Source organism: Nonomuraea sp. NPDC049400 (assembly GCF_044466425.1).
GTDB lineage: Bacteria > Actinomycetota > Actinomycetes > Streptosporangiales > Streptosporangiaceae > Nonomuraea.
This window is the reverse complement of the sequence record NZ_JBITMP010000023.1, coordinates 111663-164673: the sequence shown is the minus strand read 5'-3', so window position 1 is coordinate 164673 and position 53011 is coordinate 111663. Positions and strand designations below refer to the sequence as shown.

The window sequence follows — 53011 nt, the reverse complement described above, 5'->3', positions numbered from 1 at the left end:
ACCCATGTCCTGCGCTGGTCAGACTGGCGCCGCCGACACCAAGCCACCGCCCGACGCTGCCACTACCAGCGCAGATCCGAGCCATGATCGCGAAATGTCACTGGAGTACTAGCCCCTTAATTCAGGAAGCTTTGGCGCAGGTCTGCCGGCGGTACTTGCCGGGCGACACCCCGAACTGCCGCTTGAACGCGTTCCCGAACGCGAACTCCGACCCGTACCCGACCCGCTGGGCCACCTCCGCCACCGAGGCGTCGGACTCGCGCAGCAGGCGGCCGGCCGTGGCCAGGCGCCACCACGTGAGGTATGCCAGCGGCGGCTGCCCGACGAGGCCGGTGAAGCGGCGGGCGAAGCCGGCCCGGGAGAGGCCGGCGTGGGCGCCGAGCGACTCGACCGTCCAGCGGCGGTCGGGGGCGCGGTGGATGGCGTCGAGCGCGCGGCTTATGGCCGGGTCGGCCAGCGCGGCGGCCCACCCGGACTCGTCGCACGCCATCGACTGCTGGTCGAACCAGGCGCGCAGGATGTAGAGCTGGAGCACGTCGAGCAGGGACGTCACGACGGTGTCGGCCCCCAGCCGGGGATTGTCGATCTCCCCGGCCAGCAGGTCGACGGCGGCCTTGAGCTCCGGGCGGTGGCCGAGCGTCGTCGGCAGGTGGATCACGCCGGGCAGCGAGGCCAGGATCGGGTGGGTCCTGCCGGGGTCGAGCTGGTAGCCGCAGCACAGGGTGACCGTCTCGGCCCCGTCGCCGCCGTACGTCGCCGAGGTGAACAGCTCGAAGTCGAGGTACGGATTGCAGGCCGGTAGGGCGAGCGGCGTGCCGGGGCTGTCGGCCAGGCCGTACCCGTCGCCGTGGGGGAGGAAGACCACGTCGCCTACGCTGAGCGGCACGGGCTCGCCGTCGGGCGGGATGAGCCAGCAGGACCCGCGCAGCACCATCTGGAACCCCGCGGATCCGGGCACCGCCGGAAACTCCTGCCCCCACGGGGCATGCCAGGTGATGCGGGCGGAGTTGGGCCGGCCGGTGCTCATGTGGGCGACGACGTCGCTCAGCACGTCCATGGAGTGAAGTCTAGCCGCTGAGACTCTCGCGTAAAAAGTGTAGACATTGACGCATTGGTTATCTCAGCTGCGGCCCATACGGTGGTTGGAGTCCCTTTCCGACCGACCGTGAGGACCGTAGACATGATCAAGGTAGGCATCATTCTGGGCAGCACCCGTCCCGGCCGCAACGGTGAGGCCGTCGCGCAGTGGGTCCACGACCTGGCGGCCAAGCGCGGCGACGCCGAGTACGAACTGGTGGACCTCAAGGACTACGACCTCCGCCACCTGGACGAGCCGAACTTCCCTGCCATGGGCAACTACGCGCACGAGCACACCAAGCGGTGGGCCGAGAAGATCGCCTCTTTTGACGCGTTCGTCTTCGTGACGCCTGAGTACAACCACTCCATCCCGGGCGCGCTCAAGGACGGCGTCGACTTCCTGTACGCCGAGTGGAACAACAAGGTGGCCGGTTTCGTCGGGTACGGGGTGGACGGCGGGGCCCGGGCCGTCGAGCACCTGCGCCAGATCCTCGCCCAGGTGAGCGTGGCCACCGTGGCGCAGCAGGTGGCGCTCTCGCTCTTCACGGACTTCGAGAACATGGCCGACTTCAAGCCCGCCGCCGTCCACGAGGACAAGCTGGGCGCCGTGCTCGACCAGGTCCTCGCCTGGGGCGGCGCCCTGCGCCCGCTGCGAGCGGCCTGACGTCCGGGGCCGGCCGCCCCCGGCCCCGCACGCAGAGCGCTCCACGACTTGACTCGATCTTGAAACTAAATAATCCTTAACCCTACTTGTATAGTAGGAAAGATAGGAAAGGGGCGGTTGTGCGAGCGCTCATCCTGCTCGGGCTGGTCGGTCTCGCGGCCCAGCTCGTCGACGGAAGCCTGGGCATGGCCTACGGCGTCACGTCGACCACGCTTCTGCTGGCCATCGGCACCAACGCGGCGGCCGCCTCGGCGACTGTCCACCTCGCGGAAATCGGCACCACGCTGGCCTCGGGCATCTCCCACTGGCGCTTCGGCAACGTCGACTGGAAGGTCGTCGCCAAGATCGGCATCCCGGGAGCGATCGGCGCCTTCGCCGGCGCGACGTTCCTGTCCAGCCTCTCGACCGAGGTCGCCGCCCCGGTCATGTCGCTCATCCTGCTCTCCCTCGGCGTCTACATCCTCATCCGCTTCACCGCCTTCGGGCTGCCGCGCGGCAACCTGGGCAAGCCGCTGCGCAGGCGCTTCCTCGCCCCCCTCGGCCTGCTGGCCGGCTTCGTCGACGCCACCGGCGGTGGCGGCTGGGGCCCCGTCGGCACCCCCGCCATCCTGGCCAGCGGCCGCCTGGCGCCGCGCAAGGTGGTCGGCTCGGTCGACGCGAGCGAGTTCCTCGTCGCCATCGCCGCCAGCGTCGGCTTCTTCGTCGGCATCGGCTCCGAGAACATCAACTTCGCCTGGGTGGCCGTGCTGCTGCTCGGCGGCGTCATCGCCGCGCCGATCGCCGCCTGGCTCGTCCGGCACATCCCGCCGCGCATCCTCGGCTCGGCAGTGGGCGGCGTCATCGTGCTGACCAACGTGCGCAGCCTGCTGCGCAGCGACTGGATCAAGGCCTCAGGCGGCGTCCAGGCGGTCGCGTACATCGTCATCGCCGTCATCTGGGTGGCCGCCATCGCCTGGTCCCTCCGCGAGTACCGCCGTGACAAGGCCAACGAGTCGGTCGAGGCGGTCGAGTCCGAGCTGCAGGCCCGTGCGACGGCAGAGGAGGAGACGGCCTCCGCCTGAGGCCACGCGCGCAGGCTCGGCTTCCCCTGGGGAAGCCGAGCCCGACGCATTGATGCCTATGAGAATCTCTGCCCGCACCCAGTACGCTCTCGGCGCCATGCTCGCCCTGGCCGTGGCGGACGGCCCGGTGCACGCGGAATGGATCGCCGCCACCCAGGAGATCCCGCGCCGCTTCTGCGACAACATCCTGCTCCAGCTCCGCAGGGCCGGCCTCATCCAGAGCCAGCGCGGCCCCGACGGTGGCTACTGGCTCGCCCGCCCGGCCAAGGAGATCGCCCTCGCCGACGTCATCCGCGTCACCGAAGGGGTGGAGCAGGCGACCCGGCCCTTCCCGAAGGCCGCCGCGCCGCTGGCCGCGATCTGGGCCCAGCTACGCAGCCACGAGGACGCGTTGCTGGGCGAGATCACCCTTGCCGACGTCGTGGCCGCTTCCGAGCCCGCCTAGCACGCCTCCGCACTTCTGGGGGCGTGCCGCTCTTGGGTATATTTCATGCTTTCTAGGTAGGTTATAGTGGTTTGCGCCGATGGCTCCCGTACAACGAAGGGCAGATCTCCCATGTCATCCTCCAGACTGCGCACCACAGCCGCCATGCTCGCCGTCGTGGGGCTGCTCGGCGCCTGTGGCGATGGCGGAGCAGCCGGAGCGGCGAAGAGCGGCGGGCAGCCGGTGTACGGCGGCACGCTGACCTACCTGGAGCACCAGCCGCCCACCTGCCTGTACCTGCCGGCGGCCGGCTTCTATCCGAACGGCGGCATCCTCAACCAGATCACCGACAAGCTCACCTGGCAGAACCCGAAGACGCTCGAGATCGAGCCGTGGATCGCCACCAAGTGGGAGATCGACAAGGACGCCACCGAATACACGTTCCACCTGCGCGACGGCGTGACCTTCAGTGACGGCAGCCCGCTCGACGCGTCCGCCGTGGCGGCCAACTTCGACGTGTACGGCCTGGGCGACGAGAAGCTCAAGCTCCCGGTCGCCGAGTTCGTCAACAACTACGAGCGCAGCGAGGTCATCGACCCGCTGACCGTGCGCTTCCACTTCGACAAGCCGTCCCCCGGCTTCCTCCAGGGCACCTCGGTCATCGGGGCCGGTCTGGTCTCGAAGAAGACGATCTCGCTGCCGTACGAGCAGCAGTGCCAGCTCAAGAACGTCGTCGGCTCCGGCCCCTTCACCCTGAAGAACCAGGTCGTCGACAAGGAGGTGGACCTGGTCGCGCGCAAGGACTACAACTGGGCGCCGCCGTCCTCGGCGCACCAGGGCCGGGCGTACCTGGACGAAATCAAGATCATCGTGACGCCCGAGGACAACGTGCGCGTCGGCGCGCTCACCTCCGGCCAGGCCGACTTCGTCAGGTACGTCCAGGCGTACGACGAGAAGACCGTCAAGGACGCGGGCTTCCAGATCTACGCGGAGCCGACGAGAGGCGTCAACAACGGCCTCTACCTGCGGCCGCGCAACAGCATCCTGAAGGACGTCAAGGTCCGCAAGGCGCTGCAGGCCGGCACGGACGCCAAGGAGGTCGTCGACACCCTCTTCACCGCGAGCTACCCGCCGGCCACCTCGGTCCTCAGCCACCTCGCGCAGGGCTACGTGGACCTGTCCAAGGACCTCGGGTACGACCCAGGCAAGGCCAACCGGCTCCTGGACGAGGCCGGCTGGACCAAGGGCGCCGACGGCGTCCGCGTCAAGGACGGCAAGCCGCTGCGGCTCGGCGTGTTCGTCTCCGGCCCGCAGCCGCTGTCGAAGCAGACGCTCGAGCTGGTCGGCCAGCAGTGGGCCAAGCTCGGCGTGAAGCTGGAGATCCGCCCCGCCGACGCGGGCACGCAGGCCGTGGACATCAAGAACGCCGAGAAGACCGCCATCCAGCACGGCATGGTCGGCCGCGCCGACCAGGACGTGATCAAGAGCCACTTCCACAGCAAGAACCGCGACGTCCTCCTCTCCGACGACACCAAGCTGGACCGGCTGCTCGAGGAGGAGTCGGCCGAGCCGGACGTCGCCAAGCGCAACGCCAAGGTCGCCGAGATCCAGCGGTACGTGCTCGACCAGGGGTACGCGATCCCGCTCTTCGAGGAGCCGCAGGTGTACGGCGGGGCCCCGCATGTCCAGGGGGTGGCCTTCGAAGCGGTCGCCAGGCCCTGGTTCTACTCGGTCTGGAAGTCGGAGCAGTGACCAGGTACCTGCTCGCCCGGGTCGGGCAGGCGGCGCTGGTGCTCTGGATCGCCTTCACGGCCAGCTACGTGCTGCTTCAGCTGCTCCCCGGCGACTCGGTCCTGATCAAGTTCCAGAACCCCGAGCTGGGCCTGTCCCCGCAGCAGATCGCCGAGATCCGGGCATATTACGGCGCCGGCGACCCGCCGGTCCTCGACTACCTCAACACCCTGCTCGGTTTCCTGCGCGGCTCCTTCGGCTACTCGATCGACACCGGCACGCCGGTCGTCGAGCGGCTGGGGGAGGCGCTGCCGGAGACGGCGAAGCTGGCCTCGGCCGCGTTCGTGCTGGCGGTGCTGATCGCCGTGCTGATCGCGTTCGCCGCCGGCTACAGCAGGACCTCCTGGATCAGGAACGCGCTGCTGTCGGTGCCGTCGATATTCGTGTCGGTCCCGGCGTTCTGGCTGGGCATCCTGCTCATCCAGGTGTTCTCCTTCCGGCTCAAGCTGGTGCCCGTCATCGGGGGAGGCCCGCTCCAGCAGCTCCTCCTGCCGGTGCTCACGCTCGCGGTGCCCATCTCCGCGCCGATCGCCCAGGTGCTGGCGCGCAGCATGGACCAGGTCTCCACGCAGGCGTTCGTGCCCGTGGTGGCGGCCAAGGGCGCCTCGCGCCGGTGGATCCTGTGGCGGCACGTGGCCCGCAACGCGGTGCTGCCGACGCTGACCGTGGCGGGGCTGACGTTCGGCGAGCTGATCGCCGGGTCGGTCGTGACCGAGACGGTCTTCGGGCGCAACGGCATCGGGCGGCTGACCGAGCAGGCGGTCAACGCGCAGGACACGCCGGTGATGCTGGCGATCGTGGTGCTCGCGACGGCCGTGTTCGTGCTGGCCAACGTGGTGGTGGACGTGCTGTTCCCGGTGCTCGACCCGCGACTGAAGGCGGCCGCGTGACTCGGCGGGGCGGGCTGGTGCTCGCGTGGTTGTTGATCGCGCTGGTCGTGCTCTGGGCGGTCGCGCCGGGCGTCTTCACCGGTTACGACCCGATCGCGGGCGTGCCGGCCGAAAAGCTGCAGGCGCCGAGCGCGCACCACCTGTTCGGCACCGACGCGGTGGGGCGCGACCTGTTCGCGCGGGTGGTGCACGGCTCCGTGCACTCGCTGACGGGCGCGTTCGTGGCCGTCGCCGTGGGCCTGGTGGCCGGCACGTTGCTCGGACTGCTGGCCGGGTCCGCAGGCGGCGTGCTGGACGACGCCGTCATGCGGATCGTGGACGTGCTGCTGTCGGTGCCCGGGCTGCTCCTGGCCCTGACCGTGATCATCCTGCTCGGTCCCGGCACGGTGAACGTGGCCATCGCGGTGGGCGTCGGCTCGGTCGCGGCCTTCGCCCGGCTGTCGCGCTCCGAGGTGGTCAGGGTGCGGCGCACCGACTACGTGGAGGCGGCGTTCGGCAGCGGCGGCCGGTTCCTGACCGTGCTGTGGCGGCACGTGCTGCCCAACTCGCTCGGCCCCGTCATCGCGCTCGCGGCGCTGCAGTTCGGCATGGCGATCCTGGCCATCTCGACGCTCGGCTTCCTCGGGTACGGCGCCGAGCCGCCCACGCCCGAGTGGGGTCTGCTCATCTCGGAAGGGCGCAACTACCTGGCGACGTCGTGGTGGCTGACCACGCTGCCGGGCGCCGTCGTGGTCGCGGTCGTGCTCGCCGCCGGCCGCATCAGCCGCTCGCTGGGGAGGCACGAGTGAGCCTGCTGGAAGTCCGTGACCTGGCCGTCTCCTACGACGGCAGACGCGCGGTCGAGGGCGTCTCGTTCGCGGTCGAGCCCGGCGAGGTCGTCGCCGTCGTCGGCGAGTCGGGATCGGGCAAGTCGACCACGGCGCACGCCGTCATCGGGCTGCTGCCCGCCAACGGCGCCGTGGACGCGGGCCGGATCCTGCTCGGCGGCGCCGACCTGGCGACCTGGTCGGCCAAGCGCATGGAGTCGGTACGCGGCGCGCAGATCGGCCTCATCCCCCAGGACCCGTCCAGCTCGCTGGACCCGGTCAAGACCGTCGGCGCGCAGATCGCCGAGGTGCTGCGCATCCACAAGCGCGGCGACCGCCGGGCGATCCGGAGCCGGGTCGTCGACCTGCTCGCCCGCGTCGGCCTGCCGGAGCCGGAGCGGCGGGCCCGCCAGTACCCGCACGAGTTGTCCGGCGGCATGCGCCAGCGCGTGCTCATCGCCATCGCGATCGCGCTCGAACCCCGCCTGATCATCGCCGACGAGCCCACCAGCGCCCTGGACGTGACCGTGCAGCGGCGCATCCTGGACCTCATCGACCACCTGCGCGCGGAGTCCGGCACCGCGCTGCTGCTGGTGACCCACGACCTGGCCGTGGCCGCCGGACGTTCCGACCGGCTGGTCGTGATGAAGGGCGGGCGCATCGAGGAGCAGGGCCCGACGGCGGAGGTGGTGGCCTCCCCGGCAGCCGGCTACACCAAGCGCCTGCTGAACGACGCCCCCGCGCTGTCGGCGTCCCCGTTCCGCGATCCTCCCGCCGGCGCCGAGCCCGCGATCGTGGTGCGCGACCTGGTCAAGGAGTTCAAGGGGTTCCGCGCGGTGGACGGGGTCTCGTTCGAGGTGGCGCGCGGCACGACGCACGCGCTGGTGGGCGAGTCCGGCTCGGGCAAGACGACCACGGCCCGGATGGTGGTGCGCTTCGCCGAGCCCACGTCGGGAACGGTGAGCGTCGCCGGGGCGGGGGAGGGCCGCGCGTTCCGCCGGCACGTCCAGCTCGTCCACCAGAACCCGTACGGGTCGCTCGACCCTCGGCAGTCCATCGGCGACATCGTGGCGGAGCCGTTGCGCAACTTCCGGCTTGGCGACTGGGCCGAACGGCGGGCCCGCGTGCTCGACCTGCTGGAACGCGTGGCGCTGCCGCAGGATGTGCTCACGCGCAGAGCGCGGGAGCTGTCCGGCGGGCAGCGGCAGCGGGTGGCCATCGCCCGCGCGCTGGCGGCCGGGCCAGAGGTGGTCGTGCTGGACGAGGCCGTCTCCGCCCTCGACGTCACCGTGCAGGCGCAGATCCTCGACCTGCTCGAACAGCTCCAGCGCGACCTCGGGCTGACGTACCTCTTCATCTCGCACGACCTGGCGGTGGTGCGGCAGATCTCGCACACCGTCTCCGTCATGAACAAGGGAAGCATCGTGGAATCAGGAACGACCCGGCAGGTCTTCACCGACCCCCGGCACGAATACACTCGCGAACTCCTGGCGGCCATCCCGGAGCCGGCGCTGTGAGGCTCGGTTTCTTCACCCGGTTGCTGGACGACGCGCCGGCGGGCGAGCGCTACCGGCTGGCCGCTGAGCAGATCGCCCATGCCGAGGCGTACGGGTTCGACACGGCCTGGGTCGCCCAGCACCACTTCGACGGCGCGGAGGGCGGCCTGCCCGCGCCGCTGGTGTTCCTCGCCCAGGTGGCGGCCAGGACCAGCCGGATCCGGCTCGGCACCGGGATCATCACCCTCCCGCTGGAGCAGCCTGTGCGGGTGGCGGAGGACACCGCCGTGCTCGACCTGCTCACCGGCGGGCGGCTGGAGGTCGGCGTGGGCAGCGGCGGGACGCCCTCGTCGTTCACGCCGTTCGGGCACGACAGCGCGGACCGCTCGGCCATCTACGCCGAGCACCTCGCGGTGCTGCTGAACGCCTGGTCCGGGGGCGATCTCGGCGGCGGTAACCGGCTCTACCCGGCCGCGCCCAGGCTGCTGGACGCGGTGTGGCAGGCGACGTTCTCGGTCGGGGGCGGCGTACGCGCAGGGAAGGCCGGCCACGGGCTCATGTTGTCGCGCACGCAGCCCAGGCCCGCCGACGACCCGCAGGCCACGCTGTCCCAGATCCAGCGGCCCGTCGTCGACGCGTACCTCGAGAACCTGCCGCCCGGCGCGGCGCCGCGGATCATGGCCTCGCGGACCGCGTTCGTGGCCGACAGCAGGGCCGAGGCGCTGCGGTACGCCGAGCTCGGCCTCGGGCGGGGCCGGCTGCCGTTCGAGCTGCCGGACAGCGACCTCGACCGGCGCATCGCCGCGTTCGACGTGCACGTGGGGACGCCGCAGGACGTCATCGAGAGCCTGAAGGCCGACCCGACCCTCGAACGGGTCACCGACCTGGTCCTCCAGGTGCACTCGGTGGACCCGCCGCACCCGCTGATCCTCCGCTCGATCGAGCTGCTGGCGACCGAGGTGGCGCCCGCGCTCGGCTGGGTCCCCTCCACAGAATTGAGCTCCACATGATCACTGACGTCATCGACCATCTGGCGGGCATACAGCCCGGCTCGCCCCTCGACCGGCTGCGCGGCCGGCGGCCCGCCGCCCGCGAGCACGCGCAGCGCAGCTACGACGCGCTGTTCAGCCCCGAGACGGAAGAGGAGATCACGCTCGTCGAACGGGACGCGGTGGCCGCCTTCGTGGCCGGGCTGCACCACGACGCCGCCGTCGCGGGCTTCTACGCCGACCGGCTGGCCGAGCTCTCGCCCGCGCTGCTGGAGGCCGTGGAGTCGGAGATCTCGGCCGGGGCCACGACCGGGCCGTACGGGGTCTATCCGGGCGAGGGCCCGCTGTCGGTGGAGAGCGACGAGGGGCTGCGCTACCGGGCGGGACGCCCGGGTGAGCTGGGCGCACGGCTCGCAGCCGCGTTCGAGCACGCCCACCTGCTCGTCTTCCGGCCCCGTGAGGCCGGTCCCGAGTCCCTCGCCGCGCTGGCCCGGGCGGGGTGGAGCACCACGGGCATCGTGACGCTGTCCCAGCTCGTCGCCTTCCTCACCTTCCAGATCCGGGTGGTGGCCGGGCTGCGTCACCTGCAGAAGGGACCGACCTCATGACCCGACTGGCGTTCACGCGAGAGCAGCTCGGCTGGGAGCCGTGGCTGGCGCCGCTGGCCACCGGCGAGCTGACCGACGAGCACTACGAGGCGCTGGGCGACAAGGCCCGCGCCAAGTCGCCGTACTTCCTGCTCCTGGCCCGTGACCCGGCGATCCTGCAGGCCAGGACGAAGACCGACAACGACATCTTCTACAACGCCGACGGCGGACTGCCGCGGGCCGAGCGCGAGCTGGCGGCGACGGCGACCTCGCGCCGCAACGGCTGCGTGTTCTGCGCCTCGGTGCACGCCCGCTTCGCCGCCCACTACTCCAAGCGCGCGGAGGACGTGCAGCGGCTGCTCGACGAGGGCGTCAACGCACCCCAGGACGGGAAGTGGCAGGCGATCATCGACGCCTCGGTGGCCCTGGCCGCCACCCCGGCCGAGTTCAACGCCGGCCACATCGAGGCGCTGCGCGCGGCCGGCCTCGACGACCTGGCGATCAGCGACGTCATCCACGCGGCGGCGTTCTTCAACTGGGCCAACCGCCTCATGCTGTCACTCGGCGAGCCGGTCGAGCCGGTCAAGGAGCCGACGGCATGACAGCGGAGCTCGACCACCTCGTCCACGCGGTGCCGGACCTCCTCGCGGGTGTCGCCGCGTTCGCGGAGCGCACCGGGGTGACCCCGGTGGCGGGCGGGCGCCACCCCGGCGGCACCGCCAACTACCTGGTCGGCCTGGGCCCGACCGCGTACCTGGAGATCATCGGCCCGGACCCGGAGGCAGCGGGTCCGCGACCCCGCGCGTTCGGCCTGGAAACGCTCGCCGAGCCCCGCCTGGCCGCGTGGGCGGTGCGGGCAGGCGACATCGACGCGACGGTACGGCAGGCGCGCGAACACGGTTACGACCCCGGCGACGTGCAGCCGCTCTCTCGCCGCACGCCCGCGGGGACGCTGCTGGAGTGGCGCCTGACCAGGCGGGAGGACCCCGCGGCGATCAGCCCGGTGCCGTTCCTCATCGACTGGGGCGAGACCGCCCACCCGGCCGCCTCCGGCCTCCCGCAGCTCCGCCTCGTCTCCTTCACCGCCATCCACCCGGATCCGGAGGCGCTCCACCACGATCTTGCCGCGCTGGACGCTGTGCTGGAGGTGGCAAAAGGCCCGGAACCTGCGCTGGAGGCGGTGCTCGACACCCCTGCGGGCACGGTGACCCTGCGCTGACCCGGCACACCTGCACCCTTCTGTCATGACCCCACGAGGGTGACCAGGACGGCCGAGGGGTCGTTGCCGGTGAGGGGGACGGCGAAGACGGCCGTCCGTTCGCGGGCCCCGTAGACGACGAACCGCAGGCCGTCCTCGTCCCAGGTGTCCTGGACGTCCGAGGTGAGCTGTGCCGACGCCGAGCAGTACGCGGGGCTGCGGTAGAGCAGGTGCAGCGAGGTGCCAAGCGGGACGTGCTCGGACGGCGGCACGGCGAGCGGGCGGCGCAGCCGTACGAGGAGCTGTCGCAAGGGGGTGAGCCAGTGGCGGTCCAGCTCGGCCGAGAGAGCCAGGAGGGCCAGGGCCTCCGCCAGGCCGAGCGCCACGAGGGGAGCGTGCGGATCCGCCGGGATCGCCAGGAGGCTCGCGGCCAGCAGGAGACCCGCACGGGCGAAAGCACGCAGGTCGACCGGGCGGGAGTGGGCGCCCAGGCAGCCGCACGACGCCGTGGGCGCGGCCACGTAGGAATAGGTGAGATACGCCAGGAATCCGGCGGAGAGCAGCGCGGCGGCCGCACCCGCCCACGGGGAGAGGGGCGGCGCCAGCAGCGCGGCGGCCACCGCGAGCTCGACCAGTCCGACGAGCCGGAGCGCCGGGACCGCGCGCGCCGCGCCGACCAGCCGGGCCAGGGCGGTCTGCCCGGCCCGCGCCCGCATCCTGCGGCTGAACAGCTTCATCAGGCCCGCCCAGACGAGGAACAGGGCGATCACGTACGGCTGCGTCGCGGCGATCCCGTGCATCTGGCTTGCTCCTAGTGGGGGGAGAAGACGGTTGCGATGTCGACCTCGTTCGTGTCCGGCCGCCAGGCGCCGAGGATCTGCACGTGCTGGGCCACCCTCAGCATGGACAGGTCCGCGGTGGGCGGCGACTCGGAGTGGACGGCGACCGACTTGCCGGCCACGACATGGCACAGCACCTCTTGCCCGTTGTGATCGAGGTGAAGGGTCTTGTCGGTGATGTTCTTGATGTGGCCCTTGATGTTGACGATGTTGAGCCACACCGACTCGGCGGCCAGCACGCCATCCGGCATCCGCACGCCGCGGGCGTACAGGCCGTCTCCCGGCTTGGCCTCGTCGAACGGCACGGGGCCGAGCTTCCACAGGCTCGTGCCGTCCACGATCTTGATGCTGTGGAACACCATGTTGGAGCCCAGGACGAGGAGCGTGTTGTCCTTGATCGAACGGATCCTGCCCTCGGCGAAGTTGGGGTCAGGGGCGCCCGGCTCGACGTCGGGCGCCGAGCGGGCGAAGGCCGCCTCCGGGCCGAGCGAGCCCAGCGCGGTCGCGGCGACGACTGTGGCACCACCGCCGAGCAGGGCGGACTTGAGCATGTCTCTTCTGCTGGTCATCGTCCCCCCTCACGCCGCGTCGATCGAGCAGGGACGCAGACCGGTGGAGAGGCTGGCGATCTTGCTGTACGCCGCGGGCGTGAGGTCGATGATCCGGTCGGTGGCACAGGTCGAGCCGCAGCAGCTGCGCTCGCCGCAGAACAGGTCGGTCTGCGGGCCGCAGTCGGCGATGGAGGTGACGACGCTGACGCCGCTGCACAGGTTCGTGGTGCGGTGCTGGAAACCGCAGGTCCGGCGGGAGAGGTTGAAGCCGCAGGTGTCGGGGCGGGTGATGGCCCAGCAGGCGTCGGAGGTGTTGGGCCAGGCGTGCTGGAGGCTGCCGGAGTTGCAGGTGCCGCAGGCGCCCTTGCCTGTGGTGCTGCACGGTCCCCAGGCGGTGCCGCAGCAGAACCAGGAGACCTCTCCTCGGACTGCGGCGTATAAGTCGATGGGGGTGTCGGGGGGCTGGGTGCGCGCCATGCGCGTCCTCCTAGGGTGAGCTCTGGACATCTGGAGGGTCCTGAAGCTTTCCGACTTGATCTATGAGTACCATGTAAGGATTTTTCGTCAATGCCCCTTTTGGGCGGCGATGTGGAAGAGCAGATGCTCGTGCCCGGGGCGGCAGATGAGCTGGAGTCCGACCGGCAGGCCGTCCACCGTTCCCGCGGGGACGCTCAGCGCGGGCAGGCCCAGCAGGCTCCATGGGCTGGTCAGCGAGAGCAGGGCGTCCCGTACGGAGACGAGCGTGCCGTCCACCTCGACCTCCCTGCGGCCGAGGGGCGGGGCGGTGATGGGGACGGTCGGCATCGCGAGCACGTCATAGCGCTCGAACAGCGCGGCGACCGTTCCAGCCAGCCGGGGCCTGGCCCGCATGGCGCGTACGTACCGCCAGCCGGGGACCGTGGCGGCGGCACGCAGGCGTTCGAGCACCTCGCTGTCGAACAGGGCGGGCTTGTCCGCCATGCGCTCCGCGTGCACGGCCGCCACCTCGCTGCTCTGGATCGCGGTGAACGTCTCGTGCAGCTCGCCGGCGTCTTCCGGCGACAGCCGGCGCTCCTCCAGCGGGCCGGTCCCGGCCTCCAGTGCCTCGCGTGCCGTACGGACCACCTGCGGTTCGCAGGGGAAGAAGGCCGTGGGATCGAGCCAGCCCGCACGTGGGGCGCCCGCGCCTGCGCCATCGGGCACCAGGGACCGGTAGGCGATGAGGCAGTCCTGCGCGTCTCCCGCGAGCAGGCCGACATGGTCCAGGGAGCTCGCCAAGGGGAAGACGCCGTCCGCCGGGATCGCCCCGTACGCGGGCTTGAAGCCGGCGATCCCGCACAGCGCCGCGGGGATGCGGGTCGAGCCGCCGGTGTCGGTGCCGAGGGCGAGCGGGACCATGCCCGCCGCCACTGCCACCGCGCTGCCGCTGCTGGACCCGCCCGGCATGCGGGAGGTGTCCCGCGGGTTGAGGCACGGGCCGGCGGCCGAGCGGTCGCCGGTCGGGCCGTAGGCGAATTCGTGGGTGTTGGTCTTGCCGACGATCACGGCCCCGGCCTGGCGCAGGAGGGTCACGCAGGCGGCGTCGGCGTCCGGGACGTAATCGGCGAAGTGCCGCGAGCCCATGGTCGCGGGCAGGCCCGCCACCATGATGACGTCCTTCACTGCGGCGGGCAGGCCGTGCAGCGGGCCCCGGTCGACGCCGCGCGCCAGCTCGCCGTCGGCGTGGCCCGCCGCGGCCATCGCGCCCTCCACGTCCACGGAGATGAACGCGTTGAGCGCCGGGCCGAGCGCCGCGACGGCCTCGAGCGCGTGCCTGGTGAGCTCCACCGACGTGGTGCGCCCCGCGCGCAGCTCCTGCGCGAGCTCGGAGATCGCGCGACCGGCGAAGTAGCCGCGCTGTCCGAAGTAGGGCGGCCGCCGGCCGGTGCCGGGGCCGGTGGGTGTCGGCATGAAGTCCTTCCTGGTCCGGCAGCCGCCGCGAACGGAGGCGCGACCACGGCGCCCAGCACGGCCGCACCGTCCGCCTCATAGGAGTACCCCGCAGGCGGCCGTCAGCACCTGCGTCGCGACGAGCCGGGGGCGCGGCCCGCTGCCGTAGGGGGGTGCGGCTGTCTGCACCTCCTGCCTTTCGCCGGCAGGCAGGATGAGTTAGGTTAGCCTCACCTAATAGACTTGGAGGCGGGCGTTGGTGGAGCCCTTTCGCATGTTCGACGTCCGCGTGGCCAGACTGGAACGGTTGAGCCCGACGTTCCTCCGGGTGACCTTCACCGGAGCGGACCTGCACCTGTTCGCCGACAACGGCTATGACCAGCGCATCAAGCTCATCCTCCCCCTCCCCGGCCATGGCCTGGCCCACCTCCCCACCGGCCCCGACTGGTTCCTGAGGTGGCGCCAGTTGGAGGACGACAAGCGCAACCCCTTGCGGACGTACACGGCGAGGCTGGTCCGGCAGGCCGACCGCGAGGTGGACGTCGACGTGGTCATGCACCCCGGCGGCGACGGGCCGGTCGCGCGGTGGGCACAGGTCGTGCGGCCGGATGACGTCGCGGTGCTGTTCGGGCCCGATGCCCGCCATCCGGGGAGCCACGGGAACATGGTGTTCCAGCCTCCGGAGGGCACCAAGACCGTGCTGCTCGTGGGGGACGAGACCGCCGTGCCGGCCATCTGCGCGACGCTCGAACGGCTCCCGGCGCACTTTGAGGGCACGGCGCTGATGGAGGTCCCCTGCGAGGAGGACTTCCTCCGCGTCGAGACGGCCAGCCAGGTGAAGGTGCAGTGGCTGGCCAGGCGCGACAGAGAGCGCGGAGAGCTGCTGGAGCCGGCCGTACGGGCGGCCGCCGACCGCCTGCTGCCGTCCCTGGCCGCGCCGGACACCTTCGACGACGTGGACGTCGATGCGGAGGAGCTCTGGGAGGTGCCCCAGGAAGGAAGCGACGAGCCCCTGTACGCCTGGCTGGCCGGCGAGGCGGCGGTGATCAGGGCCCTGCGGCGGCACCTGGTCGCCGACCGCGGCATGGACCGGCGCGCGGTGGCTTTCATGGGCTACTGGAGGCAGGGCCGGGCAGAGCACAACGAGTGAGGAAGGCCCTTGGGGCGCGCCCCTACTCGCTAGATCACTCTCGCACCGAGGTAAGCGCTAGGTGACCGTCAGGCAACTCTACGTAATGAGCTCGGCTGATTACGTTCGGTTGTGCACCAGCTGTCACACGCGAGTGATTGCGAGGGAACATGTCTACGGAGCCGCGCTTGAGCCTGGACACTCGGGCCGCGCGCAACCTGGCCACCACCACCAAGACGCGCCCGCAGATGCAGGCCATCACCTCCCGCTGGCTGCTGCGCAGGCTGCCGTGGGTCGATGTGCGCGGCGGAACGTACCGGGTCAACCGCAGGCTGACGCACCGTGTCGGGCACGGCCGGGTGAGCGTGGTGCTGAACGGGGCGGACGACGTGCGCATCATCCCCGAGACGCTCCCTGAGCTTCCCCCGCTGCGCGGCTTCGACGACCTCGACGTGCTGACGGCGATCGCCTCGACGTTCGCGCCGCGGGAGGTCCAGGCGGGCGACGTCGTAGCCGAGGCCGGCACCCCGATCACCGAGATGTACGTCATCGCGCACGGCCGGCTCAACCGGATGGCCGTCGGCGACTACGGGGAGACGCAGCTTCTCGGCGTCACCACCGACGGCGAGCACCTGGGCGACGAGGTGCTCGAGCACGAGAGCCCGCGCTGGCCGTACACGGTCAGGGCCGCCACCGCCGGCACGATCCTGGTGTCGCCGCGGCAGGAGCTCCAGCGGCTGCTCGACGGGTCGCCCGCCCTGCGGGCGCACGTCGAGCGCTACCTGGAGGAGATGCGCAAGCCGGTCAACCGCCGCGGCGAGGCGGCCGTCGCGATCGCCTCCGGGCACGTCGGCGAGCCGGTCATCGACGGCACGTTCGTGGACTACGACCTCCATCCCCGCGAGTACGAGCTCAACGTCACGCAGACCGTCCTGCGCGTCCACACGCGCGTGGCCGACCTCTACAACGACCCGATGAGCCAGCTCGAGCAGCAGTTGCGCCTGACGGTCCACGAGATCCGCGAGCGCGAGGAGTGGGAGCTGCTCAACAACCGCGAGTTCGGCCTGCTGCACAACACGGCGTACGACCAGCGGATCAGCACCTGGTCGGGCCCTCCGACCCCCGACGACCTGGACGACCTGATCAGCATGCGGCGCAAGACCCGGCTGCTGCTCGCCCACCCCAAGGCGATCGCCGCGTTCTTCAGGGAGTGCAACAAGCGCGGGCTGGTGCCCGGCAGCGCGGACGTGGACGGCCACGAGATCCCGGCCTGGCGCGGGGTCCCGATCTTCCCCTGCGGCAAGATCCCGATCTCGGAACACCACACCACCTCCATCGTGGCGCTGCGCACGGGGGAGGAGGACCAGGGGGTCGTCGGCCTCTACCAGACCGGCATCCCGGAGGAGCACGAGCCGGGGCTGAACGTGCGCTTCATGGGCATCAACGCCCAAGCCGTGATGTCGTACCTGGTCAGCGCCTACTACTCGGTGGCGATCCTGGTGCCCGACGCGATCGGCATCCTCGAGAACGTCGACATCGCCGCCCCGCGCGTCTAGGAAGGGGGCGGCGTCATGCCCGACATCGCAGCAGGCCCCACCGGCCTCGGGACCTCCGCGCTGCGCCTGCCGCCGGTGGAGCGCCATACCGCGCCATGGCCCGCGGAAAGTGACGGGCACGAGCCCCCCAGGCCCGCCCCGGTGGACCCCGCGCACGCGCTTCGCGGCGCCATGTACCGGCACAGCCTCGCCCCGCTGCCGTACCGGGAACGGCCGTGGGGCGACGGGTCGTACCCGCCGCTGTACTGCCCCGAGACCGTCAGGGACGACCAGGAGCTCGCCGACGAGGTGGACCGGCGGCTGCTGGCCTGGGCGGAGCGGGTCGGCATCCACGAGGGGCGGTTGGCGGAGTTCCACGCGACCGGGTACGGGCGGCTGGCCATGCTCGCCCACCCCGACACCGACGATTCCGACCTGCTGCTGGTCGCGGCCCAGATGAACGCCGCCTGGTGGGCCGCCGACGACTACTACGCCGACGAGACCGAGCTGGGCGCGACGCCGACCGAGCTCCCGCCCCGGCTCGCCCTCGTGACGTCGGCCATGGACCCGCCCCCGCCCGCGGGCGACTACACCCGGCAGCTCGAAGAGGCGATCCAGGCGGACCCGGTCCTGGTCTCGCTGAGATCGGCCGCGGGCCACGTGCGCCGCCACGCCACGCCTTCGCAGGTGGGGCGGGTCTGCAACATCACATCCCAGATGTACGTGAGCTGGACCGCGTACGCGGCCTGGCGCTACCTGGAGACGCCGCCGCCCGTGTGGCGCTATCTCGCGGCCCGGCAGCACGACAGCTTCTACACGTCCATGACCCTCATCGACATCGTCGGCGGGTACGAGCTGCCCGCCAACCTCTTCTTCGACAGCAGGTTCCACACCGCGCTCATGCAGGCGGGCACCGCCAGCGTGCTCGTCAACGACCTCCACTCGGTCGCCAGGGAAGCGGCCGACGAGCTCCCCGACTCCAACGTGATCCTGCTCATCGCCGCGGAGCAGGGCTGCTCCACCCGCGAGGCGACCGAGCTCGCCGTCGCCATGCACAACGACTTCGTCCGAGGCTTCGAAGCCAGCCAGCAACAACTCGCCACCGTCCCGTCACTCGAGCTGAAGCGCTTCCTGCGCGGGGCGCAGGCGTGGATGGCCGGCTGCCTCGAATGGCACAGCACCAGCAGCAGATACCAGTCATAGAGAAAGGAGTCCCGCCGATGACGGCCACACCCGTCCTCAGCACCTACTACCAGCACTCGGTCGCCGACTATTGGAACTCGGAGCAGAACCCCGTCAACCTGCGCCTGGGCGAGGTCGACGGCATTTACCACCACCACTACGGCATCGGAGAAGCCGACTGGTCGGTCCTGGAGGGCCCGGAGGAGAACCGCGAGAAACGCGTCATCGAGGAGCTGCACCGGCTCGAGCACGCGCAGGCCGACACCCTCATCAGCAAGCTCGGCCCGCTGCGGCCGGACCACCGGGTGCTGGACGCGGGCTCGGGCCGCGGCGGCTCCAGCCTCCTGGTCAACCTCAGGTACGGCTGCCACGTCGACGGCGTGTCCATTTCCGAGTCCCAGGTCGCTTTCGCCAACGAGCAGGCCGAGAGGCGCGGTGTCGCCGACAAGGTGCGCTTCCATTTCCGCAACATGCTCGACACCGGATTCGAGACTGGATCGTTCCAAGCCATCTGGAACAACGAGAGCACGATGTACGTCGAGCTCTCCCTGCTGTTCGCCGAGCACTCCCGCCTCCTGAGCCGCGGCGGCCGGTACGTGTGCATCACCGGGTGTTACAACGACGCCTACGGCCTGCCGTCCCGAGCCGTCAGCCAGATCAACGCCCACTACATCTGCGACATCCACCCCCGCAGCACCTATTTCAAGGAACTGGCGGCCAACCGCCTCGTCCCCATCAACGTCATCGACCTCACCGCCGCGACCATCCCGTACTGGGAGCTCCGCGCCAAGACCAAGCTGGCGACCGGGATCGAGGAAGCCTTTCTCGAGGCGTACCGGGACGGCAGTTTCCAGTACCTCCTCATCGCCGCCGACCGAATCTGACGACCCTCGGCGGCGCCTCTCCGGGGCCAGGCGCCGCCGACAGCTGCGCCTGGCCCTTGACGGCGGCCGGCTTCGCCCTCGCGGCTGTCCTGTCTTGTTGGACTTGAGGTACAGAAAAGGCCCTGACCTGCGGTGCCTTAGATCGGGTGAGACTCACGAAGCCGAAGTCGTCTCACCGATCATGAGGCAGATCTGCGTTTCACGGGTGCTGAGCGCGGGTCAAGCCCGGGAGTCCGCGCGCGAGCCGTAGGCAGGGCCGAACACGACCAGCAGCGCCAGATTTTCCGCGATGTCCACGAAGCGGTGTTCCTCGCCTGCGGGGACGAATATCACCGCGCCGGGGCGGACCTCCGCCTCGCCGCTCGGCGTCACGATCCGGGCCCGACCTGCGGTCACCACATAGATCTCGTCCTCGGTGTGCGGGCTTTGGGTGTCGACCCCGCCCGCTGGGATGCAGTACGTCCCAATGGACAGGTCTGGCACTTTGAGCTGCTCAACCCAGTCGTTGGCAGTCCCGGCAGCCGGCTGCGCCCACTCACCCGCACCCTTGATGATCTGCATATCGGCGACCTTACAGGGAGGTCGATCCGAGGTTCACCGCCCCCCGTGCTTGCGAGTCGGCTTACACATATGAGGCATTCGAGCGAATGCCTCATGATCGGTGAGATTGCCCCGGGTCGGGTGAGACCGAACAGCGGCTACTTCCCGCCCGCGGTTCCAGGCAGGATCAGGCGGTTCATGAGCTTGGGGGAGTAGTTAGCCAGGTGCCGGGCCCTTCCGGTGTTGACGTTGACCAGATAGGTGCTGTTGGACTTCCCGGCCAGAGAGAGGACCACGACTTCGGACGGGCTCTGCCAGACGGAGGTGCGGAAGATGCCGCTGTGCTTCGGCAGGCCGCGGACAGGCACCTTCCGCAGGGTCCGCCCGGTCTTGGTGTCGAGCAGGCTGAGCAGCGGCGTGCCGGCCTCGAGATCCTTGAAATACCTGGCGGCCACCGTGCGGCCGTCCGGAGCGAGCTCGCTGAAGTTGATGTACGCGCCTTCGAAGCGCACCGGCTTGCCTCCGCCGGCGACGGGCATCAGCCACAGGTCGGTCTTGACGTATCGGACCAGCTCGACGACGCCGTCCTTGATGCTGATCGGCTCGTACTCGCGCGGGATCGACACCGTCTTGCCGGTGCGCATGTCGATCAGGAGGCCCGGCTCCTTGTGATTCACGTGCGGGTCGAAGGCCACGTACCGGCCGTCGTCGGAGACCACGAGCTGGTTGCCCATCTTGATCTGGTCCTCCTTCACCGCGACGGGGGAGGTCGTCTCCTGGCCGCTCACCAGGTCGCGGACCACGTGGGCCTGGGCTGCACGGCTGTAATAGGCGAGCATGCGCCCGTCCCGGCTGACCGCGACCGGTATGTCGTTGCCCTTGGAGGTCGTGACCAGCGCCTGCGGCACCCGGTAGGTCGTGCCGGTGCGGGTGACCACCTGCCACTCCACCTTGCGGCAGTCGATGACCCGCCGATCCTCGGATACGTAGCACGGCGGCTGGTACGCGTGGCTGATCGCCCCCACCTTGCCGTCGGGCAGCTCGGGCACCGTGCCCACGCGCTGCGGCGTGGCAACCTGGCCGCCACGGGGCCAGAACGCCGTCGCGCCCGCCGTCGTCGCCACCAGCGCCGCGGCCGTCGCGACGGCGGTCACCGCCAGCCGGGTCCGCTGCCTGCGCCGGTGCCCCGCGATGGCCACGTCGGCCAGGTTCACCGGCGGGGCATCTTCCGCGAGGTTCTTCAGTGCCTCGCGCAGCCTGGTCATCGGGCTACCTCCTGGATGCGTAGGTCCGTCAGCTCGGGCGCGAGCTCGCGTAACCGGGCCAGCGCGTGATGGGTCTGGCTTTTGACGTTGCCGATCGAGCAGCCGAGCGCGTCGGCCGTCTGCGCCTCGGTGAGGTCCTCCCAGAAGCGCAGCACGATCACGGCCCGCTGCTTGCGGGTCAGCTTGGCCAGCGCCTGGCGCAGCACGATCCGGTCGAGCGTGGCCTCGTCATGGGAGGCGCCGTACTCGGGCGGGTCGGCGCTCGGCAACTCGGGACTGGGCCGGCGCCTCCAGGAGATGTACTGGTTGACCAGCGCTTTGCGCGTGTACGCCTCGGGGTTGCCGTCCCTGGACAGCTTGGACCAGTGTCCGACGACCTTGGTCAGCACGCTCTGGAGCAGGTCCTCGGCCAGGTGGGCGTCTCCTGCGAGCAGGTACGCGGTCCGCATCAGCGCTTGCTGGCGGGCGAGCACGAACTCGCGGAAGCCGTCGTGACGATCCAATGTGCTCTCCTTTCGCCTGTTTCCAACGCGACCCAAGGGGCGAAAGGTTGCACTCTTTTCATGGCGAATGGGGCCCCAGTTGGAGCCCCATTCGCGTGATCGGTCCGGACGGGGGTCGTCTACGAGGGCGCGTAGACCCTGTGGACGAACTCCGCGAGCTTGTTGTCCGGCAGTTCCTTTGCCAGGTCGGCCTCGCTGACCATGCCCACGATCCGGTGGTTGTCGATCACCGGCAGGCGCTTGATCTGGTGCTGCTCCATCTTCTGCAGCGCCTCTTCGACGCTGCTGTGGGCATCCACCCAAACCAGCCCCTTGGCGAGCTCGCTCGCCGTGGTCTGGTCGAGGTCCTTGCCCTCGGCGCAGCACTTGATCACGATGTCCCGGTCGGTGATGATCCCTTTGAGCCGGTCGTCGTCCCCGCAGATCGGCAGCGCGCCGACCGACAGGTCACGCATCATCTGCGAAGCCCTGCGCAGGCTGTCGTGTTCGCCGATGCATTCCGCTCCGCGGTGCATCACGTCCTGAACGGTCTTGCCGACTTCCGGTGTGCTCATTCCAAACCTCCTTCGAGACGGTCGAAGGAATCTTCCAACGGAGGCCCTACCCCATCTGGATGAGATTGCACGGACGGTTTATCGGTGTCCGTGCCGGAGCCGGGCGGGCGTGGCCAGAGCGGCGACCGCCGTGACGGCCATGAGCACGATGCAGGCCGCCACCGAGATCGCCGTCCCCTGAACCCAGCCGAAGGCGCCGATGACGGCCGCCACCGCGGCCGCTCCCAGCGAGGAACCGACGTAGCGGGCGGTGTTGTTGGCCCCGGAGCCCATGCTCACCCGGTGGGCGGGCACGCTGTCGATCGCCAGCTGCGTGATCGAGGAGTTGATCAGCCCGGATCCGGCCCCGCTCACCGCCAGCCCGGCGACGACCAGCGGAAGGGGTAGCGAGCCGCCCACGCCCAGCAGGCCAACGAATCCGGCCGCGCTCAGCCCCAGGCCGAGTGCCAGCCGCGCAGCCGTGCCCAGCCGTACGTGCCTGGCCAGGAGCGAGGCCACGAACGACAGGCCCGACCAGACGCAGAACAGCAGCGCCGCGTCCAGCGGCGTCAGTCCGTGCACGGCCTGCAGCACGCTCGGCAGGTAGCTGAGCAGCCCGACCACCGCCGCCCCCACGACCAGCGCTCCGCCCGTCGCCACCAGGAACGCCGGCCGCCGGAACAGCTCCAGGTCGATCAGCGGCTCCTCCCGCCGCCGCTCCACCGCCACGAACGCCCCCACCAGCACCACCGCCACCGCGAAAGCGCCCAGCACGACCGGCCGCGACCACCCGACCCGCCCTTCCGTCACCCCACGACCAGCGCGGCCACGCCGAGGCTGAGCAGCGCCACCCCCGGCACGTCGAACCTGCGCGGCAGCGCCGACCGCGACTCCTCCAGCACCCGGGCGGACACCACGGCCAACGCCAGCGCACAGGCCGCCATCAGCCAGTACACCGCCCGCCAGCTCGCCACCGTCGCCAGCGCCCCGGACACCAGCGGCCCGAGCGCCGTGCCCAGCCCCATCATCGCCCCGTACCGCCCGCTGGCCCGCACCCGTTCCATCCCTCCCGGGTAGGCATGACCCACGATGCCCAGGCTCGCGGCCAGCATCGCCGCGCTCGCCGCGCCCTGCACCAGCCTGGCCACCACGAACACCGGCACCGACGTGCTCACCGCCGCCACCACGCTCGCACCGGCCAGCACCGCCGTGCCCGCCACCAGCACCCGCCTGCGCCCGTAGTCGTCGGCCAGCCCGCCGGAGACCAGCAACAGCGACGACAAGCCCAGCGCGATCGCCCCCAGGATCCACACCGGCCCGGTCGGCCCCGCGCCCAGCGAGGCGGCCGTCTGCGGCAGCGTCACCATCGGCACGGTGTAGTTCATCAGCACGAGCAGCGGCGCCGACGACGCCACGGCGAGCGTCGCCCCCCGCTCCACAGTCGGTTCGGTCATTGAACTCATGCCGCGCACGCTAGCACGGTTCAATGAATGAACTAAAGTGGACTCCATGGCGCTCGGCAAGAACTACGACGGCCAGGACTGCTCGCTGGCCAAGGCTCTGGAGGTGATCGGCGAGCGGTGGACGCTCCTCGTGGTCCGCGACGCCATGTACGGCGTGCGCCGCTACGGCGACTTCCTCGCCCACCTCGACATCCCCCGAGCGGTGCTCTCCCAGCGGCTCACCGCCCTCGTCGAGGCCGGCGTCCTCGCCAAGCGCCGCTACCAGGACACCCCGCCGCGCGACGAGTACGTCCTGACCCCCATGGGCCGCGAGCTCTGGATCCCCATGCTGACCTTGGCGCAGTGGGGCGAGCGGCATCTCAGCGACCGCGGTCCGCGCCGCCTGTTCCACCACGTGACCTGCGACACCAGGCTCGAGTTGGCGCACTGCCCGGCCTGCGGCCGCCACGTCCCGCTGGACGAGGTGGAGGTACGGCCGGGCCCCGGCCTCGAGGGCAACAGGAACGACGCGGTCAGCCGCGCCCTCGAGTCGCCCCACCGGATGCTGGCCCCCATCCCCTGACCACGCGGCGAGGATGGCAAAGCTACTCCCTTGATCATCCAATGGTCGGTCAAAGGATGACCGGGGCGGTCGACGCCTGGCGGTCTTCTCGCTGTCGCGCCTTCTCCCGATAAGCCAGCCTGGTCCCGGGGAGCCGGGCGGGCCTCCGCCCGGGATGACGTCCGCCGAGGTTTGACGAGCAGCCTCGGCGGTATGGTCCCCATCAGGGGAACTATGAAAAAGATCGCAGCTGTCGCAGGACTCGTGGTCTTGGCCACGTCCAGCGTGACCGCCGCCTTCGCGGACGGTACAGGCCAGCAAGAAGTGAGTCAGCAGCAGTACGACACCCTCATCTCCCAGTGCCGTTACGCCAACACCGGTAAGGCAAGATGCCGGTCGGCGGTCAGGGAGATATACCGCGTGGGCAGGATCAACAACAAGCTCGACTGCCGCACCTACTCCGGCGTGACCGTCTGCGGCACGCTCAAACTCAGCCGGGCAGAGCAGCAGTGCCTCCGCGACTCCACGGCCAGGGGACTGTTGTTCCGCCGCGCGGAGGTGGAGTGCTACGCGTTCGCCTAAGGAGCTAGTTCCATGATCATCGTGGGCGTCGACGGCTCGCGCACGGGGCTGGACGCCGCCGGCTGGGCCGCCACGGAAGCGGCGCTGCGTCGCGCGCCGCTGACCGTGGCGCACGCCGTTCCGAAGTGGGTGTGCGAGGAGACCCACGGCCGCTACGCCGAGGTGGGCCGGTGGATGCGCGAGGGCGCGAAGACGGTGCTCATCTCGGCGCGGGACAGGGCGCTCCGCGAGCGGCCCGAGATCACCGTCGAGACCCTCCTGCTGCCGGGCGACCCCCGATCCGCCCTGGTCAAAGCCGCGGAAGAAGCCGAGCTGCTGGTTGTCGGCAGCCGGGGGATCGGCGGCATGCGCGGGCTGCTGGTGGGCTCCGTCGCGTACGGGGTGGCCGCGCACGCGGTCACGGACGTGGTCCTGGTACGCGAGCGCCCTTCGAGGCCGCAGGGCGAGGTCGTGGTCGGGGTCGACGGCTCACCAGGAGTCCGGCCGGCGATCGACTTCGCCTTCGCCGAGTCCGCATTGCGCGGTGCGCGGCTCCGCGCCGTACACGCGTGGGCCTGGCCGCATCCGAGCGGTTTCGAGCCCGCCGACCCCGACAGCGAGCGGGACGCGCTGCGGGAAATGAACGAGTTGCTGGCCGCGTACCGGGATCGGCATCCCGGGGTTGACGTGGTGACGGAGGTCGTACACGGCCATCCCGTCGAGGTGCTGAGGGAGGCGGCGAAGGGGTCGGACCTGCTGGTGGTCGGCTCGCACGGGCACAGCCAGCTTGCCGGGATGCTCATGGGCTCGATCAGCCAGGCCATGCTCCACCACGCGCCCTGCCCGCTGGTGGTGGTCCGCCGGGGGCAGGCCTGAAAGTTACACGGCGTCTTCACAGGTCATCGGCCTGTGCGTACCGAGTCGCCTTTCCCGTCGTAGGAGCGCTTCTTACGATCTGCGCAGGCTACGACGGGAGAGCAGACGATGCGCAGGACCAGCACTTTGCTGGCGGCGATGCTGGCATTGGCCGCGGCGGTGTTATTCGCGATGACCACGCAGGCCAGCGGCGCCGCCGCCACCAGGATCATGCCCCTGGGTGACTCGATCACCGGATCCCCCGGCTGCTGGCGGGCCCTGCTCTGGAACCGGCTCCAGAGCACCGGCCACACCAACATCGACTTCGTCGGCACGCTCCCCACGCAGGGCTGCGGCGTCTCGCACGACGGCGACAACGAGGGCCACGGCGGCTATCTTGCCACCAACATCGCCAACCAGAACCAGCTGCCCGGCTGGCTCTCCGCGACCAAACCCGACATCGTCCTGATGCACCTCGGCACGAACGACGTGTGGAGCAACATCGCGCCGGCGACGATCCTCAGCGCGTTCACGACGCTCGTCAACCAGATGCGGGCCAGCAACCCCAACATGAAGATCATCGTCGCCAAGATCATTCCCATGACCCCGTCCAACTGCGCCGACTGCGGCCAGCGCGCCGTGAACTTCAACAACGCCATCCCAGCCTGGGCCGCCGCGACCACCACCCAGCAGTCGCCGATCACGGTGGTCGACCAGTGGACGGGATTCAGCACGAGCGCGGACACCTACGACGGCGTGCACCCGAACGCCGCGGGTGACCAGAAGATGTCCGACAAGTGGTACCCGGCCCTGGTGAGCGCCCTGCCGGGCACCTCCACGCCGACGGTCACGCCTACCGTCACGCCAACCGTTCCAGGGGGCGGTTGCACGGCCACGTACAAGATCGCCAACCAGTGGCAGAACGGCTTCCAGGGCGAGGTCACCGTCAAGAACGCCGGCGCCGCGGCCCTGAGCGGGTGGACGGTGCAGTGGACGTTCGCGAACGGGCAGCAGATCAGTCAGCTCTGGAACGGCACGCTGAGCACGAGCGGCTCTTCGGTGACCGTGCGCAATGTGGGCTGGAACGGCTCGCTGACGCCCGGGGCGTCGACGACGTTCGGCTTCATCGCCTCCTGGAGCGGCACGAACGCTGCTCCCACGCCGACCTGCTCCTGACCTCCGCCGGGCCGCGCGGGGCGCTCATTGGCCGGTGACGATGGGCGCCCCTTCGCTGGCCTGCACCAGCACGAATCCCTGCCCGTTGAACGTCAGCTGCATGGCCTCCCCGCTGCCGCGCCCGATCAGCGCCCCCGCCTTCATCGTCCGGTTTACGCCGACGTGCAGCCCGGTGCTCCAGCACACCGCGGACTGGCCGTCGGCGTACGTGGGCATGCGGGCGGCGTCGAGCAGCACCGGCGTGCCGTGCGTGGTCACCGCCACCCACCCGGTCCCGGTGACCGTCGTGTTGAACAGCCCGCCCGCCGCGATCCCGGCGCCCTGCACGCGCTGGATGTCCCAGGTGAGCTGCGGCTGGAACGCCAGCAGGTTGCGCCCGTTGACGGTGATCCCCTCGTTCTCCAGATAGAACAGGTGAATGTCGTCGGCATTGTCGGCGAGGTAGAGCAGCCCTTCGCCGCGCACGCGCATGAGCGCCGCGCCCTCGCCCGTCATGGCCTTCTTGAGCAGCTTGCCGACGCCTCCGCCTTCGTAGTCGAAGTCCATCCGCCCCTGGAAGGCGACCATGGAGCCCTGCTTGGCCAGGACTTCGTGCGGCAGCTGAACTCTTAGCATCTTGCCGTTCTGGAGGGCGAACCCCGGGGGCAGCGACTGGGAGTCGAGATTGCCGAAAACAGAGCTGCGCACGTTAGACCTTTCTGCGTTCAGACCAGCGGTACGGCCAGCGTACGCAAAGAATTCGGCAGCAGCGCGTCAAAAAATCCGCTACAGCTGTGCCCGCGCCTCTTCGATCGTCCGCATCACGCCTGCGGCGCCACTGGCCCCGGCAAGCTCACCGGCCTCCTCCAGCACCGCCACGGCGTCATCACGCCGACCTTCCGCAACGGCGATGTAGGCCAGCCCCACCAGATTAGCCGCCACACCGGCCGGGAACCCGATCTCTCTGCGCAGCCGTACGGACTCCTCCAGCCGCTCCCGCGCCGCCTGCAACCGCCCGGCGACGTGCTCGGCGATGCCGGGGTGGCGCAGGACGTACGAGAGCGTCAGCTTGTCGCCGGCCCGGGTCGCGAGCTCGTGGGAGCGCTCGAGAACCGCCCGCGCGGCCTCATGGTCGCGCCGGACGACCTGATGGAAGACCCCCACCCAGAACAGCGCCTCGCCCTCACCCCGTACGTCGCCGACCAGCCGATAGAGCTCCGCTGCCCGCTCGAACAGGGCCATCTCTTCCGCGTCCTCGCCTTGTCCGTCGAGAAACCGCGCGTGGGCGACGCGACCGCGAGCCAGCGCCAGATCGGCCTCCAGACCGTTCAACTCCCGGTCGGCGACCTCCAGCCCGCCCACGTCACCGCCGAAAACGGCGCGCTCGTACAACACCTTGGCCCGCTCAAGCCGCGCATCCACACCCACCACCCACCTCAGCCCTGCCCGCCGGCCGCCAGATCCCGCACGACCTGAATCAGCTCAGCCGGATCAAACGGCTTGGTCAGATAGGCGTCCACCCCGATCCCCAGCCCCCGCCTCCTGTCGTCGTCCTGCGCCCGGGCTGTGATCAACACGACCTTGATATGGCTGGTGGCCTCCTCGGTGCGCAACTTCTCCGCCGTCGCCCATCCATCCAGGCACGGCATCATCACGTCCAGCGTGATCACATCCGGCATGACGTCGAGCACGCGATCAAGGCAGTCCTGCCCATCGGTGGCGGTCGCGACCTCGAACCCCTCCAGGTTCAGATTGACCGCGATGAGCTGACGGATGACCTCGTCGTCGTCGACGACCAGTACTTTCCCAAGAACCTCGCCCACGGCCGCAAAGTTAACCTGTGGCAGGGCCGCCACGTGCGGTTTTCGCGGGATGCGTACAAGGAGCTTTATCCTGTGCCGAGTGGTGTCGCGATGCTGATAGCCTTATCACTCGTTGAGCCCCCTTAGCTCAGGGGATAGAGCACCGGCCTCCGGAGCCGGGTGCGCAGGTTCGAATCCTGCAGGGGGCACTCGATCTTGACCAGCGGTTTGGGCCGCTGAGCAGGGCGAACATCGTACGAACGGGCGGGCCTCCAGTCTCACGGAGTCCCGCCCGTTCTCGTTGAAGCTCGTAGGTTGTGGGCCAGGAAAGAGCTTCTGACCAAGCCTCGAACGGCGAGGCGGCGCTGCCCTCCGTGCCAGGGTTCGCGGCCGACCTCGGCATTTCGCGCTCCACCGTCTCCGAGGCGCTGAAAGTGCTTGTGTCCGAAGGTCTCGCCGTCGCACGATCTGGGGCCGGCACGTTCGTTCGGCTGCCTCGGGAGCCGCAACGCCTCATCCGTGCGTGGTATCGAGCGGCGCCGTACGGTTCGCCGTTCATGCAGGACATGGAACGGCAGGGCCGCGAGGCCGGTTGGACCTACGAGTCACAGACGGTTCAGGCTCCGTCAGAGATCCGCGAGCGCCTGGGCCTCGGTGAGCCCACGGCCGATGTGGAAGACGTCGTTCGAACTGACTATGTCTTCTCGGCCGATGGGGAGCCGGTCATGCTCTCGACCAGTTGGGAACGCTTGCGGTCACGCGTGGGACGCCAGTCGTGCTGCCGGAGGATGGCATGCTGGCCGGACGCGGAGTAGCCGAGCGCATGCTGAGTATCGGCATGCCTGTTGACGACTGGGTGGAAGAAGTCGGGGCGCGACTTGGGACGGCTGAGGAATGCGAGCGGCTACGGCATGTGCCAGGCTCGATCATGGTTACGATCCAGCGCACCTACTACGCGGGAGAGACGCAGGTGGAGACGGCTGACATCGTGGTACCGGCCGCCCGGTTCACGCTTGTCTACAGCGGCAAGATGGGGCGGGTCTGACCAGCGGATCCCAAAGCGCGCTATCGTTCAACCTTCCCTGGAGAAATTGAGAAATTCCGGCACGGGCATCGGCGGTTCCGGCAGGCGGCCGCTCAGAAAGAAGTTGCGGCCTGGGATGGCAGACCTCACGATATTTTCATGGAGTTCGGCCTGCACGAATCTCTCCAAGGCTGAAAGGCACGCATACCGCCAGTGGGCCACGGTGGTGGAACCGCCGGCGCCGTATCCGATTGTCTGGCCCGCCGGGCTCCACACGGGGATCGTCTCGTAGTCAAAGCGAGCTCCGGCGAGGTAGGGGTCGAGAGCCGAGGTGTCGTAGCCGAGCCGCTGCTGCTGGTGGTTCGAAGGGTCGAGCGCGGACAGCAGGCGGCCGTCTGCGGCGAGCGCGAGAAGGTTATGCCATCCAGGAAACGCCGGACTAATGCCTCGGTCATGCCAGCAGGTGGTCATGACTGAGTGTCCGGCGGTCGCCAGGGCAGCCAACGTCTGGGGCTTAGCGCATCGGGTTCCGTAGCCGAGCTGGCAGACGAGGATACCGTCCCCCCATTCAGAAATCATTGCGTCTTCAGGAGGGTTATTGCTGTTGAGGCGCGGGTCGTCGCTAGAGCTGGGCTCACTTTCCGCACCGATGACCCGACGGACCGACTCCATGTCGTGGCCTTTTACCGCGGTGAGGCAGATTAAGTCGATCCAGGTAATGTCGAACATCGACTGTAGATCCTTGTCGTTGTACTTTGCGTGGAAGCCGACGGGAAGGGAGGATAATCCCTTCCCGTCGCGCGTCACTTATCTACGGGGTTATTGTTTGTGGTGATCATAACCCAGAATGGAGATCCATCCATAATCCGGTAGCGCCAATAGAACCAGTTCAGGCTGGTTCCGGCGGACTCGTTCGCCGAATGGAATACATATCTGACCGAGTAGTTGTCCGACAGCGGCTGCCGCGTTTTCCATTTACGACCACCGCCTTCCCAGGTGGAGTTGAACGGATACTCGTCGCATTCGTGTGCTACATAGAAGGTGAGCGTGTTGCAGCCCTTTTGTATCTGAGTCGTGGTATCGGCTCGTAAGGCTGCGTCGGTGGTTCGGTGCAACGGTTGGCCTTGGCCACTATCACGAGGCGCCGTAAAATTGCCCGGCACGACCTTGTTGCTGATTGCGGGTGCAGTGCCCGGGGCCGCTGGGTTGTAGTAGGCGTCCTTGATGTGCCGTGCGACCGCCCCATGCGCAACGCTGGTCGTCTCGTATTGCAGGATCCTGCTGGCCTTCTGGAAGACGCAACCACCTACGTAGTTGAAGTTTGCCTGTTCCGTGTCACAAGCGATTTGCATCGGATCGTTGAACTGGTCGAAGTCTTCGTCGCCGAGTGGAGATGCGACCTCGATGAACGGGCTGATAGTGCATGTCCCCAAATAATTCGGGCCTATGCTTCCTTTATTGGATTGAATTATGAAGTGTGCATACTTGTCGCTTTCCCAGCCAGGCAGTGACGACTGCCTTTCGGCCGTGGACATGGGCTGGCACTGTGAGCTAGAAGGGGATCCGGCGAGCTTGACGTAGGTGCGAATCGTTGCGTTCTGTGTGTTCCCCACGGTACGCATGCGGTTGATCTTCATCCACACGTCGATGTCGCGGCTCTTGCGGTTGGGGTCGTCCCATGCCTCGTCGTTGTTCTTCCGCCCGATACGCGTGTTGATGACCGTTGACCCGCGGAATTGCGTCCAGCCGACTGGGGATTTTACATACTTACTCGCAGTGGGATCCCAGACTTTGGCATAGAAGGTGACGCCGTACCAATGGGTGTAACACCACGTGAAGGTCAGCGCGACGTCCTTCCATACGTAGCGGCCATCCGGCAGCCTGTCGCTCTCGCACTCCTCCGCGGTGAGGTGATCCACCGTGAACTCCGGCGGCTCTGTGGTCGCTGCGGAGGCGTCGGCTCCACGCGTCGCCTGTTCTTGCGGGGACTCGCTCAAAGCGAGATTGTGCCAGGTCGACCAGGTGCCGTTTATGCTCCCAGCCATAACTCGGGCTCGCCATCTCACCGTCTCGCCGTTCCGCAACTTGCCCTTGGGTACCTGTAGCGTTACCTGGGAATCGCCGGGCTTGGCAGTGGCCTGGCTGGACCAGATCAGCCGCTTGTCCGTGGTTGCTTTGTCCGTCTTAACGGATTTGGTGGGCTTGCGGGCGATTTCCATTTCCACCTTCGCTTCGCCGTCGCGCCCGGCAGACAGCCAGGTAGTCAGGCGGGGGGTGAGGGTGGAGGTGACGGTAGCGCCATCCACGGTGTGACTGTCGTTGACCGCGAGCTTCTGAATCTCGAGAGCGGAGCTCTTCTGCAGCCGCGGCGCTGCCGCACCCGATGCCGCCGCGCCGACAGGGGTGTTCATGTCGGTCTGGATCTCGGTCGCGGTCTGGACGCGGTTGTAGATGCGGACCTCGTCGATCAGCCCGCTGAAGAACTCGCCCCAGGCGGTGTTCCCGCCGATCCGGAGCGCGCCGCCGTCGTCGACGAGCTCGCCAGAGACGGACTCCTGCGCAACCTGGATACCGTTAACGTACAGGCGAGTCAAGCTGCCGTCGTAGGTGACCGCCAGATGGCTCCACTGATCCAGCGGCAGTGGGCTGGGACCTTCAGCTCCGCCGTCCTCGTAGTCGGCAGTTTGGAACCAACCCGCCGGGGTGTCTGTTCCTTTGGAGGCGTAGAGGCCGTAGGAGCCGCCCTCGCTGTAGTCCTTCATGAGCACGGTGCTCCAGCCCCGCGCCGTGGGCTGCACCCAGGCCGAGAGCGTCACTGCGTTCGTCAAGCGCAGCGACGGGGCGTGCGGGACGCTGACCCAGCTGGAGGAGCCGTTGAACGACAGCGCCTTGCCGTGCTTACCGGTTGTCCAGCTGGTGTCGGTGGCTGCTCCGGTGTTGTTCTGCCCGGAGGAGTCGCCGACGGTGGTGCCTGTGCCTTCTTCCATGCCGTAGGCCGCCACCAGCCCGGGCACCGGGTTGGGCGTGGGATCTGGGGTGGGGGTTGGTGTTGGGGTGGGCGTGGGATCGGGTCCCGGTGTGGTGGAGCCGACGGGGGTGTTCATGTCGGCTTGGATCTGGTCTGTGGTCTGGGCGCGGTTGTAGACGCGCACCTCGTCGATCAGGCCGCTGAAGTACTCGCCCCAGATCTTGTTGCCGCCGATCCGCAGCGGGCTGCCGTCGTTGTAGAGGTTGCCGCTCAGGGCGGTCTGGGCGATCTGCTGGCCGTTGACGAACAACCGCAGGGCAGCACTGTCGTAGGTCAGTGCCAGGTGGCTCCAGGTGTTCACCGGCAATGGTGAGATTCCAGTGACAGTCGAATGGCTCGCAGGATCGGTTTGCACCCAGCCGGATGGAGCCGAGCTGCCGTTGGCCGCGTACATGGTGTAGGAGACGCCTCCGGCGCTCAGTTCCTTGGCCACCACGCTGCTCCAGTTGGCTACTGTGGCCGGATTTACCCAGGCGGAGAGCGTCATCCCGGTGGTCAAACGTAGCGACGCGGCGTCCTGGACGGTGATCCAGCTGGAGGAGCCGTTGAACGACAGCGCCTTGCCGTACTTGCCGTTGGCCCAAGTGGTGCTGCTCCCCGTCCCGGCGTTGTTCTGCCCGGATGAGTCGGCCACGCTCGTTCCCGAGCCTTCGTTCATGCCGTACGCCGCTACCAGCCCGGGCGTTGGAGGCGGCGCCCCCGCGCCTGTGGTGAACGACCAGGTGAAGGGCGCCATCACGTTGCCTGTGGCGTCCTTGGCGTTGGCGACCTCGACCTGGTAGGTGGTCTGGGCGGTGAGCTTGGAGGGTGTGAAGACCCACTCGGCGTAGCCGCCGAGAGGGTCCAGCGTGCCCTGCATGGGTGCGTTCGCAGGGTCCTTGACGGTGACTTGCACACCGGTCACTGCTTCGCTGAACGTCACCTTCACCGTAGTATCCGCAGGCACGTCCGCGGCGTCTTGTGCTGGGACGATCCCGGTCACGGCCGGAGGGTTGGTGTCGGTCCCGCCACCGGTGGTGAACGACCAGGAGTAGGGCGTCATTACGTTGCCTGCCCCGTCCTTGGCCCCGGAGACTTCGGCGGTATAGACGCTTCCGGTGGCCAGTGGGGCGCTCGGAGCGAAGGTCAGTATGACGTTCTCCGTATCGATGCTCGCGTTTCCGGCCACTTTGGCGCCCTGGGCGTCTTTCACCACTATGGCTGCATCGCTCACCGTCTCGCTGAAGTACGCCGCTATCTGGACGTTCGTCGGGACGTCCGTGGCATTTGCTGGCGGAGTCGTTATCCCCACCCTGGGAGCCGTGGTGTCCGGATCAGGCTGGGGGTTGTCGTCGGGAAGGTCGTCCGCTTTCACGTACGTGGGTACGGAACTGCGGGTCTCGGCGAGGGTTTGGAGTTGCTCGTAGGTCACCGGTGAGGGATCTGGACCGTCAGGGTGTGTCTGCGCCCGCATTGCCACGGCCTGCTCGTACGTGGGCGGTTCGGTGAGTTCTGGTCCTTCGTAGGAGTAGTAGACGGCTTCCGTCTCCGTCGGTGCTGGCGTGTACTTAATGATGAGGACGGGGCCGCGGGGGGTGAAGGGGTAGGTGTCGTAGCCGCCGTATTCGTCGGAGCGGTAGTAGCGCCAGTTCTGCGCGACGGTTTCGGTGGGTGAGATGAGCCGGACGCCTTCGTCTGGTTCGCCGTTCATCCAGGCTTGGACCATCTGCTCGATGGAGTAGTACAGCTCGCCTTCGCCTTCGGGGCAGGGGATTTGTGAGCTGTAGGCAGCCCTGTTGCCGACCTGTCCGCTGATGGTCACCGACGGCTGGTTGTCCCAGGTGATCGTGTCCACCGTCCAGGGGGTGGTGATGCGATGGGCGACGATGCCGGCGCTGGCCTCATCGTCGCAGGTGTGGGAGTTGTAGTTGTGCAGGCGCAGGTCGCCGTTCTCGACGGTGCCGCCTTCCAGCGGTGTGCCGTGGATGTTGAATCGGATGTAGCTGCGGTGAGTCTGGGTGCCGCTGTGCGAGCGGCCGGCCAGCAGCCACTGCAGCGTGGCGTTGTCGCGCCCACTGGGCCGGACGTTGCTGACGTGGGTGTCGCCGGCGATGCCGGTCCCCACCCAGTCCTCCGAGGCGGCGGTGACCGTCACTGGGTAGGTGACGGCGGGATCGGCCAGGAAGTCGGATGGCGCGGTCAGGACCAGGCTGTCGCCGTCGACCGCGGTGCTCGCCTTGCCGACGAGGCCCTGGTCGGGGCTGGACATGGCGGCGGCGTCCAATATCGTCGCGGACGACAGGTCGGTGACCTCTTTGCCCTTGGCGTCCAGCACGCCGGGGGTCTTGTCGGCGCCCTTGCCAAGCTTCAGACCCTTGGGCAGGCGCATCGGCACCCGCAGCTTGAGCTCCTTGGCCGGCCGCTGGCGGATCACCACATCGTTCCGGAAGCCGCTCGGGGTGACGGTCACCACCAGGTCGGCGCCCGGGCCGTAGGCGTCGGGGTAGGTGGCAGTGTTGTCCTTGACCACCGGCTTGGGCAGCGTGGCGGGGGCGGCAAGGGACGCCTTGCCCTTGTCGTCGGTGTAGGTGACTGCGTTGGTGCCGCCGCCGGCCGACAGTGTCAGGTCGCCCAGGCTCGCCTTGGGCTGCAGGACGCCGTCCTTTTCGATCAGCCTGGTGTCGATCGGCTGCCAGGCGCCGTCCTTCTTGACCCGGATTGGGGTGCTGGACAGCTCGGCCTGCAGCGTCTTGCCATCCGGGTTGGCGAAGTAGGTGCCCGTTTCCGAGCGCAGCGCTTCGATCTCGACGCGCTTGTTGTCCTTCTTGGCCTGGGTGAGTGCGACGCTCGTCGGCGTGCTGGGGACAGTCTGCGGGGTGGCGGGAGATGGCGTGGGGCCCTGGGCGATCGCCGGTGCTGTCATCAGCGAGATGGGCAGCGCCAGAGCAGCGATCAGGGCAGCGCGGCGGCGCGTCCGGCTGGATAAGCCGGACGCTGGTTGGCGTGTGTTCACTCACAACCTTTCGAACGTGTGTGGCAAAACGAAGTGATCATCACATAAGGCCGGACTAAAAGTAAAGATCGTTTTCAGTAACGGGAAAGGGATGATCCGTGACGAAGGTATCAACGTGGGAGATACCCTTCGCCGAAGGCGGTCCTGCGGGCGTGACCTTTACATGCTGGATGACGCAGAAGTTTCGGCGTTATCTGTCGCCTGGCGATGGATGCCAGGCTGTCGGTTCCGGATTGCCCTGGCCGACCAGATCGAGCTCATGAGAGCTTTGCGTTCACCGCGTGTGCGTCGTAGTGGTCCAGCTCGGTGAGGATTTTCAGCACTTCCCGCCACACGGCGTGGGGCTGGCCGTGGTCGCCGGAAGCGTCATAGGTGTCTTCGAGATTGCTGAGGCTCGCCGCCTGCTCGCTCCGGTCCTCCAGCTCTGCGAACAAACTCGGCTGCGCGGGCGAAGGATGCTCTACGGCCTTGTCGTCCTTGCCGAGGTGCTGGTGGGCGAAGTTGAGGCTGCCGCGGGTGGCGGCTTCGCCGTACTTGTTCCCGACTTTCCGGGCGATGTCCAGGGCGCGGCGGCAGAGCGCGAGTCCTTGCTCGTGATAGCCGATTTCGATGGTCAGCCAGCCGATGTTGTTTAGGGCGTTGCCCTGTCCGGCGGTGTGGCCGACGCCGCTGCAGAGCGCCAGGGCGTCCTGCGCCTGGGCAAGTGTTTCTCTGTGAAATCCTTGGTGGTCGCAGTTAGGCAGCTCCAAGATCTTCATGCTGCGACGATGCGCGACATTCTCTAGGCCGTGAGCTGCGCACTTTGCAGCGCGCGCACCTCTCATCTGCCTGTCATGATCGTGGGCCCATTGTGGGCCGTAATCGACACTGATGATCTAGGGGCTAGCGTTTCTCCAGGTCGCATGCAGCCTAAGGGCACCATCTGCAACCCTCTCCGGAGCCGGGTGCGCAGACATCCGATCTGCGCAAGTTGTCAAGCCATGGCCTTCGATCGTGGTTGGAAGGCGGCATCTTCGTTGTAGGTCACGCCCTTTTGTAGGCAGTGGTGAAGGCAGCCGAGCAGGCGGTTGAAGGTGTTGCGTAGTGCGCTGGAGTGTCGCTCGCCTTCGGCGCGCCGCCGGTCGTAGTGGGCTCGGGGGCCTGGTGCTCGTAGGGATGCGAAGGCCCAGACGTAGCCGGCGGCGGCCAGGCGCTGATTCTTCACTTGCGGTGGTGGACGACCAGGCTTTTGCCGGAGGCGCGGGTGATCGGTGCTGCGCCGGCGTAGGCCTTCAGCGCGCGGGCGTCGGCGAAGCGGTGGCGGTCGTCGCCGAGTTCGGCGAGCACGCGGGCGCCGGTGAGGTCGGCCAGGCCTGGGAAGCTGGTGATGATGGCCGCGTCTGGGTGTTGGTGGAAGGCTTCGTTGGTGGCGTCGGCGAGATCGTCGGCGGCGCGGCATGCTGCATCCAGCTGCAACAGCAAGGCTTGGGCCTGGCGGCCGAGCGCTTGTTCGACCAGTGGGAGCTGGCGAAGGTGTTCTTCACCGAATAGCGCCTGCAGCCGCTCAGCCCAGGTGGCGATGTTGCGTTGCCGGCCCGAGGCGCGCAGCAGGGCGTGCAATCTGCGGGCGGTGAGCTTGGCGGCCGCGGTGGGCGTGGGCGCCGCCTGCAGGATGGTGCGGGCTTCGCGGGTGGTCAGGCCGATGTTCTTGATGTGGAAGGCCTGCAATGCCGCGGGGAAGTATTCGCGCAGCAGGGATCGCAGCTGGTTGGCCAGCTGCTGACGGCTCCAGACGGCGTCTTGTTGTGCCCGGGCCAGCACGGCGATCGCCTGGACCAGCTCGGAGTCCTGGGGCAGCGGCCGGTGGCAGGCCGCGTCCACGCGCAGGATGTTGGCCAAGGTCATGGCGTCGGCGTGGTCGGACTTGGCGCGGGCGACGGTGTGGCGTTCGCGGTAACGGGCCACGGCCAGCGGGTTGATCGCATACACCTTGCGCCCGGTGGCCCGCAGGCAGGACACCAGCAGCCCACGCCCGGTTTCGATCGCGACAGGGATCGGGTGGTCGGGACGGTCGCCGTGCTCGGCCAGCAACTCGACCAGGACCCGCCAGCCGTGGGCATCGTCGCTGATGCGCCGCTTGGCCACCAGCTTGCCGCTTTCATCGACCAGGGCGACGTCGTGGTGCGTTTCGCTCCAGTCGATTCCGCATGTCACCGTCACCGGAGCCTCCTTCGTTCGTCATTGGCCCAAGTGAGCCGCGCAGGGGCACGCCACGCCTTAATGAGAGAGCTCGACGGCTCGACATCCGATCAGCAGTTCGTGGCCCCAGCCCGCCGCAGGCCCGCGTTCTGCGCAAGGGCTCGAGCGCCCGGGTAGATACGAGCGGTGTCTCCTGCGGCTGGCTCACGCCACGATCGTGACGAAAAGAAGCGGTCTGGCGGGTGGCGGCCGAGAGGGAGCGAGGTGCACGGCCTTAGCACAGGACTCCAGGTCCGGTATCAACTCAGGCATTGGCTCGGTCCCCGTCGACCGCTACCCGCCAGACCCTCGCCCCATGCGCACGGCCTGCGGTCAGGAGTCAAGCTCCGATTCGAATCTAGGCATCTGGAGCGAGCGCCCGAGTCGGCGAAACTCGGGGTCGTACGGAGTCATTAGGTTCGAATCCTGCAGGGGGCACCATCGCAACAACCAGGTTAGATACCGTCTGACCTGGCTTTTTGCTTGTTCCTGCGGCCACGTGACCTTGCCATCCTGAGACGCAGGCGGGATCTCGTCGTTTCAGGGGTTTCGAATCGGTCGCGATCCTCAACGCTTGGCGGTCGCGGTGATGCGGGCGTAGCCGATGACGTGGGCGGACAGGGCGAAGGAGGCCAGGGCAGGGGTGGCATTCTGCGGGACGCCCGCGTCGGCCACGTCCAGCGCCAGGACGGTCAGCTCGTAGCGGTGCGGGCGGTCGCCCGCGGGCGGGCACGGGCCCAGGTAGCCGGCCGCGCCGGTGTCGTTGGTCCCGGTGGTGACGTCCTTGGGGATCGAAGTGGCGGAGGCCGGGATGTCGCGGACCGTCCAGTGCCAGAAACCGCTGCCGGTCGGGGCGTCCCGGTCGAACATGGTCACCGCGAAGCTCTTGGTCCCGGCCGGGGCGCCCGACCACGTCAGCGTGGGGGCGGTGTTCTGGCCGGTGCAGCCGAAGCCGCTGGAGTAGGCCCCAGCGGGGAACCTGCCTGCGGCCAGGTCGGGGCTTTCCACGTGGAACCTGGCGGCGTGGGCGGGGATGCCGGCGCGCACCTTGTGGTAGCCGAAGCCGGGCGCCCCGGCGGTGGCCGCGGGGGCGGTCCCGGCAGCGGCGTCCTCTGGCTCGTCCGCAACCGGAACTCCTCAACGCGGCGCAAATAACGCGGTCATCCGCGCGATCGCCTCGGGTGAGGGGTGGAACACCGGCGCAGGTTCTCTGGCTTTTGCGGCGGGACCTGGCCATCAGCACCAGCAGGCTCGCCCCACCGTCGGCATCAGGACCTGGGCCGCGGGCGCTGATGATCTTGCCGGGCCAGGACGGCGGTGGGTGTGATCCCCGGGTGCGTCTCTCCCTTGACGGTTGGCCTCGCACCTGTCCAAGCCGCTTGCTCGATCTTCTTGTCGTCGGCCCACAGCGGCCATGTCCAACGAGCGTCGAACTCCTTCGGGATCACTCCGCGGAAGTCCGGGCCGGCACAGTGGTCCGGGCGCCATGGTCGCCAGCCGTGCCTGCAGCCCCCTTGGCTTGCGGATGGGAACTGCTCAGCTCAGCCCGGAATGCCGTTGCCGCGTCGCCGACGATGGACACCAGAAGTCTCCCGCCGTGCTGGGTTTCGACATGAACGCGAACATCGCCGGGCCGTCCCATCGCTTCCCCCTGTCTCCCGGTGAAGGTGAGCCGTCCGTCCAGTGTCGGGACGATGCCGTGTCGCACTAGATACGCGCCGAGCGGGCCGTGCCCATTGCCGGTTACCGGGTCCTCGGTGATGCCGATCGCGGGTGCGAACATCCGCGACCAAGTGAGCAGGCCGGTGTCACCGGTGGCGCGGGTGAAGACGAAGAAGCCGTTGCTACCCACTTCATGGCTGAGCGACGTCAACGCTGCGGGATCCGGCTTCAAGGCGTCTACCGCGGCGCGGTCACGCAGTTCCACCAACACTTTGGAGTGACCGGTCGAAACGACCTGGACGGGACCGTTGTCGGCGAGGTCGCCTGCGCCGGCGCCAAGACCGCGCAGCAGCCTGTCCACCTGGTGGCGGTCCAGTTCGGGGCCGAAGTCGGCCACGCCCTGGTGCATCCCGATCCGCACCCGGTCGCCGTCTCGGTGAACTTCCACCCGCTGGAGCAACCCCGTGCCGGTCTTCTGCACCAATGAGCACGACGGCAGGTCATATTCGACGGCTCGGGCGAAGTGTGCCCCCACGGTGGCGTGCCCACAAGTCGGAACCTCTGTCGTCGGGGTGAAGAAGCGGACCCGCACATCATGGTCAGAACCATCCGGGGGCAACACGAAGGCCGTCTCAGAGTTGTTGAGCTCGCGTGCGACCGCAAGCATCTCGGCGTCCGTCATGCCCTGTGCCTCCAGCACCACACCGGCCGCATTGCCGGTGAACGGAGTAAGGGTGAAGGCATCGACCTGGTAGAGAATCCTCATGGCCGCCCTTTCGATCGGGAGTCATCATCGTGTTCGCCAGGAGACAGCGTCTGCTGCTACGCGAAGCCGTGGTGCAACCCGCCGACTTGAAGCACGGTCCGCGCTGGGAGATGGTCGCCGAACACCTCGGCGAAGACGGTGTCGACCGCGTCCCAGTCAGAGATGTCCGTCAGGTAGAGGTTGACCTTGGCAATGGACTCGAGACTGCCGCCGTAGGATTCGACGATCGACAAGACATTCGACAATGCCTGTCGTGCCTGCCGCGGAACGGAGGAGTCGGCGGAGATGCCGCTGCCCACCGGAAGCTGCGCGGACACCCAGATGGTGCCGTCCGGCGTGACCGTGGCCAGTGAGTAGTGGCCGAAGGGTGCGGCGGAGTCAGGAAGGGTCATACGGGTCTTCGGCCCCTATTCGTCGTGGATTGTCATCTGTCGGCCGGGTTGCGGTCGCCCGCGATGTCCTCCGCCAGCTGAACCAGGGTTCTCACCGCGGATCCGGTACCGCCCTCGGGGATGTAGCCGTAGGGAGCGCCCTCATGGAAGGCCGGTCCGGCGATGTCCAGGTGAGCCCAGTCGGTGCCGTCTGGCACGAACTCCCTGAGGAACAGGCCGGCGACCAGGCCGGCCCCCATCCGGACGCCGGTGTTGGCGATGTCGGCCACCCGGGAGTCCAGGCTCTTGCGCAGGTGGGCGGGCAGCGGCAGCGGCCAAGCCTGCTCGCCGGCCCGCCTGGCGGCGTCGAGGACCCGGTCACGGAAGTCGTCGTTGTTGGACATCACGCCGAAGATGCGGTCGCCCAGTGCGATTCTCATGGCCGCGGTCAGGGTGGCCACGTCCACGATGGCGTCAGGCTTCTCCTCGCCCGCGCGCACCAGGGCGTCGGCGAGCACCACCCGTCCCTCGGCGTCTGTATTGAGCACCTCGACGGTCTTGCCGCCGTACATCCGCAGCACGTCACCGGGGCGAATGGCGGACCCGGACGGCATGTTCTCGGCCAGTGCCAGCCAGCCGGTGACGTTGATCCGCAAGCCGAGCCGGGACACCGCCGCCACGGCTGCGAACACGGCGGCAGCGCCGGACATGTCACGTTTCATGATCTCGTTGGAGCCGACCGGCTTCAACGAGATGCCGCCCGAGTCGTAGGTGATGCCCTTGCCCACGAAGGCCAGGTTGGTCCTCGCCTCCGGATGGGTGTAGGCGATCTTCACCAGCCGGGGTGGGTTGGCCGACCCCTGGCCGACACCGAGGATGCCGCCGAATGAACCTTCCGTGAGCGTCTTGTCGTCGAGGACGTCGACCTTGAGCCGGTACTCCTCACCGACGGCCCGCACAATGGCGGCGAAGCTCTCTGGGGACAGGTCGTTCGCCGGCATGTTGACGAGGTCCCGGCAACGGTTCAGCTCCTGGCCGATCACAGTGGCGCGTTCTGCCGCGACCTTGGCGATCGTGTGGCCCCGGTGATGGGTGAGGATTGCCAGCTCACCGACAGGGCCCTTGGCGTTGCCGGATGTGCGGTACGCGGTGAAGGCGTACGCGCCGAGCAAACCGCCCAAGGCCACCGCGTCCGCGGCTTCGGCGGTCTCGACAGGAAGGGCCAGGGCGGCCTTCCTCATGCCGGCCAAGCTCCGGGCGGCCACGCCTGCGGCCTCGCGCAGTGTCTCGGCATCGTACGCGCCGCTGTTGACAGCGTCGCCAAGGCCGACCGCGACGACCACGCCGGCCTCGACGCCGTCGGGCGACGGCAGCTTGACCACTTCGCCCCGAGCACCGGTCACGCCGAGCATGCCGAGGATCTCGGCCAACGTACTGGCGAACGCCTTGGCCACCGCCTCTGCGCCGGGTGCCGGCACCGGCCCGTGGGGGCCTTTGGCGACACCGATCACGATGGCTTCCGCTCGCAGCGACACCGCCGGGGAGATGCTCACTGTCACTGTCGTCACCGAAGGACATCCTCTTCTTTCGTAGTACGCGAGGTTTCGAGGGCCGGTTTCCGACGACGCGTCATACCGACACCGATGAGTACGACGGCCATTCCTACGGCGACCCGGACACTGAAACCCTCGCCGAGCACGATGGCTCCCAGTACCACTGAGACCACCGGCAGCAGGTAGCCGACTGTCGCGGCATTGGTCGCGCCCTCGTCCGCGATGATCCGGAACGTAAGGTGGAAGGTGATTCCAGTGGCGAAGATCCCCAGGATGATGACGGCGATCAAGCCCCGCGGCTCGGCCTGGACCGGCGCAAGGCCACCGGCCGGCAAGGTCAGCGCCGTCAGCGCCGCCGCCGCGAAGAGTTGAGCCGTGGAGAGGGAGATCGTGGCGGCACCCTTCCCAACGAGGTTTCGTCCCATGTAGACGAAGGCGATGGCATAGCTGGCCGCCGCGGCGACGATGGCGAACGCTCCCCAGCCGACAGAGCCGGCATGCTGCCATGGAGCGAAGATCACCACGACTCCCGCGAACCCGAGAAGCAGTCCGCCCAGGCGGACCGGGTCGACTGCGCGTTCGGTGCCGATGACGATCCCGATCAGGAGTGACCACAGCGGAGTCGTCGCGTTCAGCACGCCGGCCACCCCGGAGTCAACGCTCTGCTCACCGATGCTGAAGAGGAAGAAGGGCAAGGCGTTGCAGAAGAAGGCGGCGACGAAGAGGCGTCCCCAGATCTCGCGTCCACGAGGGAGACGCTGACGCGCACCAAGGCACAACGCCATCAAGGTGAGCGCCCCGAGTACGCAGCGAGCGAAGGTGAGCTGTGCAGGAGATAGCGCGGTCAGGGCCAATTGATCCAGAGGAATGTCGACCCCCACAGCAGGGCCAGTACGCCCAGACGGGCCCATGCCCAGGTTCTGCCGGCAATGCCGTTCACGCTTGCGCTCCTCGATTCGAGTCGTCTCGTGGACGCGTGCCGTCGCTGATCGCTGCCGTCACCTGCTCAGTCTCGGTAAACTCCAGAGATGAAGCAAATAAATCAAGCTCATCTGTTTATGAGGTAAATGCATGAGCGTGACCCTGCGCCAGCTGGAGGTGTTCACGGCCGTGATCGACCACGATGGCTTCGGTGCGGCAGCCGACCACCTCCGGATGAGCCAGTCAGCCGTCTCCCATACACTCGCCGCGCTCGAACGCGCCACCGGAGCCCCGCTCGTGCGCCGTTCCCCCGCCATCACCACAACCGTGCTCGGCGAGGCCCTCCTCCCACACGCCCGCAGCGTGCTCGCGGCGGCACGCGCGCTGGAAGCCGCCATCGAGACCCACAACGAAAGGGACGCCACCGGCCTCGTTCGGGTGGCAGCGTCACCGACCGTCTCCCACCGGCTCATTCCCGAACTGTTCGCCCTGTGGCGTACGGAGATCCCCGGGGTCGACATCCGGCTCTTCGAAGGCAGCGACGCCGAGCTCGAGGAATGGCTGACGACCGGAGCCGTCGACGCCGCCGTGCTCATCGACCCCGACCCGATCCCCACGGGCGGTCTGCTGCTGGCCAGCGACGACTTCCGGGCCGTGCTCCGACGAGATCACCCCCTGGCTGCCAGCGGGCGCATCGAACTCGACGACCTTCTGGCGGATCCGCTCCTGGTGACCTCCAGCGGCTGCGAGCCCCAGATCAAGCAGCTGCACGCCATGACAGGCGCCCGCTACGCCCCCGCGCAGAGGGTCCATGAGATCAGCACCGTCCTCGCCATGGTCGAAGCGCACCTCGGCGTCGCGATCATGCCTTCACTGGCCGCCACCATGCTCCCCGACACCCTCATGATGGTCGAGCTCGAACCGAGACTCGGCCGTCGGCTCGTGTTCACAGGCCCCACGGACCGGCCTTGGCATCCCCACGTCACACGGATGCGAGACATCGCGCAGAAGCCCACCAGGAGTCGCCGCGAGGCCTAGCGGAAAATCCGGACCCACGCAGTTGGTCCGGATGTTCGGGAAGCTGTCCGAGGAACGGACCGGTCGAATCGACCCCAGCGGGGACTGCGAGAAAATTGCACCGCAATCGCCTTGCCCGATGGCAATCGGCCATCCGGGCCACGGTTCTCCTGCGCCCACCACCATGCCACCTGATGCAGGTGGCGAGCCCGTTCAACCGCGAGGTGTCCGGGTGGAGGTCCTGTAACGTGTGGCGGATCAGCGGTTCCTTCCTGCCGAGCGTAGTCTCCGCCCGGCCCGGGGCTCGCCCATTAGCTTCAGGTCGATCCCCGAGTATCCCAGTCGGGCGGCTGTGCGAACGTCGGCGGAGTCAGAGAGGGAGTCGCGGGGTTGTGTCGGCACGGACCCGGAGGATCTCCCGGAGGACCGCCACACCGGAACTCGCCAGGGCCACCTCCCCACTCACCCTGACCCTGAGCCTGCTGACGCTGCTGACGGCCCCCTGGCCGGCAACTGCGGGATCGTGATGTCGTTCGCCCTGATGGGACTCAAGCGCTCGATCTGGAATCTGGGCTCGGTAAGCACGGGATACGGCCTGCTCGCCTTGACGATGACCCCTGCGGGGGCGGCATGGGGACTGACGGGCTGGTGGATTGCGCTGACGCGTGGGTGGGTACCGCATTGCAGCCCCTTACGGAAATAGTGCCTTAACCGAGATTCAGCCGCGGGCAAGCAGAAATCGCCATGAGAACCAAGTCTGTCGGCAGGTGAAGGCGAACAAGGGTGCGCCGCACGTGTACGGCCCGACGTTGAACAGCCCGCCGGCGTGCATCTCTGGCGGGCTGTTCAACGTTGCCGGTATCAGTAATCGTGGCAGGGAAGGCCCTGCGATTCATAGCCGCCGCCGGGCTTGTGATACCAGAGTTGGGCGCAGAGCCGCTTACCGGCGACCTCCGATTTCCTGCCCTTCAGGAATTCCCTGGTGCCGCCGTTGTAGTAGTAGTCACCGGTCCCGCCGTACCGCGCCCCGGTCGCCGCGTACCAGATGTCTATGTGGTAAGTACCACTGACTCCGGCGACTTGCTGGACGGAGACCCGAGCGGTGCCCGCCGGGTCGGTATTCACGCCGATCCACATGTTGCCGTTTCTGCCGGCCGATGCGGGTGACGCGACAACGGCCGTGACGATGCCGGCGAAGAGAACGCTGAGTGTCACACCCATTAGGCGCCGACGGACAGGGCGACGGTCTCTCGTTCTTGTTTCCAAGGGAACCTCCGTGGGTTGTCCGAATGGTGGTGCGATGATGCCGGGCTGCTCACGATGCTTCAGCATTCGACTACAGCGATCCAGGGCAGTGACGGGTCATTTGGCGGACATTCAAAATGTCCCAACGGGCTCGTCGGGTTCGGTGCATCGGGTATTCCCTGAGCGGGATTTGTCTTCCACAAGGCGGACGGCTGGTGGTGTGAGCTCGAGACGCGCGGGGGAGCTCGACCTGTCCGACATCGGCTCGTCACCGCCTGCACATACGGCTTCGCGAGCTGGTCCAGGCTGAAAGAACACCTCGGTGTCGACGACGCGTGAATGCTGACCTCGTAGCAGTGATCACTCGAAACGCGAGTCGTACAGGCCAACCTGGAGCCGCTGAGATAGCGCGCCGCTGGAAGGCGCTTATCTTCTGCTAATCGGTGAGCTTTCCCATGTGCTGGTCCTGCCGCCACGCTCCGCGGGCGCCGGCTCGGCAGGGCCGCCGAGGGTGCTTCGACGTCGTCTTTCCGCAGACGGGATGGCCAGAAGGTGTCTCACGCGCGAATCCTTCACGTCCAGGACGTGAACCTTTCTCCAAGCGGAGGACTGCAGGTCGACTCTCACCTTCATCGCCGATGCGGAGCACTAGTATGTTGATCGTTTTGCCACGCCCCTTCGCGCGAAAGTGACGCAGCATGGCCCGCGAACCTGTCCCCTCCCAACCATGGTCCGGCTGGTCAGGAGAACCGGAGCTGTCCCGCTCGTGGCCGTCCGTCCAAGACATCGACGTCGACCGCACGAAGCTGAAGAAGATCGGCCTGGAGATGCAGGACGACGCCGGCATGACCCTGAAGCAGGGCGAGGCCCTGTACGGCCAAGACGTCCGCGATGGCTGGAAGCTGCCTGTTGTCCTCCCGGAGCAGTTCGATGCGCTGCGGAACCTGGTCAACTGGGAGCCCGGGGACTTCACGATGAACCACTGGTTGTTCGGTAACACCGCGAACTTCCTGCAATGGGATTCTTTGGTGCGGCTGGACTACAACCTCATGGGCTTGGGGGAAGCGATCAGGGACACAGCCGTCGTCGTCTACCGCAACTACTCCAACATCGGCTCCCTCGCCTTGGCCAGCGGTGTCAACTACGACAGAGCGGAAGGGCTGTTCGACTCGTACCGCCCGGCGACGGATTGGCTCACCAACCGGCAGGACGACGGGTATGCGACCTTGTGGACAAAGGAACCCTGGGTCGAGGAGGACGTCTCGCGGCACGACGCGCCGGCTGTCAAGTTCTACCTGGACAGTGGCGACTGGAACGCGATGAGCCAGCGGGGCACGCTCTGCTCCGACCTCGCCAGCCTGTTTGTCGGCTTCCAGCAGACCGTCGAGGACCGCGCCCGGCAGTTCTCGGACGCCTGGCCGGGACGGACGTCGGAGTACGCGCACGCGTACCTGCGTGTGATGCATGCGGACGCGCGTGTCCTCGCCTACGCCTGCGGAGCCACCGGCCAGGCATTGTCCTGGCTCTCCGGCAGGCTGATGCAATACCAGGCGGAGTTCGAGAGCACTGTCAAGCTCGGCGACCTGGAGATCGACGACGACCTGCCCAACTGGATGTGGCCCTCGGGGGGCGGGGCCCACGACCGGGCCCGCGACTACCTCCGCGAGGTGAACCGGTCTGTCGCCGTTGCGCACGAGATGCTCCCGGACGGGCTGGACCGCGTGTCTAATGGAGGCGTCGATGCCAGCCCGGCAGTGAGCTGGTACCAGGACGGGAAACTCCAGGACGGCTACTGGGGGGAGCTGGAGGCCGAGCTACGCTCGATCACCCCTCTCGCCTCATAGGTGACATGCCCTCTCGCCCGCGGGGCACGGGGAGGCATTCGGGGAGCCGGGGGCAGGCGGGGCAGGATCTCCGCGGCGCAGGCCGTCGCAACCGAGGCACAAGTGGATCACCAGTGGGCTCTGTGATGCTCCGCGGGTAAGCGAAAACGCGTCGCAGGAGACACACACATGAGGAAGAAGGCGTTATCCACCGCGGCAGCCGCCCTGACCGCACTGGCGGCCGTGACCGTGGCAGCTCCCGCACCCGCGTCCGCCGCGGCCGTGACGATCAACGTCGAGCGCGCCCACGCCGAGACGGTGCGCGAGTGGATCGACCCGTTCACCTGTCCGACGAACACGGTGCTCACCGGCCGCTCGCACTACGGCGACGAAAACGCCCCCACCACCTACTACTGCAGCTTCATCTTCATCAACGGCGAGCAGGCCCAGGTGTATCTGGGCGACTGGACCTCCCGCCAGAAGGAGAGCAGGTCCGACTACAGCGCCCCCGACCACCACGCGGTCGCCGGCAGGTGGCACGAAGGCGACGAGAACGGCTACACGAGGTACCGCACCGCCACCATCTACTGGCGGGGCCAGCGGGTGCTGTTGGCCAACGGGGACATCAGCGGTGCGTACAGGGAGAGCAGCCATACCTGGCACGCGGACGAGAACAAGGTCATGACCGGTCGTCTGCACAACGGGGACGAGAACGGCAATACCTGGTACCGGTTCGCCACCGTGACCTTCGCGGGCTGATCCCGCCGACCGCCGCCGCCTCGCGCGTGATCGCACTTCGAAAGGAACCGAAGACATGAGAACGTACGGCAAGGCCCTGTCCGTCGTCGCCGTGGCCGCCGCCCTGTCGGCCACCACCATGGCCTCTCCTGCCTCGGCGGAGGTGACGATCAAGATGGAACGCGTCTACACCGAGACCGTGCGGGAATCGAGGGGCACCCAGTTCACCTGCCCGCCGAACCAGGTGCTCACCGGCCGCTCGCACTACGGCGACGAGGATGCCCCCACCACCTACTACTGCAGCCGGATTCTGATCAACGGCGAGCAGGTCCAGGTGCACGCCGGAGACTGGACCTCCCCCCAGAGGGAGAGCAGGTCCGACTACAGTGCTCCCGACAACCAGGTGGTCGTCGGCAGATGGCACCAGGACGACGAGAACGGCGACACGAGGTACCGCAGCGCCGCGCTGTACTGGCAGGGACAGCAGGTGCGGCTGAGAGACGGGGACACCAGCGGTGAGTACAAGGAGAGCAGCCACAGCTGGCAGGCAGGGTACGGCAAGGTCATGACCGGTCGTATCCACTACGGGGACGAGAACGGCAAGACCTGGTACCGGTTCGCCACCGTGTCGTTCGAGGGCTGATCTCCCGCGCAGGTCCCGCTCTGGGGGAGGGGCGAATCGGTGGACGTCAGGAGCGCGCGAGCGCCTCACCGGCGTCCACCGTTCTCACCTTGCTCTGCTCAGACAGCGCGGCGGCCCAGGCCGCGCAACTGGTCGGCGGTCAGCGCGGAGACGTTCTGGTCGATGGGGGACTCGGTGTACTGGTGGATGGTCCAGGACTTCCAGTCGGCGGGCGGGGTGACCGCTCCCTTGGCCTTGCTGTAGTGGGCGACCCACAGCGGGTATTCGGCCAGGCCCTTGCCGTAGGTGTTGGCGAAGTTCCAGCCGCTGTAGAACATCGGGGTGATTCCGGTCTTGGTCTTCACGTACGACAGCCACTCCTTGGCCCAGGCGTTGACCTCGGCGACGGACTGGCCGTCGGTGGTCTCCAGGTCGAGGACCAGCAGGTCGCCGGGCTTGGCGGGCTGCGAGTTCACCGCGGACAGGAAGTGCTCGGCCTCCGCGATGGGGTCGTTGCCGGGGTGGCCGTAGTGGTAGGCCCCGCGGACGATGCCCTTCTTGCCCAGCTCGCGCCAGTGCCTGGCGAAGGAGGCATCGCGGAAGCTCGTGCCCTCCGTCGCCTTGATGATGCCGAACTGGGCCTCGCTGGCATTCCAGTCGTACAGGGGCTCGTAGTTGGAGATGTCCAGACCGTAGGTGAGAGGTCCGCTCTCAGGGTGGGATTCGCGCGTCGGGACGTGGCCGGCGTCCGATGCGAACGCCGTGGTGGCCACGCCCGCGATGGCGGTGGTTCCGGCGAGGATCGCACCGGCGACGGCGAAGCTGAGGCGCTTGGTGTGGGGATCGAGGCGATTCTTGAGGGTGTGGGCGATTGCGGCAAGCCGAGGCTCGGGCATGACGACATTGACTCCTTGCTTCCATGCCGCCTACCGGGTTAGCTGACGGGTTCGGGCCTGGAAGTGCCCTACGGGCGCAGCCTGGGCTGGCGTCCGATTCACCCCAAATGATGGGTCCCCGGCTCCGCGAGGCGCGGATTCGGCGGCCGTACACCGCCCCGGAGGGCAAGCGCACGGTCCGGTCAACCAAGCGGCAACGATGCGGCGAAAGCTCGTCACATCTATGTCGCGATGAGGCAAAAGATAGACATATGTCCATAGATAGCGCAAATAGGGCAAATTGGATTCGCGGATGCCGGCCACTGAACGGCACTGAAGCGCCGTGCCTGTAGGGGTTGTGGGACTTGGTAAAAATTTGGGGGCCGCCGACACAGATGGGGCGAAGTATTCTGGCGTTCCTATTGTGAACGTGCACCATTCCACGGGTCAGGGTGATGCGGTTGACGCCATGAGGCCCGTCTCCCCGCCGCATCGGCGAGATCGCCGGTCCTGGGGGATGATACGCCCGCGTTGTTCACAGGTGCCGGTGCTTTCTATGCTCGGCGTGTGCTGGGAAGAGACGACGAGAGCCAACTGCTCGAGTCGTTGCTGCGGCACGCCGCCGAGGGACGCGGCGGCGGGGTGATACTGCACGGCGAGCCCGGGATCGGGAAGACCGCGCTGCTGTCACACACGTTGGAGCGGGCCGCCGGGTTCCGGGTGCTTCGCGCGGTCGGTGTCGCGCCGGAGGCCGAGCTCGCGTACGCGACGCTGCATCAGCTCCTGCTCCCCGTGCTCGGGCGTGCCCACGAGCTGCCGGGACCGCAGGCGCAGGCCCTGCGCGTCCTGTTCGGGCGCGCGTACGGCGCGCCACCCGATCCGTTCCTGGTGGGTCTGTCGACCCTGTCGCTGCTGTCCCTGACGGCCGGCGAGAAGCCGGTGTTGTGCGTCATCGACGACGCGCACTGGGCGGATCGGCCGACGCTGAAGACCCTGGCGTTCGTCGCCCGCCGGCTGGACGACGAGCCCATCGCACTGGCGCTGGCCGCGCGCGCCGACGAAGGCCACAGCACCGACCTGCCCGACCTGCGCCGCATCCCGCTCATGGGGCTCAAGCCCGAAGCGGCCAGGGCGCTGCTGGCCGAGCGCGCAGGCGGGCGGCGGCTCAGCGAGGGCGAGCGGGACCGCCTGCTGACCGTCACCGGCGGGAATCCCCTGGCCCTGCTCGAGCTTGCCGGAAGCAGGATCCCGCCGGAGGGCACACATGAGCCGCCGGCCATGACCGATCGGCTGCAGCGGTCGTTCCTGGACAGGATCCGAGCGCGGCACGCCGGATCATTGCCGCTGCTCCAGCTGATCGCCGCCGACGGCTCGGGCAGCGTCGAGACCATCGAGAAGGCGGCCACGTCCCTGGGGCTCGCCACCGACCCGCTGCACCGGGCCGAACTCGACGAGATCCTGACGTACGACGGGACGCGGCTGGTGTTCCGGCATCCGCTGATCCGATCCGCGGTCTACCACAGCGCCACGGGCAACCGGCGCGGCGCGATCCACCGTGCCCTCGCCGCGGCCTTCGACACCCCGGCCGACCAGCACCGCCACGCCTGGCACCTCGGGCAGGCCGCCGTCGGGCCCGACGAGCACGCCGCCGACCGGCTCGAGCGCTCGGCCGAACAGGCGGCCCTGCGCGGGGGCCCCGCCGCGGCCATGGCCGCGCTGTCGCGGGCGGCCGACCTCACGATTGACGGCCCGGGTAGGGGACGGCGGCTGTGGAGCGCCGCGCACGCCGCCGCACAGGGCGGGTTCACCGCCGCGGCTGCCGAACTGCTGGACCAAGCTGAGCGCGAGACCTCCCTGGACGAGACGGACCGGATCGCCGTGGCCGTCATGCGGGCCGTCGTGGCCGAGTTCGCCGGTTCCCCGCAGGACGCGATGGACCTCATCAAGCCCTGGATCCCGCGCGCGCTGCGGATCGACCGGCGCCGCTTCACCCCGACCGTCGCGATGTACGGCAACCTCGGTGTCCGCGCCGACCGGCCGCAGGCCTGGTCCGACCTCGCCGGCTGGCTCGACGAGATCACGCCGGCGCCGGACGACCCGGAGGACGCGGTGCTGCTGCTCCTCCGGGCCGCCGGGCGGGCACGCACGGGCCGCGACCCAGGACCGGTGGTGCGCGACCGCACAGCGGTCGAGTCGCTCACTGATCCGATCATGATGACCCTGGCCGGGTCGATCGCTCGCGCGCTCGGCGACCACGAGCTGAGCAGGCGCCTGTACCGCAATGCCGGGCAGCTGGCGCGCAACAGCGGTTCACTCGGCGCGCTCGCGTGGAACCTCGAGTACCAGGCCGCTGATGAGCTCTCGCGCGGCAGGCTGGAGCTCGCCGAGGCCCACGCCGAGGAGGGCTGCCAGTTCGCCGCCGAGGTCGGCCAGCCGAACACGGCCTGCCGCAACCGAGGGCTGCTCGCGCTGTGCGCCGCCATCCGGGGGCGGCCGGACGCCGGCGAGCTGGCCGCCGACGTGCTGGCCGAGGCGAGCGACCGCGACCTGGCCGACGCCAGGTTCTACGCCAGGCGGGCGCTCGGGCTCATCGAGCTGGTCGCGGGCAGGCATCGCGAAGCGGCGCGGCACTTCGAGTCGGTCGGCGGCTGGGACGCCGACACGCCCTCCGACCTGGCCATGGCAATCGTCCCCGACCTCGTCGAAGCCCTGGTCCGTGCCGGCGAGCGGGATCGCGCCGCCGCTGCCACGGCCCGCTACGCACACTGGACGGAACGCATCGCCTCACCGGAGCTCGGTGCCCTCACGGCCCGCTGCCGGGCGCTGATCAGCACCGACGGCGGCGCCGACGTCCACTACGCCGAAGGCCTGCGGCTGCACGCCATGTCCGACGCTCCGCTGGAGCACGCCCGGACGGAACTGCTGTTCGGCGAGCAACTGCGGCGTGAGCGGCGACGTTCCGAGGCCCAGGAACACCTGCGTGCCGCGGCGGAGACCTTCCGCCGCCTCGGCGCGCTCGCCTGGGCCGACCGCGCGCTGGGTGAGCTGCGCGCCACCGGGGAGTCGGCCCGGACCCGCATGCCTGAGGCGGACACGTTGAACACGCTCACCCCGCAGGAACTGCGCATCACGCTGGCCGTCGGAGAGGGACTGACCAACCGGGAGATCGCCGCGCAACTGTTCCTCAGCCCGCGCACCGTGGACTACCACCTGCGCAAGGTCTTCCAGAAGGCCGGCATCGCCTCGCGGGCCGAGCTCATGCGGCTGGTCCTCGCCGGCCGACCGGCCTGAGACCGGCGATTTCACTGATTCGGCGGCCGCTCGGGCCTTTCTAACGTTGACGACGTCACTTCCCTCGCGGGTCATGACGATGTCGGCCGAACCCCAGCTCCGCCCTTCTCTCTGAGAGCACATCGTCAACCGCGGAGTGTGCCGGACGGCTCACTCTCAGAACTCATCAAAGGAACACGTTCATGTCATCCGCGGATGTCGACGACGGCCGGCGCGCCGGTCTCAAGCAGTGGTTGGGGCTGGTGGTGCTGGTCCTGCCCGCCATGTTGCTGTTCATGATGCTCACCATCTTGTTCCTGGCCGTTCCCCAGCTGGTGGCGGAGCTGCGGCCGACCAGCACCCAGACCTTGTGGATCATCGACATCTACGGGTTCCTGATGGCAGGGCTGCTGGTCACCATGGGCACGCTGGGAGACAGGATCGGTCATCGCCGGCTGCTGATCGCCGGCGCGGTCGGCTTCGCCGTCGTTTCGCTTGCCGCCGCGAACACCTCCGACCCTGCTCTGCTGATCCTCTGGCGGGCCGTCCTGGGCGTTGCGGCCGCCACCCAGATGCCCGCCACCCTGGGGCTGATCTTCGCCACGTTCGCCGACGCGCGGCAGCGGGGCGTGGCCGTCGGTGTGTGGTCGGGCGGCAT

The 53011-nt window shown here is 68.5% G+C and carries 51 protein-coding genes, 1 tRNA gene, 1 pseudogene and 1 riboswitch (1 of these 54 running past the window's edge); of the genes and pseudogenes, 28 read left to right on the top strand and 25 right to left on the bottom strand.

Annotated features, from left to right (window positions below):
• Window positions 1-121 precede the first annotated feature (121 nt).
• Window positions 122-1057: an AraC family transcriptional regulator gene (locus tag ACIBVN_RS32560; RefSeq protein WP_397142944.1), complete on the bottom strand. Its 936-nt coding sequence runs from the start codon at window positions 1055-1057 to the stop codon at window positions 122-124.
• Between the two features lie 123 nt (window positions 1058-1180).
• On the opposite strand from ACIBVN_RS32560, the gene ACIBVN_RS32555 reads away from it, so the two are divergent.
• The 11 genes from ACIBVN_RS32555 (at window position 1181) to ACIBVN_RS32505 (ending at window position 11004) form a co-directional block, all read left to right on the top strand.
• A complete protein-coding gene (locus ACIBVN_RS32555; RefSeq protein WP_397142942.1) occupies window positions 1181-1741 on the top strand; it encodes an NADPH-dependent FMN reductase in 561 nt (186 codons plus the stop codon).
• A 119-nt stretch (window positions 1742-1860) separates the two neighbouring features.
• The gene (locus ACIBVN_RS32550; RefSeq protein ID WP_397142940.1) at window positions 1861-2802 is read left to right on the top strand and encodes a sulfite exporter TauE/SafE family protein; all 942 of its coding nucleotides are present in this window, start codon (window positions 1861-1863) and stop codon (window positions 2800-2802) included.
• 58 nt (window positions 2803-2860) lie between these two features.
• A complete protein-coding gene (locus tag ACIBVN_RS32545; RefSeq protein WP_397142938.1) occupies window positions 2861-3247 on the top strand; it encodes an RrF2 family transcriptional regulator in 387 nt (128 codons plus the stop codon).
• A gap of 111 nt (window positions 3248-3358) precedes the next feature.
• A complete protein-coding gene (locus ACIBVN_RS32540; RefSeq protein ID WP_397142936.1) occupies window positions 3359-4978 on the top strand; it encodes a TIGR04028 family ABC transporter substrate-binding protein in 1620 nt (539 codons plus the stop codon).
• Window positions 4975-5907 (top strand): ABC transporter permease, encoded by a 933-nt coding sequence (locus ACIBVN_RS32535; RefSeq protein WP_397142934.1) that lies wholly within the window; start codon window positions 4975-4977, stop codon window positions 5905-5907. Before ACIBVN_RS32540 ends, ACIBVN_RS32535 begins: the two co-directional genes overlap by 4 nt.
• Window positions 5904-6695, top strand: a complete 792-nt coding sequence (locus ACIBVN_RS32530) for an ABC transporter permease (protein ID WP_397142932.1) — start codon at window positions 5904-5906, stop codon at window positions 6693-6695. Before ACIBVN_RS32535 ends, ACIBVN_RS32530 begins: the two co-directional genes overlap by 4 nt.
• Window positions 6692-8230, top strand: coding sequence for a dipeptide ABC transporter ATP-binding protein (locus ACIBVN_RS32525; RefSeq protein ID WP_397142930.1), 1539 nt, complete (start codon window positions 6692-6694; stop codon window positions 8228-8230). Before ACIBVN_RS32530 ends, ACIBVN_RS32525 begins: the two co-directional genes overlap by 4 nt.
• Complete coding sequence (locus tag ACIBVN_RS32520; protein ID WP_397142928.1) at window positions 8227-9219, top strand: putative FMN-dependent luciferase-like monooxygenase; 993 nt, start codon at window positions 8227-8229, stop codon at window positions 9217-9219. The genes ACIBVN_RS32525 and ACIBVN_RS32520 overlap by 4 nt, the downstream gene beginning before the upstream one ends.
• Window positions 9216-9806, top strand: a complete 591-nt coding sequence (locus ACIBVN_RS32515) for a CMD domain protein (RefSeq protein ID WP_397142926.1) — start codon at window positions 9216-9218, stop codon at window positions 9804-9806. The genes ACIBVN_RS32520 and ACIBVN_RS32515 overlap by 4 nt, the downstream gene beginning before the upstream one ends.
• On the top strand, window positions 9803-10387 hold the full coding sequence (locus ACIBVN_RS32510; protein WP_397142924.1) for an alkylhydroperoxidase domain protein: 585 nt from the start codon (window positions 9803-9805) through the stop codon (window positions 10385-10387). Before ACIBVN_RS32515 ends, ACIBVN_RS32510 begins: the two co-directional genes overlap by 4 nt.
• Complete coding sequence (locus ACIBVN_RS32505; protein WP_397142922.1) at window positions 10384-11004, top strand: VOC family protein; 621 nt, start codon at window positions 10384-10386, stop codon at window positions 11002-11004. Before ACIBVN_RS32510 ends, ACIBVN_RS32505 begins: the two co-directional genes overlap by 4 nt.
• A gap of 23 nt (window positions 11005-11027) precedes the next feature.
• Here ACIBVN_RS32505 and ACIBVN_RS32500 read toward each other — a convergent pair whose 3' ends face one another.
• The 4 genes from ACIBVN_RS32500 to ACIBVN_RS32485 all read right to left on the bottom strand — a co-directional run bounded on the left by ACIBVN_RS32500 (window position 11028) and on the right by ACIBVN_RS32485 (window position 14302).
• The gene (locus tag ACIBVN_RS32500) at window positions 11028-11783 is read right to left on the bottom strand and encodes a MauE/DoxX family redox-associated membrane protein (protein WP_397142920.1); all 756 of its coding nucleotides are present in this window, start codon (window positions 11781-11783) and stop codon (window positions 11028-11030) included.
• An 11-nt stretch (window positions 11784-11794) separates the two neighbouring features.
• A complete protein-coding gene (locus tag ACIBVN_RS32495) occupies window positions 11795-12391 on the bottom strand; it encodes a cell wall protein (RefSeq protein WP_349456018.1) in 597 nt (198 codons plus the stop codon).
• Window positions 12392-12400: 9 nt separating this feature from the next.
• Entirely contained in the window at window positions 12401-12850 is a 450-nt protein-coding gene (locus tag ACIBVN_RS32490) for a hypothetical protein (RefSeq protein ID WP_397142918.1), read from the bottom strand.
• 87 nt (window positions 12851-12937) lie between these two features.
• Entirely contained in the window at window positions 12938-14302 is a 1365-nt protein-coding gene (locus ACIBVN_RS32485; protein WP_397142916.1) for an amidase, read from the bottom strand.
• Window positions 14303-14555: 253 nt separating this feature from the next.
• On the opposite strand from ACIBVN_RS32485, the gene ACIBVN_RS32480 reads away from it, so the two are divergent.
• The 4 genes from ACIBVN_RS32480 to ACIBVN_RS32465 all read left to right on the top strand — a co-directional run bounded on the left by ACIBVN_RS32480 (window position 14556) and on the right by ACIBVN_RS32465 (window position 19011).
• A complete protein-coding gene (locus ACIBVN_RS32480) occupies window positions 14556-15431 on the top strand; it encodes a siderophore-interacting protein (protein WP_397142914.1) in 876 nt (291 codons plus the stop codon).
• A gap of 149 nt (window positions 15432-15580) precedes the next feature.
• Entirely contained in the window at window positions 15581-16966 is a 1386-nt protein-coding gene (locus ACIBVN_RS32475; RefSeq protein WP_397142912.1) for a family 2B encapsulin nanocompartment shell protein, read from the top strand.
• 15 nt (window positions 16967-16981) lie between these two features.
• Window positions 16982-18148 carry a family 2 encapsulin nanocompartment cargo protein terpene cyclase gene (locus tag ACIBVN_RS32470; RefSeq protein WP_397142910.1) on the top strand — a complete coding sequence of 389 codons (1167 nt, stop codon included), beginning with the start codon at window positions 16982-16984 and terminating at the stop codon, window positions 18146-18148.
• Between the two features lie 17 nt (window positions 18149-18165).
• Window positions 18166-19011, top strand: a complete 846-nt coding sequence (locus tag ACIBVN_RS32465; protein WP_397142908.1) for a geranyl diphosphate 2-C-methyltransferase — start codon at window positions 18166-18168, stop codon at window positions 19009-19011.
• A 219-nt stretch (window positions 19012-19230) separates the two neighbouring features.
• Here ACIBVN_RS32465 and ACIBVN_RS32460 read toward each other — a convergent pair whose 3' ends face one another.
• From ACIBVN_RS32460 to ACIBVN_RS32435, 6 genes are all read right to left on the bottom strand, one after another.
• A complete protein-coding gene (locus ACIBVN_RS32460) occupies window positions 19231-19572 on the bottom strand; it encodes a cupin domain-containing protein (protein WP_349458432.1) in 342 nt (113 codons plus the stop codon).
• Window positions 19573-19709: 137 nt separating this feature from the next.
• Window positions 19710-20816 (bottom strand): hypothetical protein, encoded by a 1107-nt coding sequence (locus tag ACIBVN_RS32455; RefSeq protein WP_397142906.1) that lies wholly within the window; start codon window positions 20814-20816, stop codon window positions 19710-19712.
• On the bottom strand, window positions 20813-21319 hold the full coding sequence (locus ACIBVN_RS32450) for a SigE family RNA polymerase sigma factor (RefSeq protein WP_397142904.1): 507 nt from the start codon (window positions 21317-21319) through the stop codon (window positions 20813-20815). The genes ACIBVN_RS32455 and ACIBVN_RS32450 overlap by 4 nt, the downstream gene beginning before the upstream one ends.
• Before the next feature lie 119 nt (window positions 21320-21438).
• Window positions 21439-21873, bottom strand: a complete 435-nt coding sequence (locus ACIBVN_RS32445; RefSeq protein WP_349456026.1) for a CBS domain-containing protein — start codon at window positions 21871-21873, stop codon at window positions 21439-21441.
• A 78-nt stretch (window positions 21874-21951) separates the two neighbouring features.
• On the bottom strand, window positions 21952-22662 hold the full coding sequence (locus tag ACIBVN_RS32440) for an MFS transporter (RefSeq protein WP_397142901.1): 711 nt from the start codon (window positions 22660-22662) through the stop codon (window positions 21952-21954).
• Window positions 22659-23315: an MFS transporter gene (locus ACIBVN_RS32435; protein WP_397142899.1), complete on the bottom strand. Its 657-nt coding sequence runs from the start codon at window positions 23313-23315 to the stop codon at window positions 22659-22661. The genes ACIBVN_RS32440 and ACIBVN_RS32435 overlap by 4 nt, the downstream gene beginning before the upstream one ends.
• Before the next feature lie 46 nt (window positions 23316-23361).
• Here ACIBVN_RS32435 and ACIBVN_RS32430 point away from each other — a divergent pair, with 46 nt between their 5' ends.
• From ACIBVN_RS32430 to ACIBVN_RS32415, 4 genes are all read left to right on the top strand, one after another.
• Window positions 23362-23877, top strand: coding sequence for a winged helix-turn-helix transcriptional regulator (locus ACIBVN_RS32430; protein WP_397142897.1), 516 nt, complete (start codon window positions 23362-23364; stop codon window positions 23875-23877).
• Between the two features lie 213 nt (window positions 23878-24090).
• Window positions 24091-24438 (top strand): hypothetical protein, encoded by a 348-nt coding sequence (locus ACIBVN_RS32425; RefSeq protein WP_397142895.1) that lies wholly within the window; start codon window positions 24091-24093, stop codon window positions 24436-24438.
• A 12-nt stretch (window positions 24439-24450) separates the two neighbouring features.
• The gene (locus tag ACIBVN_RS32420) at window positions 24451-25293 is read left to right on the top strand and encodes a universal stress protein (protein ID WP_397142893.1); all 843 of its coding nucleotides are present in this window, start codon (window positions 24451-24453) and stop codon (window positions 25291-25293) included.
• Window positions 25294-25401: 108 nt separating this feature from the next.
• Window positions 25402-26448: a cellulose binding domain-containing protein gene (locus ACIBVN_RS32415; protein ID WP_397142891.1), complete on the top strand. Its 1047-nt coding sequence runs from the start codon at window positions 25402-25404 to the stop codon at window positions 26446-26448.
• A gap of 24 nt (window positions 26449-26472) precedes the next feature.
• Here the strand turns inward: ACIBVN_RS32415 and ACIBVN_RS32410 are convergent, their stop codons facing one another.
• The 3 genes from ACIBVN_RS32410 to ACIBVN_RS32400 form a co-directional block, all read right to left on the bottom strand.
• Entirely contained in the window at window positions 26473-27135 is a 663-nt protein-coding gene (locus ACIBVN_RS32410; protein ID WP_397142889.1) for an AIM24 family protein, read from the bottom strand.
• A gap of 78 nt (window positions 27136-27213) precedes the next feature.
• Window positions 27214-27849: a hypothetical protein gene (locus ACIBVN_RS32405; RefSeq protein WP_397142887.1), complete on the bottom strand. Its 636-nt coding sequence runs from the start codon at window positions 27847-27849 to the stop codon at window positions 27214-27216.
• A gap of 14 nt (window positions 27850-27863) precedes the next feature.
• Window positions 27864-28250 (bottom strand): response regulator transcription factor, encoded by a 387-nt coding sequence (locus tag ACIBVN_RS32400; RefSeq protein ID WP_397142885.1) that lies wholly within the window; start codon window positions 28248-28250, stop codon window positions 27864-27866.
• A gap of 116 nt (window positions 28251-28366) precedes the next feature.
• Here ACIBVN_RS32400 and ACIBVN_RS32395 point away from each other — a divergent pair.
• The 3 genes from ACIBVN_RS32395 to ACIBVN_RS32385 all read left to right on the top strand — a co-directional run bounded on the left by ACIBVN_RS32395 (window position 28367) and on the right by ACIBVN_RS32385 (window position 29274).
• Window positions 28367-28438, top strand: a tRNA-Arg gene (locus ACIBVN_RS32395).
• A 108-nt stretch (window positions 28439-28546) separates the two neighbouring features.
• Window positions 28547-29044, top strand: a complete 498-nt coding sequence (locus tag ACIBVN_RS32390; RefSeq protein WP_397142883.1) for a GntR family transcriptional regulator — start codon at window positions 28547-28549, stop codon at window positions 29042-29044.
• Complete coding sequence (locus ACIBVN_RS32385; RefSeq protein ID WP_397142951.1) at window positions 29005-29274, top strand: hypothetical protein; 270 nt, start codon at window positions 29005-29007, stop codon at window positions 29272-29274. Before ACIBVN_RS32390 ends, ACIBVN_RS32385 begins: the two co-directional genes overlap by 40 nt.
• A 27-nt stretch (window positions 29275-29301) precedes the next feature.
• Here ACIBVN_RS32385 and ACIBVN_RS32380 read toward each other — a convergent pair whose 3' ends face one another.
• The 9 genes and pseudogenes from ACIBVN_RS32380 to ACIBVN_RS32340 all read right to left on the bottom strand — a co-directional run bounded on the left by ACIBVN_RS32380 (window position 29302) and on the right by ACIBVN_RS32340 (window position 42723).
• Complete coding sequence (locus tag ACIBVN_RS32380; protein WP_397142881.1) at window positions 29302-29982, bottom strand: hypothetical protein; 681 nt, start codon at window positions 29980-29982, stop codon at window positions 29302-29304.
• Window positions 29983-30056: 74 nt separating this feature from the next.
• Window positions 30057-35273 (bottom strand): LamG-like jellyroll fold domain-containing protein, encoded by a 5217-nt coding sequence (locus ACIBVN_RS32375; protein ID WP_397142879.1) that lies wholly within the window; start codon window positions 35271-35273, stop codon window positions 30057-30059.
• A gap of 257 nt (window positions 35274-35530) precedes the next feature.
• Window positions 35531-36031, bottom strand: coding sequence for a hypothetical protein (locus tag ACIBVN_RS32370; RefSeq protein ID WP_397142877.1), 501 nt, complete (start codon window positions 36029-36031; stop codon window positions 35531-35533).
• Window positions 36032-36246: 215 nt separating this feature from the next.
• Window positions 36247-37472, bottom strand: a pseudogene (locus ACIBVN_RS32365) (IS110 family transposase).
• Between the two features lie 585 nt (window positions 37473-38057).
• Window positions 38058-38537 carry a YbhB/YbcL family Raf kinase inhibitor-like protein gene (locus tag ACIBVN_RS32360; protein ID WP_397142875.1) on the bottom strand — a complete coding sequence of 160 codons (480 nt, stop codon included), beginning with the start codon at window positions 38535-38537 and terminating at the stop codon, window positions 38058-38060.
• A 397-nt stretch (window positions 38538-38934) separates the two neighbouring features.
• Window positions 38935-39918, bottom strand: coding sequence for a PhzF family phenazine biosynthesis isomerase (locus ACIBVN_RS32355; RefSeq protein ID WP_397142873.1), 984 nt, complete (start codon window positions 39916-39918; stop codon window positions 38935-38937).
• A 56-nt stretch (window positions 39919-39974) separates the two neighbouring features.
• The gene (locus ACIBVN_RS32350; RefSeq protein ID WP_397142871.1) at window positions 39975-40310 is read right to left on the bottom strand and encodes a RidA family protein; all 336 of its coding nucleotides are present in this window, start codon (window positions 40308-40310) and stop codon (window positions 39975-39977) included.
• 32 nt (window positions 40311-40342) lie between these two features.
• Window positions 40343-41857, bottom strand: a complete 1515-nt coding sequence (locus ACIBVN_RS32345) for a leucyl aminopeptidase (RefSeq protein ID WP_397142869.1) — start codon at window positions 41855-41857, stop codon at window positions 40343-40345.
• Window positions 41854-42723, bottom strand: a complete 870-nt coding sequence (locus tag ACIBVN_RS32340) for a DMT family transporter (protein WP_397142867.1) — start codon at window positions 42721-42723, stop codon at window positions 41854-41856. The genes ACIBVN_RS32345 and ACIBVN_RS32340 overlap by 4 nt, the downstream gene beginning before the upstream one ends.
• Before the next feature lie 190 nt (window positions 42724-42913).
• Here ACIBVN_RS32340 and ACIBVN_RS32335 point away from each other — a divergent pair, with 190 nt between their 5' ends.
• Entirely contained in the window at window positions 42914-43801 is an 888-nt protein-coding gene (locus tag ACIBVN_RS32335) for a LysR family transcriptional regulator (protein ID WP_397142865.1), read from the top strand.
• A gap of 840 nt (window positions 43802-44641) precedes the next feature.
• On the opposite strand, the gene ACIBVN_RS32330 is transcribed toward ACIBVN_RS32335, so the two are convergent.
• Window positions 44642-44995: a hypothetical protein gene (locus ACIBVN_RS32330; RefSeq protein ID WP_397142863.1), complete on the bottom strand. Its 354-nt coding sequence runs from the start codon at window positions 44993-44995 to the stop codon at window positions 44642-44644.
• A gap of 728 nt (window positions 44996-45723) precedes the next feature.
• Here ACIBVN_RS32330 and ACIBVN_RS32325 point away from each other — a divergent pair.
• The 3 genes from ACIBVN_RS32325 to ACIBVN_RS32315 all read left to right on the top strand — a co-directional run bounded on the left by ACIBVN_RS32325 (window position 45724) and on the right by ACIBVN_RS32315 (window position 48229).
• A complete protein-coding gene (locus ACIBVN_RS32325; protein ID WP_397142861.1) occupies window positions 45724-46869 on the top strand; it encodes a hypothetical protein in 1146 nt (381 codons plus the stop codon).
• Between the two features lie 168 nt (window positions 46870-47037).
• Window positions 47038-47607, top strand: a complete 570-nt coding sequence (locus ACIBVN_RS32320) for a hypothetical protein (protein WP_397142859.1) — start codon at window positions 47038-47040, stop codon at window positions 47605-47607.
• Between the two features lie 55 nt (window positions 47608-47662).
• Complete coding sequence (locus ACIBVN_RS32315; RefSeq protein ID WP_397142857.1) at window positions 47663-48229, top strand: hypothetical protein; 567 nt, start codon at window positions 47663-47665, stop codon at window positions 48227-48229.
• A 98-nt stretch (window positions 48230-48327) separates the two neighbouring features.
• Here ACIBVN_RS32315 and ACIBVN_RS32310 read toward each other — a convergent pair whose 3' ends face one another.
• Window positions 48328-49104 (bottom strand): glycoside hydrolase family 25 protein, encoded by a 777-nt coding sequence (locus tag ACIBVN_RS32310; RefSeq protein ID WP_397142855.1) that lies wholly within the window; start codon window positions 49102-49104, stop codon window positions 48328-48330.
• 12 nt (window positions 49105-49116) lie between these two features.
• Window positions 49117-49259: riboswitch (cyclic di-AMP (ydaO/yuaA leader) on the bottom strand.
• Between the two features lie 391 nt (window positions 49260-49650).
• Between ACIBVN_RS32310 and ACIBVN_RS32305 the strand changes: the two genes are divergently transcribed.
• Together ACIBVN_RS32305 and ACIBVN_RS32300 are read left to right on the top strand one after the other, a co-directional pair.
• A complete protein-coding gene (locus ACIBVN_RS32305) occupies window positions 49651-52374 on the top strand; it encodes an AAA family ATPase (RefSeq protein ID WP_397142853.1) in 2724 nt (907 codons plus the stop codon).
• Between the two features lie 182 nt (window positions 52375-52556).
• On the top strand, window positions 52557-53011 hold the 5' portion of the coding sequence (locus ACIBVN_RS32300) for an MFS transporter (RefSeq protein WP_397142851.1). Its footprint extends 1075 nt past the window's final position; 455 of the gene's 1530 nt are visible here — the first part of the coding sequence; it begins with the start codon at window positions 52557-52559; its stop codon lies beyond the right edge, outside the window.

Bases quoted from the DNA above. Each gene is read 5' to 3' on its own strand.
- ACIBVN_RS32545 (WP_397142938.1), top strand. From the start codon at position 2,861: ATGAGAATCTCTGCCCGCACCCAGTACGCTCTCGGCGCCATGCTCGCC.
- ACIBVN_RS32355 (WP_397142873.1), bottom strand. From the start codon at position 39,918: ATGAGGATTCTCTACCAGGTCGATGCCTTCACCCTTACTCCGTTCACC.
- ACIBVN_RS32465 (WP_397142908.1), top strand. From the start codon at position 18,166: ATGACGGCCACACCCGTCCTCAGCACCTACTACCAGCACTCGGTCGCC.
- ACIBVN_RS32320 (WP_397142859.1), top strand. From the start codon at position 47,038: ATGAGGAAGAAGGCGTTATCCACCGCGGCAGCCGCCCTGACCGCACTG.
- ACIBVN_RS32515 (WP_397142926.1), top strand. From the start codon at position 9,216: ATGATCACTGACGTCATCGACCATCTGGCGGGCATACAGCCCGGCTCG.
- ACIBVN_RS32470 (WP_397142910.1), top strand. From the start codon at position 16,982: ATGCCCGACATCGCAGCAGGCCCCACCGGCCTCGGGACCTCCGCGCTG.
- ACIBVN_RS32415 (WP_397142891.1), top strand. From the start codon at position 25,402: ATGCGCAGGACCAGCACTTTGCTGGCGGCGATGCTGGCATTGGCCGCG.
- ACIBVN_RS32380 (WP_397142881.1), bottom strand. From the start codon at position 29,982: ATGTTCGACATTACCTGGATCGACTTAATCTGCCTCACCGCGGTAAAA.
- ACIBVN_RS32480 (WP_397142914.1), top strand. From the start codon at position 14,556: ATGTTCGACGTCCGCGTGGCCAGACTGGAACGGTTGAGCCCGACGTTC.
- ACIBVN_RS32540 (WP_397142936.1), top strand. From the start codon at position 3,359: ATGTCATCCTCCAGACTGCGCACCACAGCCGCCATGCTCGCCGTCGTG.
- ACIBVN_RS32310 (WP_397142855.1), bottom strand. From the start codon at position 49,104: ATGCCCGAGCCTCGGCTTGCCGCAATCGCCCACACCCTCAAGAATCGC.
- ACIBVN_RS32420 (WP_397142893.1), top strand. From the start codon at position 24,451: ATGATCATCGTGGGCGTCGACGGCTCGCGCACGGGGCTGGACGCCGCC.
- ACIBVN_RS32445 (WP_349456026.1), bottom strand. From the start codon at position 21,873: ATGAGCACACCGGAAGTCGGCAAGACCGTTCAGGACGTGATGCACCGC.
- ACIBVN_RS32425 (WP_397142895.1), top strand. From the start codon at position 24,091: ATGAAAAAGATCGCAGCTGTCGCAGGACTCGTGGTCTTGGCCACGTCC.
- ACIBVN_RS32370 (WP_397142877.1), bottom strand. From the start codon at position 36,031: ATGAAGATCTTGGAGCTGCCTAACTGCGACCACCAAGGATTTCACAGA.
- ACIBVN_RS32435 (WP_397142899.1), bottom strand. From the start codon at position 23,315: ATGAGTTCAATGACCGAACCGACTGTGGAGCGGGGGGCGACGCTCGCC.
- ACIBVN_RS32350 (WP_397142871.1), bottom strand. From the start codon at position 40,310: ATGACCCTTCCTGACTCCGCCGCACCCTTCGGCCACTACTCACTGGCC.
- ACIBVN_RS32505 (WP_397142922.1), top strand. From the start codon at position 10,384: ATGACAGCGGAGCTCGACCACCTCGTCCACGCGGTGCCGGACCTCCTC.
- ACIBVN_RS32325 (WP_397142861.1), top strand. From the start codon at position 45,724: ATGGCCCGCGAACCTGTCCCCTCCCAACCATGGTCCGGCTGGTCAGGA.
- ACIBVN_RS32495 (WP_349456018.1), bottom strand. From the start codon at position 12,391: ATGACCAGCAGAAGAGACATGCTCAAGTCCGCCCTGCTCGGCGGTGGT.
- ACIBVN_RS32555 (WP_397142942.1), top strand. From the start codon at position 1,181: ATGATCAAGGTAGGCATCATTCTGGGCAGCACCCGTCCCGGCCGCAAC.
- ACIBVN_RS32475 (WP_397142912.1), top strand. From the start codon at position 15,581: ATGTCTACGGAGCCGCGCTTGAGCCTGGACACTCGGGCCGCGCGCAAC.
- ACIBVN_RS32315 (WP_397142857.1), top strand. From the start codon at position 47,663: ATGAGAACGTACGGCAAGGCCCTGTCCGTCGTCGCCGTGGCCGCCGCC.
- ACIBVN_RS32490 (WP_397142918.1), bottom strand. From the start codon at position 12,850: ATGGCGCGCACCCAGCCCCCCGACACCCCCATCGACTTATACGCCGCA.
- ACIBVN_RS32335 (WP_397142865.1), top strand. From the start codon at position 42,914: ATGAGCGTGACCCTGCGCCAGCTGGAGGTGTTCACGGCCGTGATCGAC.
- ACIBVN_RS32500 (WP_397142920.1), bottom strand. From the start codon at position 11,783: ATGCACGGGATCGCCGCGACGCAGCCGTACGTGATCGCCCTGTTCCTC.
- ACIBVN_RS32510 (WP_397142924.1), top strand. From the start codon at position 9,803: ATGACCCGACTGGCGTTCACGCGAGAGCAGCTCGGCTGGGAGCCGTGG.
- ACIBVN_RS32455 (WP_397142906.1), bottom strand. From the start codon at position 20,816: ATGACCAGGCTGCGCGAGGCACTGAAGAACCTCGCGGAAGATGCCCCG.
- ACIBVN_RS32430 (WP_397142897.1), top strand. From the start codon at position 23,362: ATGGCGCTCGGCAAGAACTACGACGGCCAGGACTGCTCGCTGGCCAAG.
- ACIBVN_RS32485 (WP_397142916.1), bottom strand. From the start codon at position 14,302: ATGCCGACACCCACCGGCCCCGGCACCGGCCGGCGGCCGCCCTACTTC.
- ACIBVN_RS32460 (WP_349458432.1), bottom strand. From the start codon at position 19,572: ATGCAGATCATCAAGGGTGCGGGTGAGTGGGCGCAGCCGGCTGCCGGG.
- ACIBVN_RS32560 (WP_397142944.1), bottom strand. From the start codon at position 1,057: ATGGACGTGCTGAGCGACGTCGTCGCCCACATGAGCACCGGCCGGCCC.